Source organism: Oceaniferula flava, assembly GCF_016811075.1.
GTDB classification, from domain to species: domain Bacteria; phylum Verrucomicrobiota; class Verrucomicrobiia; order Verrucomicrobiales; family Akkermansiaceae; genus Oceaniferula; species Oceaniferula flava.
Map to the genome: position 1 here is coordinate 168852 of NZ_JAFBGL010000006.1, position 56885 is coordinate 225736.

The window sequence follows — 56885 nt, forward strand, 5'->3', positions numbered from 1 at the left end:
CTCGGTCGGGTCACTGCCTGATCGAGCGTTTTGTTATTTTAGAAACTGCACGGTGCCGATCAAGTTGTCGCGCAGGCGATAGCGGACCAGCACAGTGCCGCGGCTTTCCTCGCCTTTGACGAAACGGTGCCAGTGCTCGAGATCGACGCAGTGCTCGCCATGGACAAGTCGCTGCTCCACCGTGGCGCCGAAGTTGCCACGGGCAAACATGGCTTCGTAGTTTTTTCGGAAGGCGTCCCGGCCACGGGTGGTGACTTTGCCGTCGGCATTGAGCACCTCGATTTCCTCGTGGTAGCATTTTACAAAGGCATCGAGGTTGTGATCGTTGTAGGCGCTGAGTTGTTGTTGCGCGAGTTCGGCGATTTTACTGTCCATGGTGGTAATGTTAGGGTTGCCTTATTTGAAATCCGGTTGAACGAGCTCGATCACCGCCTGGCGTGTTGCTCCTTCAGTGAGGCCTTGCAGCATGTAAATAAGGTAACTGTGGGTGGTCTCAAGTTCCTTTTTCAGGGCTGCTGCTTCCTGCTGCTGGTATTCACCGGCATCCCACTCTTTCAGGCCGGCGTCGATGAGCTGGATGAGTGGCTTGAGGTAGTTGATTTTAGGCACCCCGCGTTTTCCTGTGGGTGGCGCGCTGAGTGCGGCTTGATACTTGGCGAGAAAGGACTCGATGGGTGCGTCGTTTCGCGCACTGAGGTGCGACCACATCGTGCCACCGCCACTGTGCACGGCGCGGACGCGGAGTTTGAGGTCGGACCAGTCGTTGAGAACTTGCCGCCACTGATTCAGTTCACGCACTGCTTGCACCGAGGTTTTTCCCAGCTCGGCGTCGGTCTGGATCCGTTGAGCGGTCGCCCATATTTGCGCCGCTTCGTTATGCCCCACCTCGCTCTGATCGCCCAGTTTTTCAGCCAACTGCTCGAGTGTTAGCTGAAGAACCTCGCTGGTGTTCAGAGGACCGGGCTGGGCGTGAAGGGACGGTGTGCAGAGTGCTATAGCGGTGAGAAGTCCTGCGATAGAGGTGTGGTTCATTCTCTAACATATGATCGAGCCACCTCCGGCTGACAAGGAGAAAGCCCTAGTTGTCGGTGGTCGCATGGATGCGTAGGATAGGTCGAAAGCGCCAGTGGGCTTAAATTTTCCCCATTGCCAAGATGGTGGCGGTAGCTAGGGTTTCGCTATGAAAAATCGCGGTCTCGCTCGTCACTCGCTGGTCACCCTGTTGCTTCTTTTTGTATTCACCGCGGGAAATATCTCTGCCAAAGCGCGGGTGTTTTTGCTCGGTGGCCAATCGAATATGGCGGGTGCCGGACTTTTTGCGGAATTGAAGAAATCCGAGCAGGTTCCACCCGAGGGCGTGCTGATCTGGCACAAGAACCAGTGGCAGAAGCTGGGCCCGGGGATCTCGGCGAACACGGGGCGCTTTGGGCCGGAGCTGGCCTTTGGTCGGGCGATGCGTAAGGCTTTTCCTGACGACGACATCTACCTGATCAAGCGGGCCTCTGGCGGCACCTCGATGCACAAGCACTGGACCTTCGGCAATGGTGGCGGCCCCTTGCTGAAGCGCTTTCTGGCCGATGCCCGGGCAGCCCTGAAAGACTTGGATCGCAAGAAGGTCGATTACCAAGTCGATGCCATGCTCTGGATGCAAGGCGAGAGCGATGCCGACCAAGGGAAGGGGGCCGAGTATGAAGCGAGCCTGAAGGAGTTCATCAAAGAGATCCGCCGTGAGTTCAAGCGCAGAGACCTGCCGTTCATCATGGGAAGAATCATCACGACCTTTGACAAACCAAAAGGCAATGGTCCGCTGGTGCGGGCGGCTCAGGAGAGCTTGGCGAAGAAGTTAAAAAACGTCGCCTGTTTTGACACCGATGATTTTCCTCGCATCAACAAGGGGCACTACAATCACGAGGGCCAGCTGATACTCGGCAAGACCTTTGCCAAGCATTTCCTGAAAATGGTGGCAGATGAGAAAAAGTAGCGTGTCGAGCCTGGGCGAGCAGGTAACGAGCGCTCCCGGACATTAATACTTCGTCTCTCCGTCGCTGCCGTCGAGGATGAGGAACATGCCAATGGTCTCCCTGGCGTGGGCCTTGGCTTTGGCGAGATCGATGGGATCGTCCGCCTTCTCTAACTGCGCGGCGTATTCGAAGTGAACCTGGTAGAGTTTTTTGCCATCCACCTTTGCCTTCAGTGAGAACTTCGGGTGTTTGGCGTAGACATCAGCCCAAGCATTCCGAACTTCCTGCCAATACGCACCGGTCTTCGCCCAGCTGCTTTCCGCGGGCGTGAGAGACGGGCTGCTGATGCGCTCGTAGCGGTTCACCCCGAGCTCTTGGGCGATGACTTTGGGGGCCTTGTCTTTTTCCAAGACGACTTTCTGATTGTGCTGGAGGTGGACCCATCCGGTCGGGGTGATGGTGATCTCATGGCTGCCTTGCAGGACCTGGTAATCGTCGCGCACCGAGAACTCACGCCGTGGCAGCGGTCGCCAGCAGGAGGCGCTGTGCCAGCTCGACATGCCACCCTGGTGCGTCCATTTCCCCTGCACCTCATAGCGTGGGGAGTCGTCCACCTGATAGACTGCTTGAGTCCACTGGCCACGGGCGGTCTTCTCCGTCAGCATCTGCTGGCTCCAGGTCGATCGACCACGATAGACGTGCAGGTTCCTGTCCTCATAAGTCCAGTCCTGACGCCAATGCTTCATCACCATCGGTCCGTGCTCCTTGCCGTCTTTGTCCTTAAAATACATCACCAAAGTGTGCTGCAGGCTGATGAAGCGATCTTCAGCCTTGAGAACCTGCACGTGCTCGGTGCCCCAGGAGAAGTAGGGTTTGGCCGGTTGGTAATCCGCGGTTAATCCCATGGTCTCGATGAAGTCGAAGCTCACTCGGTAGCTTCCCGCCATGGCGAGAATGGCACGACGATCTTTTTCCAGGTCGGCGAGCGAGTCTTTCTGCAAAGCTTGCCATTGAGGGGACGGTTGAGGATCGAGCTCGACCTCGGCCCCCTTGGTGGTGCCGCCGCGTGGCTGCATGGTTCCAGTTTCCAAAAACGGCCAGGCAAAAACGTGGCCACGGACGACTTCAGCAGCGCCTTCAGCCTTTGCTTCGGCAGAGGCAATTGGGCTCACAAACGTCAAGAGACACAAGGCGGCTAGGCAGAGTTTCATGGCTTCACTCTTGCTCATACAGGGTATTTTTCAAATGCAATTTCTCCAGTCCCAGACGCTGACGAAGTGGACTTTTCTCGTCATTGGGGGTGAAAACTCATCTGCAGGTTAGATTGTTAGCTGACCCTCGTATTTGTCTAACTCAGATTATGACTACTATCAGCTACCTCCTCGCCAGCGTCTTTTTGCTCAGCACAGCGTTGTCTGCTAATCCGCAGCGTGAGCAACGACACCGCAAAATCCATGAAAGCATGGAGAAACACAAGGGCCTCAAGTTTCCTTACTTCGCCCCGTCGGTGCACATCGGCTACCAACATCCGGACAAGAACCAGAAGTGTCTGGCCTACTACAATGAGATCAAGGTGGCCAAGACGACCAAGCACACCTACTTCGCGACCATTGGCTTTGATGTTGGCTACCTCGGTATCCAGGACCACGGATCCGGCCCCTTGGCGATCTTTTCCGTCTGGGACAAAGGCGGCGGCGACAACAATCAAGCGAGCGTGCCGGAGGAGGATAAGACTCGAGTTCTTTATACGAACAGTAAGGCGAAAAGCAGTCGTTTCGGCGGCGAAGGATCGGGTGCGAAAACCATGATGCCCTACGCCTGGGAAGTGGGGAAAACCTACGCCTTTTTACTGCGGCTCACCCCCTTGGAAAAGGGCACCATTTACACCGCATGGATCGCGGAAAAAGGGCAGCCGTGGCAGAAGATTGCCTCGTATCGCACCGTGGTCACCAAGGATCGGCTCAGCGGTTTTTATTCCTTCGTCGAGGACTACCGACGGGACGGTCATACCGGGCAGAAGGCGCGCCTGGCCTACTACCCCTATCAGGCGGTGATGACCGCCGACGGTCAATGGACCGCAGTCACCGAGGGCCGTGGCACCATCGCGGATGATGTGCTGCAGAACGGCCACTCTGGAGTGAAAAATGGCGTCTTTTTCAGTCAGAGCGGTGCCGGAACCGCCGACTACAACACCATGCCCAAACGCTTTTCGGTGGAACATGATGATAAGATGTTAGGCTCCTCGACCCTGCCGAAAAACTAAGTAGATGATATAAAAAAAGCCCGGCCGCATCGAGGCAGCCGGGCTTGATCGTGTGACAGTGAGGCTGAGGGCGCCGCTTAGTCGGCGAGCACCTCTTCAAAGACTTTGTTGAAGCGGGCGTAGTCCTCATACTGGGGCATGTGGCCGAGGCCTTCGAGCTCATAGAGCTTGGATCCCTTGATCAGCTTTTGGGTGTGTTTGCCGAGCTTTTGGTAGTCGCCCAAGGTGCGGGTTACCCCTTCTTTTTTCCAGCCACGGCCCGGGCCGGTGGTGTCGCGGGTGCCGTTGATGATGTAGGTCTTGCTGGTGACTTGCGGGAACTTCTCGACGATGTTTTCAGAGAAAATCGGGCCGTAAGTCAGAGCGTTGTTCCAAGCGACGATTTCCCAGTCGTCGCCGGCGATCTGGCCTTTGGTTGGAATGAGCAGTTTTTCATACTCTTCGGACCATTTGCCATCGTAGTAGTTCTTCTGCTGATAGGCGCGGGCTTTTTCCAGCGTTTTGCCGAGTTCATTCTGATAGAAAAAGTCGATGTCCTTGAACTGCACGTATTTGGCATAGGACTCCAAGCCGATGGGGTTGATCAGGATGAATTTGTTTACCGCCTGGGGGTAATCGACCACGAAGGTGGTGGCGACCATGCCGCCCATCGAGTGGCCGACGACGTCGTATTTCTCAAGTTTTAGGCTATCGAGCAGCTTTTTCGTATTCAGTGCGAGCTGGCGCAGGCTGAACTGATAAGTCCGGGGTTTGGACGATTTACCGAAGCCAATTTGGTCGGGGATAATCACGCGGTAGTCTTTTTTCACCAAGTCCTTGGCGATGCGTTCCCAGTAGTAGCCGGAGAAGTTCTTGCCGTGCAGCAGGACGATGACTTTGTCCGCCGACTTGTCACCGACATCCATGTAGCGCATGTCGAGGTCTTGGTTCTGTGATTTCAGTTTGAAGGTGCTGACCTCGAAGGGGTATTGGAAACTTGTGAGTTCTTTGTCGAATTTCACCTCTGTTTCGGCGAGGGCCGGCTGGGCCAATGTCACGGCCATGGTCATTGCGATAAGCGATTTCATCATCATGAGCCGACCATCCAACAGAACGGCAAGATTGCCAGAGGTTTTTTAGGCTAAATGAGGTTAGAAATGAGAGGGGATGTTGTTGCCTGTAACACGCCTCCATCAAGCAGATAGGCTGAGCTGTTGTTCACGCATGAGCCACTGCGATGGCGTGTCTGTCTGGTGAAAATGGTTCGCGTCCTTTCCAAGCTGTGTTAAAGGAAAGTTATGAACCTTCATGCTAACATGAAACGATGTGCGCTGGCCCAGTTGCTACTGGCGGCAGTGGCCTGTGCGCTTGTTCAGGCGGATCCAGTGAAATCAGGTAAGGCGAGCGCAGAGATCCTAGTCCAGCACAAGGCGGTGCCGGTGGACGGGGAGACATTGGTCGCGTTGAAAATCACTCCTGATGCAGGCTGGCACACCTATTGGAAAAACCCAGGCGAGTCCGGCATGCCCACCTCGATCCAGTGGAAGCTGCCCGAAGGGGTGAGTCTGTCTTCATTGAACTTTCCAACTCCCGTGGTCTTCGAGGCCAGTGGAATGAAGAGCCTGGGCTATGAAGGGGAAGTGATTTTGACGGCTTACCTGAAGCTGGCCATTCAGGTGCAACCCGGACCATTGGTGCTCGAGGGAAAAGCCAGCTGGCTGGCGTGCACCGACGAGCAATGTATCGCAGGTGACGCCAATCTGAAAGCCACGATCGAGGTGCTAGCTGCCGGGCAGCCGGCGCAGGAAAGTGCTGTGGCCAAGCAGGTGCTAGACGCGCATTCGGCATTACCTGAAGCGGCCACAAATTGGCAGGCCAGCTACCAGCGCCAAGGCGATCAGTTTCAGATCACCATCGTGCCTCCAAAAGGGACCGAGCTATTGAGTGAGAAACTTGCTGCCTACGTGGCCGCCAAAGACACCGTGGCAGACGGCCATCACGGAGCGTGGAAACATCAAGACGGCACGTTGGTGGGCACACTTCCGGTCAGTGAGTATCTGGAAGAGCTCCCGGAGAGCTTTCCTCTGCTGCTGGTGGAAGCCGGTGACAAGGATGGCCGGGCGCTGGAGTTCAAGTGCGTGAAAAGCGACCAGTAAGTGCCATCCACATCATGTCTATCATGGCTCCGGAATGATCCGGGGCCATTTTTTTGCGCACGGACGCGGATACCATTTCCTTTTTCAGAAGCAAGGGGCTAAGAAGAGTGGTGGATGGCATTTGAACACGCATTTGAGGAAGCCTTCCTGTATCTCTCCGCCACCATTGTTGCGGTTCTGATTGGGAAACGGTTGGGGATCGGGGCAGTGCTCGGGTATCTCACCGTGGGGGCACTGGTCGGACCTTGGGGGATCGGCTTGATCGGGCGTGAAGGCGAACAAATCGCGCACTTTGCCGAGTTTGGTGTGGTGGTGATGCTGTTTCTCATTGGCCTGGAATTACGACCGGCGATGCTCTGGAAAATGCGGCATCAGCTGATTGGTCTGGGCTCTCTGCAGGTGACTATCAGTGCGGCTGCCATCACTGGGCTGGCGATATGGTTTGGGCTAACGTGGCAGGTTTCCTTGGCCGTGGGATTGACGCTGGCATTATCCAGCACGGCTATTGTTTTGCAGACCCTGACGGAGAAAAAGCTGCTACGCACGGTGGCGGGGCAGAACTCCTTCGCGGTGCTGCTTTTCCAAGATATCGCGGTGATCCCCATGATTGCGATGATCCCTTTGTTAGGCGTGGGAATGACGACTGAGCTGGAGGGGGCTGAAGCGAGTGATTGGATCGCTCACCTGCCACTTTTTGCACGGGCGCTGATGACTTTTGCTGCCATTGGATTAGTGATTGTGGTGGGGCAACTGGGCATGCGTCATGTGTTCCGCGCCATCTCACGCACCCACCAGCGCGAGGCATTTACCGGTGTGGCTTTGCTGCTGGTGATAGCAGTGGCCTTGCTGATGACGAAAGTGGGACTGTCTCCTGCCTTGGGTGCCTTTGTGGCGGGAGTGGTGCTGGCCACCAGTGAATACCGGCACGAGCTGGAGAGTGATTTGGAACCATTTAAAGGTATTTTGTTAGGTCTGTTTTTCTTGGGTGTCGGTGCAGGGATCGACTTCGGCTACATCGGAGATCATTGGCTGTTAGTGGTCAGTTGTGCGGTGGGCTTGATCCTGGTGAAGGGGCTGATCTTATTTCTATTTTCGATGGTTAAAGATCACCGGACGGATACATCTCTGCTCTTTGCGGCCTCACTCGCTGCTGGTGGCGAGTTTGCTTTTGTGCTGATTGAGCTGTCGTCAGATGTGGGTATATTCGGCACCGAGCTGAGTCGCTCACTGACTGCGATCGTGGCCCTTTCCATGGCCACCACCCCCTTGTTGATCCTTGCGGCACAACGGCGCATGATAAGACGTAGCATTCAGCATGGTGAGCTGCGGGCTGAGGATGTGGAGGACGAGGGGAGCCCGGTGATCATCTGTGGTTTTGGCCGCTTTGGCCATGCGGTCGGCCGTTTGCTTCGCTCCCGTGGGCACGACTGCACGGTGCTCGATCACGACCCGGATCAAGTGGATCTTCTGCGCCAGATGGGCATCCCCATTTTCTACGGCGATGCGAGTCGGCCAGAGATGTTAGGCATCGCCGGTGCCGCTCATGCCAAGGTGCTGGTGATTGCCTTGAAGGATGTGAGCGCCACCTTGAAAATCATCGAGACGGCACGCCGAAATTTTCCGCATCTGCGGATTTACGTGCGTGCTTGGAGTAGGGTGGAGGCCTACGATCTGATCAATGCGGGAGTGGAGCAGATCTATCGTGAGACGCTGGACAGCTCGATCCGTCTCGGCGGAGATGTGCTGCTGGAGCTCGGTGAATCCGAGGGCTCGGCCGAACGAGCCACGCAGCTCTATCGCGAGCGTGACGAGGAGACCGTGCGGGAGATGGCGAAGCATCGGCACGACAAAAAACGCATGATCAGTGCCGCCCTGGAGGCGCACCGGAGTTTGCGTGAAATCATGCGAAAGGACCGTGAGGAAAGTGAAGAGGTCGGGGAGCGATCTGAGTAATGGGCGCTCCGCCCCGTGGCACTATCGGCAGAAATTTTTCACCTCGATAGTGACTGGTTTTCCTCCGGCAAATTGCGCCGTTTGCAGTGTGATTTGGCGGCCATCGTCTGACCAAGTGGTTTTCACCACGTAGCGCCCACCGATCACCCAGCTGGCACGTTTTTCCGGATTCTTGGAGTATTCCTTTTTCCCAAGGTTGAGAAGAAAGTGGCGGCTGTCGTCATCCGCTCCGGTTTCGCGCAGGAGAAGGATATCGCCCTTTGGCTGAAACGACACCGCAGCGGCGTTGTGGATGGTGGCCACGAGTTTGTCGTGCTGGAAGATTTGCGTGTCGGTGGCCCCCTCGCTGGCATCGCTGGGCACGGTTTTAGCGACAATTCCGGTGGCCGATTGGATTTCCTTCGGCTTCGGCGGATCGGCATGAACGGGGAGAGCTGCAGCCAGAAAGAGCGTGATGACGGAGAGAAAAGACGCATTCATAGAGCCCTATGACGGATGACTCAGGGTGCGCATTCATCAAAAATGGGAGCGGTGTCGCGGCCCTGCCGAACGTGTGTTCCGAAATAAGGCTTCCTCTTTGTCTCAAATCCACCGATTCTAGCGGCCGCAACGATGAGTGAAATCAACTTGAAAGAGGTTCTCGATTACGTGCAGGAGCACATTCCGATCACGGTGCATTTGGGGGCTGCCATCCCTCGTTATGACGGGAGCTCGCTGACTGTGACCGCACCGTTGGCGGAGAATCTGAATCACCGGCAGTCGGCCTTTGGTGGCAGTCTCTCGGCCATTGCCATCCTGTCCGGCTGGGCCTTGTTGTTTGTCAAACTGCGCGAGCTCGGCATCCGCAGTCGATTGGTGATTCAGAAGACGGAATTTGATTTCCTCGCGCCGGTGACGGATGATTTTGAATCGCTGAGCCGACTGCCCACGGAGCAGAAATATGATCGTTTCATCAAGATGCTCACCACCAAAGGTCGGGCGCGCTTGGTGGTGGAGTCCGAGGTGACTTGCGACGGCCAGCTCTGTGGCACTCACAAGGGGACCTTTGTCGCGGTGCTACTCACCGACCACTAAAGCCGCCTGTCTAACCCTTCGGTTTGTTAGCTTTTTTCTTCCCAGGTTTACCAAAATCAGGATTCGGTTCGGTGGGGATATCCGCGTCGGTTTCGGTCTGCCAGCTGCTGAGTTTTTTCAACAGAGCTGCGGCTTTTTCCGGCTGGCTCTTGGCGAGGTTGTTGCGCTCGCTGGGGTCCGCCTTCAGGTTGAATAGCTCGACCGAGTTGTCTTCGAAATACTGGATCAATTTCCAATCGCCGTGGCGGATCACGCTGCAGGGGGTGGCTCGCCACTTGGGCAGACGGGCGTCCTCCATGCCCTTCTTGCCGTAGGATTGGAGGTAGCAGGGGAAATGCCAGTAAAGCGAGCGGGACGCGAGGTCTTCGCCGCCCAGCACTCCGCGAAGATCAACGCCGTCGTAGGTCTCCGGGAGCTCGGCTCCGGCGGCCTTGGCGAGGGTGGGAAAGAGGTCGAGCTGATGCACGGGCACATCCGACTGGCTACCGGCGGTGGTTTTCCCCGGCCAGCGGACAAAGAAGGGCACGCGGATGCCGCCCTCGTAGAACATCCCTTTGACTCCGCGGAGTGGTCGGGCATTGGACGCAGGGCCGTAGGGGCCGTTGTCGCTGGAGAAGATCACGATGGTGTCATCGGCGAGTCCTTGCTGCTCGAGGTTCTTGAGAATCTTGCCGATGGCGAGGTCCATGGCTTCTACCATGGCGGCATACTTGACGTGCTGGTGGTTTTTTCCAGGGGTTTTCTTGGCATATTTGGCGGCGAGATCGTCGCGGGCCTGGATCGGTGTGTGGACCGAGTAAAATGACATGTAGGCGAAGAAGGGACGTTTCTCTTCATGCTGCCGGTTGATCCATCGGTTCAGATCGGTGGCGAGTCGGTCCGGCAGGTGCTCGCCCTCCGGGCCGTCCGGAAGTTGCGGGTTATTGTAGGGGGAAAAGTAGCCACCGCGAGGTCCTCCTGTGTGGTTGCCGCCGATGTTGTGATCGAAGCCTTTCTGAGTGGGGTCACTGGATACGTGCCACTTGCCGGCGTGGCAGGTGGCGTAGCCGGCCGCTTTGAGTATCTGTGGCAGGGTGGTGAACTTGTCCGCAAGTGACTCGGTGTTCTTCACGGGGATGAGCTTGCGTTGATGGGATTTGCCGCGATCGGAATTGCCCACCGTGTAGACTTTGTGCCGTGAGGTGTAGAGCCCGGACATCAGCGAGGCGCGTGAAGGTGCGCAGTTGGCACAGGCGGAGTAACCCTGGGTAAAACGCATGGCACTCGCCTGCAGCTGGTCGAGGTTGGGGGTTTCATAGAAATCCGATCCCTGGGCAGCGATGTCGGTGTAGCCGAAATCGTCTGCGTAAATCAGTAGGATGTTGGGCTGCTTGGCAAAAAGGGTGGCGGGGAGAAGCACGAGGCTCAGGGCTGCGACGAGGAGTTTCATGAAGTGGGTGGTTAGCTGGGAGTGGAAAGGATACGTTGTGGGTTCTGGTTTTTTTGTCAACGAAATGAGGTCCGCCCATTTGCCTCCAGCTTGTGGAATATGGCAGGCGTGTTAGCTTGGCTGTGCATGAAAACTTCCACCCTGATCATCGGCGCCAGTGCGAAGCCCGACCGTTATGCTAACAAAGCCCAGCGCGCCCTCAGCGAAGGAGGTCGCAGCGTGATCCCCTACAACCCACGCGGCGGGGAAATCGACGGCCTGCAGGTGGTCACCGACCTGGCTGACATCGAGCAGGTAATCGACACCATCACGCTCTACGTCCGCCCCTCCATCCTAGAGCCCCTGGTGCCCGATCTGATTGCGCTGAAGCCACGCCGAGTGATCTTCAACCCAGGCACCGAAGATGCCGCCAGCGAGCTAGCCTTTTCTGCGGTTGGCGTGGAGGTCGTCAGGGGCTGCACCTTGGTGATGTTGGGCACAGGGCAGTATGGGTAAAGCCTCCTTTTAAGCCCCTAACACCGAGAGGGGTTAGGGGGCGAAAGTAAGACAAAAAAATCGTTGGACAGGGGCAGAACTGCGTCTAGCTTCCGTACTATGTTCAAATCAATCAAACATGCCATGATGGGGCTGGGCCTTGCTGTAGGCCTTTCAGCCGTCGCCACCGCCGGAGAAGCACCTGATTTCGCCCTCACGGATGTTCAGGGCAAGGAAGTGAAGCTTGCGGACTACAAAGACAAGGTCGTGGTCCTCGAGTGGATCAACTTCAATTGCCCGTTTGTGAAGAAGCACTACAGTAAGAACAGCATGCCCGCGCTGCAGGAAAAATACACGGCCAAGGATGTGGTCTGGCTGTGCATCAACTCCGGCCCGGAAAAACCCAAGGCCGGTAGCTTCGGTCCTGAGGAAATGGCAAAAATGGCTGAGAAGAACGGCAGCAAAGCCGCACACATCCTTCTCGATCGCGACGGCAGCGTTGGCAAAGCCTACGGCGCCAAAACCACACCGCACATGGTGGTGATCAACAAAGGCGACATCGTTTACGAAGGTGCCATCGATAGCATCGCCAGCGCCGACACCGCGGATCTGGAAAAAGCCGACAACTATGTGGTCGCCGCCCTCGATGCCGTTCTGGCTGGTGAGAAAGTCAGCAAAACCAAGACCAAAGGTTACGGCTGCAGCGTTAAATACTAGACGCTAAGAAGCAGTTTTTCTGCTCAAGTCATTTACTTGTTTTGCATGGCTCCGGTTCGCCCCCGGAGCCATGTTTTTTTGTGCCCGGAGTGTGATGATGGCGGGGAATAGGATTGCGGTCGGATGGGAGGCATGTGAATGTTAGAACATGCAATTGGCACAGAATAATTGGCGGACATGGCTCGGCGGAGCTCTGGTGGGATGTTTTATGATGACCGGACTCAGCGCCGCTGATGGACCGTATCTCGCCGGGGGTGTGAAGATTGGCGAAGTGGACCAGACCTCAGCGATCGTTTGGACACGGCTGACCGAGGACCAAGAGGCAGATTTCTCCAAACTCCCGATACTTACCGAGGGTCTGGGTCTCAGGCAGAAAAGCAAAGTCCGCATGCCCACCGATGTGCTTCCGGGGGCTGCCGGTGAGGTGCGGGTGCGTTATTGGATCCAGGGAGCGAAGGATAAAGCGACCGAGACCGAGTGGTCGGCCGTCAGTGCCGATCGCGATTTCACCCATCAGTTTCAGCTCAAGGGACTGCAGCCGAACAGCAGCTACGAATGTCTCGTGCAGGCGCGGCCGAGCGGTAGCGAGTCGCCAAGCGCGGAAATGTCCGGGTCCTTTCAAACCGCCCCCGGCAAGGATCAGACGGTGCCGGTGCAATTCATCGTCACCACCTGTCAGGCGGTGCGCAGCATTGATTCAGGGAAGGATGGCCACGTGGCCTACCGGCGGATGCTCGAGTTCCAGCCGGACTTCTTTGTGCACACGGGGGACATCCTTTACTACGACAAGGTGCCGTTGAGCCAGACTCCCGCCGAGGCGCGGGCCAAGTGGGGCTTGATCTTTGCCTACGGTCACAATCAGAAATTCCACCGTCACGTGAGTTCGTATTTCATGAAAGACGATCACGACACGCTCAAGAACGACAGCTGGCCGGGCCAGACATACGGCGAACTCACCTTCGACCAGGGACTCGAGATTTTCCGTGAGCAGGTGCCGATGGGTGAGAAGACATACCGCACCGTCCGCTGGGGGCGTGATGTGCAAATTTGGATGACCGAGCACCGCGACTTCCGCTCTGCAAACAACGCCAAAGACGGTCCGAAAAAAACCATCCTCGGCAAGGAGCAGAAAGCCTGGCTGATGAAAACGATGCAGGAGTCAGATGCCACCCACAAGTTCCTCATCGTGCCGGGGCCAATTGTTGGGCCCGATAAAAAGGGCAAGTCCGATAACCACGCGAACCGCGCGTTCGCGCACGAGGGGCAGGAGCTGCGTGACTTCCTGGCGAAACAGAAAAACACCTACGTCATCTGCGGCGATCGCCACTGGCAGTATTGTTCCGAGGACCCCGAGACCGGTGTGCTGGAAATGGGCTGCGGACCGATCAACGACCAGCACATGTTCGGTGGCGCTCCCGCCAAGGACAAAACCTACCACCGCTACTTCGGCAAAAAAGGAGGCTTCCTCTGGATCACCGTGGAAAACGGCAAGGCCAAGGCCGAGTGGATGTCCGCAGCGGCTGTGGATGCCAAAGGTAAGGCGCTGGTGCACCACACCGAGCAGCTGGGCGAGTAGCACGGCGAGCCGTTGTTGGATGGGGCAGTCAGCTGTGACACGCTCAGGAGAACTCTTGAGTTGTTACCCGGCCGGATCGTATTTATGAATGGATTAACATGAAACATTACTTTGCTGGGTTAGACATCGGAGGGACGACGATCAAATGCATGCTGGTGGATGCCCAAGGGGAACTGGCGGGTGATCTGATCGAAGTCAGAAGTTATGTGAAAGAAGGCTACCTGCGCACCTTCGACCAGCTGCGCGAGGCGATGTCCGCCCTCGCCAAGCAGGCGGAGATTACCTTCGATGAGATTGCTGCGGTCGGCCTGGATGTGCCGGCCCCCTGCTCGGATGGGGTCGTCTGGGGGAAAGCCAACCTCGGCGACGACTGGGTAGGCACCAAGATCCGCGATGAATTTTCCAAACTGATCGGCAAGCCGGTGTTCATGACCAACGACTGCAATGCCGCTGCCTTTGGCGAGTGGATGTATCGTCCCGAACACCACGGCGGCCTGCTCTACGTGGCGCCCGGCACCGGTCTCGGCGGTGGCCTGGTGATGCCTGGAGGATTGCTTTACGAGGGAAATACCGGCCTCGCTCTGGAAGTGGGAGATCTCTCGGTGCCTCGATTTGAAAAGGGAGAACTCCCGGTGGACGGTCGAGGTCGCCGCGGCTGCATGGAAGGTTGGGTCTCTCTGGTCGCTCTACGCCGCCAGCTGGCCAATGCCTTGGAGCAAGCTCAATACAGTGACCATCCGCTGGCCAAGTCGGACGCACCGATCGAGGAAAAAGCCTTTCAAGTGCGCGACTACGCCGAAGAGGGCGATCCCTTGGCCAAAGAAATTTTCGCCCTGCAGGCCAATGTGTTAGGTCAGGGGCTGGGAGACCTTGCCAGCATTCTGGACCCCGGCCTGATCACCATCGGTGGCGGCCTGGCGGAAACCGGTTTCCGCGATTGGTTCCTGGAGGAGGTGCGGAAGGGATTTGCCGAGCGCGCCATGCTGCCCTATCAGCGCAGCCCCTTGGCGCCACATGATCCCACCACGGTGATCGAGTGGGCGATTGGTGGCGATGCCGCGGCCGCTTACGGCAGTGCTCGCAAAGCCGTGGAGCTGGTGCCGTATCAGAGTGAGTGAGGTATCTCCGTTAGAGGAATTTTTTAAATCCCTCGGGCACCCAGACAGGCAGTGCTTTTACCTGCGCGACTGCTTCCGGGCTGAAGTGAATTCCCCAGATTTCCTGCATGAAGGGAGTGAGGTTCTTCCCTGTGGCCTTGGACATTTTGACGAGGAAGAGATCGCGCTTGGCTTGGTTTTCCTTGGGTAAGCTGCCGGGGCGCTGGTCCTGGTCGGCGCTGTAGCTGGTGAGGACTTTTTGGATGGCTGACCAGCCGAATTGATCACGCAGCTGGAGATACATGGCCAGCTTCTCTGCGGCGCCCATTTCCGGGTAGGACTTCTTGCTGGAAAGCGCTTGCTGCGCCCGGGCGGTGACTTTTTCCGGCGAGGCCGTCCAGCTCCAACCGCCGCGATCCATCATCTTCATCCGGTCCATCGCGTGGGCGGAGAAAAGGTTCACGGTGACTTCAATGGAGCTATCGAATGTGTAAGGGTTATTCCACGACCACGCTTTGTCGGGCCGGCGTTGGGATTCGTGCCCCATCTCGTGGAACCATCCCCAATTTCCTTGGGTCTTGAGTTTTTTTAGATCGACCACACCACGGCATTGTTTCTGCGGTCCCTGGGCAGGGTAGCCGGCGTGGAAAAGTCCGACGGAGATTTGCACATCCACATTGACGCGCTCGGGACCGAAGCGGGTGTGTGCCATGCCACCGAGTTCATCGTGCAGGGCGACCACGTGGTCCCAGTATTCTAACAAGGCTGTGGGGTCTTCGATATCGCGAATCCACTCGGATGGAAATGACAGCGCGATGCGATCGCTGACCAGCTCGGCGTAGGGAGCGGGGGCGTGGCGCAGGGAGCTTTTCCAGTCGGAGACCTTGCTTTTTCCTAACACAAAATACGGTGCCACCAGAGCGTTGGAAACCTTGACGTGAAAGGCATCGCCCTTGCGTTGTTGATTGCCGAGATCGATGTAAATGGCGCCGCCGAATGCCGCAGCGACCTGCAGCGTTTTTTGATTCACCGGAAAGCTGCGCGCTGGTGAGCTGGGGAGGCGCAGCAGGGCTTTCTTGAGCGGTATCCGATCGCGGTGGCCGGAGATTTGCACTTTCAGCCCCTGATTCACCCAAGCCTGTGGGAACTCGAGCTGCACTACTTCACCGGGTGCGGCGTAGAGGCCGGTAGCCTGCCAGCGAACCACTGATGGAGAGACCGGAACACTGCGCGTAACGCGGGGGGCGTCATTGGGGATCGGGCCGTAAAGATCGGCCGCGCGGGGGTGGGCGGGCGTTTTGTCGGCAGGGAGGGTGCTGAGATAGTCGCCAGCGATTTTGAGGATGTTTTTAGCTCCGGTTGATTTGACGGATTTCAGCTGCCCCTTGGCATTTTTCCCAATGAGCTGCTGCGATTGCTGATAGCAGGCTTCACTGATGGCCGTCCGCTGATCTTGGCTGAGCTTTCGCCATTCGCGGCGCGAGAACTCGGTGAGCAGCGTTTCTTGGCGGTCCTTGTCGAGCTGGGAAAATTGTTGGATGTCCACGATGATGGCATCGACATCAGGCTTGGCGACCAAGGGGAGGATGCCCAAGGCCGAAATGCAGGCGATTTTTCCGAGTGATAGAGACAGCATATCTCCGATACCTATGAGCTATCGCAGGTATTTCAATCTAACTAAAAAAGACACCCTTGCGCGAATAGAACACAGAGGGGATGCTATATGTCTTTATTGTTGGGCAGAGGCTTCTATGCTGCGGCTTGGCAAATCGAGCCGCATCCATTTTCTCCCACTCACAACGCTTCATGAACCAACCTGCATCCAAATGGCACCACGTCATCCTCATTGCGGGCATCTTGTTGATTGGTATGAACCTTCGGCCGTCGATCACGGCGGTCTCGGCGCTCGCGGAACGCATGTATCAGGACGGACTGAGCCGGGAAACCATCGGCAGTCTGACGGCGATTCCGCTGGTGCTCTTTGGCGTCGTCGGTCTCTGGGCCGGGTGGATGGGCAAGCTGATGGGCTTCGCACGCGCACTGGGCTTAGGCTTATTGCTGATTGCTCTGGGCTGCTGGCTGCGATCGGCACCGGGGCCGATGGAGCTGGTCTGGCGGATGGCGGGGACGATTTTACTAGGCGGCGGCATCGCCCTGGGCAATGTGCTGCTGCCCGGCCTGGTGAAGAGCCGCTACCCGAAGCACGTCGGCGTGCTCACCAGCCTCTATGCCACGGCGATGAACCTTGGCGCGGCCAGTGGTATCGCATTTTCCGTGCCCTTGGCGAATGTCTTGCCGGGCGACTGGCGCGCGGCGATGGCGGCTTGGGGTGTCTTTGCCGCCATGGTGCTGCTGCTGTGGTCGCCGCAAATGCTGGCCCCACCGGCGGCGAGAAAACGTGAGCATCCTCTGGCGGGGGTGTATCGTCTGGCGCGGCAGAAACGTGCCTGGCAGGTGGCAATTTACATGGGGCTGCAATCGTGGGTGTTCTTCTCCGCCGTGGCCTGGCTGCCGACCCTGCTGCAATCGCGCGGGATGGAGGAAATCACCGCGGCGAACTGGGTGGTGACGATGCAGCTGCTAGGCTGTGCCGCCAGCCTGGTGGTGCCCACCTTGGCGGGTCGGTCCGCCTCCCAAACGGTTTGGACTTCCGTCTGCGCGATCACCGCGATCCTCGGCTTGATCGGTGTCGTGTTTCTCCCGGGGATAGGCCAGATTTTGTCGTTACTGCTGCTGGGGCTGGGTTTGAATGCCGGTTTTGGCATGGTGCTTCTGGTCATCGCCCTGCGCAGTGAAAGCCCGGAAGTGGCGGCGAGTTTGTCGTCGATGGCTCAGGCGACAGGTTACCTGCTGTCATCGCCTGGGCCGTGGTTGGTGGGTTTGCTGAGCACCACCTCCGGCGGCTGGACGCTGGCATTTGGCGTGGTGATTTTGATGGCCTGCATCGGAGGCGTCGCCGGGTATTTGTCGGGTCGTCCCGGTGAGCTGTCGTTTAACGAATAAATTTTGCTGCGAGCGGGCTAGATCCCCGCTAACCTTGCCACTCACACAGCCTCAATCCATTTTTCCATGCCAGCCGCCAGCCATTCCATTTACGAAGTTTTCGATCACCAAAAACTGGACCTATTCCTCCACTTGTTAGGAGGTCTCGATGCGTCCGAGTCCGTGCTGGTGCTGGTCCATACCCGCGATGTCCTGCACGAGCTGACCTCCGAGTTAGCGCGCGCCGAGGTTTCGGTGGAGTCGGTGCATGGCAATAAGAAGGCGGAGCTGCGCGATCGGGCGCTGAAGGCCTTTGCCGATGGCTCACTGCGCGTGCTGATCACCACGGATGCCGTCGGGCGGAACCTGGATCTGACGGGCGTGCAGCACGTGATTCGCTACGATTTTCCTGAAAATTCCGAGAGCTACGGCTACTACGCCGAGCTCGCCGCCGGCCAGGTGATCAGCCTGATGCTACCGAAACAGGCGACCCAGCTGGCGAAATTGGAAAGTGCCCACGGCGCGGCAATTCCGCTGCTCATGGCCGAGGGATTCCCCTACGCCAGCCAGCCGGACCACAGCAAGTCGCCACGGAAAAAGGGAGGCAAGGCGAAGGGCATCCGATCGAAGCCGCTGCAGAATAAAAAACCCAAGCTCAAGAACAAGCGGGGCCGCTAGTGGCGCGGTCGTTTAAGCCGGTTTAGATCTCCACTTTTTCAAGGATCTTACCCTCTGGATCGATCAGGCGGAAGGTGACCTTGTGCTGTCCATTTTCGACCCTAAACTCCAGTTCACCGAGGGCCCAGAAGCCAACGCCGCGGTAGGCAAAGAGCTGCGTCGAGCGATCTTTGGCTACGCCGCCGCCGGGAACGCCACCTAGAGCGCCAACGCCGAACTCGATGAGGTCCTTGCCATTGGGACGTTTGATTCGGAAGGCATGGGCACCGTGGCGATCGCCGGAGAAGAGCAGCACTTTTTTGTCCTCCAAGCCGTCGATCAGCTGGTAGATTTCCTCCCGACCTTCACGATCCCAGGTGCCCCAGCTGTCTTTGCCCTGAGAGATGTAATCGCTCCACATAGTGCCACTGCTGATGAGAATGACGGGGGATTGGGACTCCTTGAGAGTTTTTTTGAGCCAGTCGGTTTGGTCTTTTCCGAGGAAGGAATACAGCTGCCCTTGTTTCTCGTGACTGCGGCACGAGCGGGTATCGAGCATGATCAGTTGGGTATCGCCGATGACGGTTTGAAAATAGATGCCCTCGCGTGGGATGTCGCTTTCAGGGTTGTTCCACATGCGTTTCCAGTTCTTCCGCATGGCCTTCACGGGGATGGGGGTGGAGCTTTTCGCGTGATAGTCGCCCGAGGTGTCGTTGCCGAAGTAATCGTGATCGTCCCAGGAGGTATAGGTCGGCACGTTGGCGGCGAGTCGCTGCCAGACCGGGGAGACATCGCGCAGTAGGTAGTCGATGTTGCGCGTGGGGATCGTCTTCCGACCATCCACCGCCAAGTCGCCTAGCAGAACCATGGCGCGGTTGCCGCGTTGCCGCACCATGTCCAGCAGCTCAGGGCGGTGCAGGCCGATCTTGTGGAAGTCGGCGCCGATGGCAATCTTGTAGGAAGCCGCGCTTCCGGCAGCCGGGGCGGTGGTGAACTTGCCGCTGCCGAGTGAGACTCCCTGGTCGTTAAAAATTTCGTAGCTGTAGGCGGTATCGGCTTTCAGTCCGCTGCAAGCCACAGTGTTGATGCGTTTTTTGTCGTCCTGGACGAACTCCTGTTGGCTGCCGGAGGCGCTGAGCACCACCTTGAGGCCAGTGGGCACTGGGCTGTGAACTTTGATGCTGACACCCGAATCGCTGATGGTGCCGAGCATGGGACTGCCGATGATGGCGTGGCCGTATTTCTGACAGACCTTTGCAAGCTGGTCGGCGTCCTCGGCCAAGATGGCCGCGCGTGCCTCGGTGTAGAATGCCTGCACCTCCTTCGGCTGATCTTCGAACTGGTTGAGGATTTTCAAATCGATGACCGTGCGGCCGTCATGGGCTTCTCTCAAGCTCACAAACTTGGGGTCCTTGGGGCCGGGAACTTTGGCAAGGCAGGGTGCGACTGCGGTGCAAGCTGCGAGGAAAACAAACAAAGATTTCATAATGCGCAAGATACTGTGGATCGCTGGCCATTCTTGCACCGGATGCCTGCGCGTTCTCTCACTTGCCAAGTCCGCAGGCTTTCACTAGCGTGCCGACCGTCATGAGAACATTAGCCATCGGAGACATACATGGATGCATCGCCCCCCTGAAACAGCTCTGGGAAGTGATCGATCCCCAACCTGAGGACCGCATTATTTTTATGGGAGATTACGTCGACCGTGGTCCGGATTCCAAAGGGGTGATTGATTTTCTGATCGAGCTGCAGCAACAGGATTTCAACATCACTCTGCTCTCTGGCAACCATGAGGAGAAGTTCGCGCTCTCACGGATCGACAAAACTGATCTGGCGCATTGGTTGGAGGCTTGGGGTGGCGTGGAGACCTTGGAATCCTATGGCCCGGGTGGCATGGACGATGTGCCGGCGTCGCACTGGGAGTTTGTCCGCACACTGAAACCCTACGTGGAAACCGACAGCCATATCTTCGTGCACGCCAACCTGGAGGCGGATGTGCCGCTCAGCGAGCAGCTGCCATTCACCATGATTCATAAGAAGTTCGGCACGCCAAAACCCCACATGTCCGGCAAGGTCATGATCTGCGGCCACACCGCCCAGAAGAACCATGTGCCACTGAATCTGGGGCACGCCGTGTGCATCGATACCGACCCTGGTCGTGGCGGCTGGCTCACCTGTCTTGAGGTGGAAACCAGTCACTACTGGCAAGTGAACGCCGAGGGCGAGGTGCGCGAAGCCGAGCTCGGAGAGCCTGAATCGATCTGAGCTGGCTGACGGTTAGGAATCGGACGGCTTGCCGAGGTGGATCAGCTTTTTGTTGATGAATTCCAGGATGCCGAGCTGCGAGAGTTCGCGGCCGTAGCCTGAATTCTTTGTGCCGCCGAAGGGGAGTTCGGCTTGGGACTTTGTCGGGCGGTTGATGAACACCATGCCGGTGTCGATTTGCTCCGCCACTTTGCGTGCTCGCTCGATGTCCGCACTGAACACGGAGCCGCCGAGGCCGTAGGACGAGTGGTTGGCGAGCTCGATGGCTTCGGCTTCATCCTTCACCACGTAGACGGTGGCCACGGGACCGAACAGCTCTTCATCAAAGGTGGGCATGTCCGGTGTCACATCGGTGAGAATAGTGGGCTGGTAGAACGCTCCTTTTTCCAAAGCACCCTCGGTAGCTCGACCGCCGCCGGTGACCACGGTGGCACCGGCATCGATGGATCTCTGAACCTGCTCGGCGAGTCGCACCGCGGCGCCTTCGGTGGAGAGCGGGCCGAGGTCGGTGCTGTCGTCGAGCGGATCGCCCAGCGTCATGGACTCGACCTGTTTTTTAAATCCCTCGAGGAAGGATTCGGCGAGTGGCTCGACCACGATAAAGCGTTTCGATGCCACGCAGGACTGGCCGTTGTTCACCATACGGCCTTTCACCGCCATCTTCACAACCTGATCCAAGTCCGCGTCATCGAGGACGATGAAGGCATCATTGCCGCCGAGCTCGAGCACCGAGCGCTTGATGTTCTTTCCTGCCTCTGCAGCCACCGAGGCACCGGCAGCTTCGCTTCCTGTTAGGGAGACGCCGGCGATTTTATCATCCCCGATGATGGTGGCGACAAACTCCGAGGGGATGAACAAATTGGTGAACACGCCTTGCGGAAATCCACACTGCGTGAACAGCTTCTCAATGGCTTTGGCACACTGGGGAACGCAGCTGGCGTGTTTGATTAAGCAGGTATTGCCGGCCATGATGTTAGGGGTGGCAAATCGGATGACCTGGTAGAAGGGGAAGTTCCACGGCATAACTCCCAGAAGTGCCCCAATCGGCGCATGCTGAATATAGGCATCGGCGTCCTCCACATCCATCGGTTGATCGGCGAGAAATTCCTCGGCCCCATTGGCGTAGAACTCCGCGATGTGGGCGCAGTATTCAATTTCTCCCATCGCCTCTTCCAGACGTTTGCCCATTTCCAGGGAAATCATCTTGGCGTATTCTGTCTGGTATTCGCGCAGTCGGGCCGACAGCTTGAGCATCATCTTTTTACGATAGTCAAAGCTGGTTTGGCGCCAGGAACCGAAGGCATCGTGGGCGGTCGAGACGGCTTGCATCGCCTCCTCCCTGGTCATGGGTTCAAAGGTTTTCAGGACTTCGCCGTTGGTGGGATTGATGGACCTAATTGACATATCTTACCCATAAGCCCTCGATCATGGTCGGTCAAAAAATTTGATCGTCTTACGCGCTATATAACTCCGGACTTGTTAGTTGGGGGATTTTTGTATAGCTCGGGCCATGGCTACGATTTCTTGTCCGATTTGCACTGTTGATGATGTCCTTGAACATAAAGATAAATACGAATGCATGACCTGTGGTCACGAGTGGGATAAAGAGGTGACCGAGGAAGAGGATGCCGATGAGGAGCGCGTGGTCAAGGACGCCTACGGCAATGTGCTCGAAACCGGCGACGTGGTTCAGATGATCAAAGACCTGAAGCTCAAAGGAACTTCTAAAGTCCTGAAAAGTGGGATGAAATCCAAGCCGATCCGCATCGTCGACGGCGACCACGAAATCGACTGCCGCATGGACGGTGTCTCGATTGCGCTGAAGGCTCAGTTTGTCAAGAAGGTGCAGAAATAGCGCCTAGCTCGTCTCGCGTGATTCCACCGTCAGCACGCCTCGCCAATCGCGGCGCAGGCGGATCCGTTCGCGCACCCGGTCTTTCGATTTCAGTCCTCCGTATTCGATGCTGAGGTCTGCGCTCATGCGGCGGATTTGCATCTTGGTGAAGCGCAGCACCGGGTCACGTTTCTCCCGGAGGAAGCAGAACAACGGCACATCGTGCTGGTCGGCATTCCACAGATAAGTGGCAGGAGGAAAATCATCGATCTCCGCGAGCGCCATGAAGACCTCGCGCAGTTCCGTCTCCGTGTGCTCCTTGGTGAGCCGACGCACTGCCGATTTGCATCGCCAGCTTTCCATCAGTGCGAGCTTGGGATCGGCGCGGTCTTCTTCGATCTCGCGCAGTGCTAACAGAAATTGCTGACGCATGCCCTCGATCCATTGCTCGCGGGTGATTTCACCGGATTGATACCAGGCAAACAGACGGTTGGGCGACGGCAGGTTACGCGGATTCATGTGAGGACTAGCTTATCATTGATCGCCGATTATGCGAGTTCGGGAAAACATTGCGCGAAGGAGGGATCGACCGGTGCATGGATGCTGATGGTGTCGTTACTGATCGGATGGCAAAAGCGGATCCCTTGCGACTGGAGTAGCATTCGACTGCCGGTGCCGAGCTGTTCGCCCAAGCGATTGCAGCGGTCGATGCCGCCGTAGCGGTAGTCGCCAACGATGGGTAAGCCGATATGTTCCAGGTGCCGACGAATCTGGTGGTAGCGGCCGGTGTGAGGGGTGGCCTCGATCAATGAGAGGGTGTCGGCCTGTTCTCCGGCGAGGGCATTTGGCTGGCGAGAGCTCATCAGCCTGAAGCTGGTGTGGGCCTCGCGGATCGGTTGGGTCTCTGATTTCTGAATCGGCTCGCGGCACTCCCATGCGTTCTGCTTAGGGATGCCATTGACTACCGCCCAGTAGGTCTTCTGCACCTCGTGACGTTCCAGCGCGCGGTGCAGGTGCTTGGCGACCACGGAGTCGATGCCAAAGAGCAGCACCCCGGTGGTGGGGCGATCGATGCGGTGCACGTTATACACTTTCCGCCCAATCTGATCGCGGAGAATCTTCATCGTTACCAGGTCGCCATCCTGAGGGGCGTCCGCGGGGTGCACCAGGTGCCCGGCAGGTTTATCGACGGCGATCAGCCAATCGTCCTGATAGAGAATCGGCAGTGGTGGGATCTCGGTTTCCATGGGCGCCGTGAACATGGCGGCAGACGCTGAAGATTTCAACCCCGACGACTACCGAGCTCGCTTTTTGATTGCCCGTGGGGGTGGAGTCGGCAGGATATCGGTCCACGCCCATGGACGCCTACACCCAGAAACGCCTGCTGATCCTTACGCTTCTGTTAGGAGGAGTGATCGGTGGTATGATGTCGCTCAGCGATAAGGTGAAGCGTGAAAATGCGGCGGCTGAGGACGAGTCGACAGCCATCTCCTTCACCCCCACCCCCTATGATTACCAACTGCGTGAACCGTCAACGGATGGCACGGGGAAAATCTACATGGGCCGCGAAATCTCCCAGGTGATGGGGCATGAGGGGATCGATTGGCTTGAGCGCTCGACCCGCGAGCAGGAAGAAAACCCAAAGCGGGCAGTGCAGGGGCTGACGCTGAAACCGGATGCGGTGGTGGCCGACATCGGTGCCGGCTCTGGCTACTACACCTTTCGCATTGCACCCTTGGTGCCGGAGGGCAAGGTGATCGGGGTGGATGTTCAGCCTGAGATGGTGGCCTATCTTTATCAAAAAAGTCAGCAGCTGGCAGTGACCAACGTGGAAGCGCATTTGGGAAACGTGGATAACATCCGTCTGCCCGAGGCCTCACTGGATGCGGCGATCTTGGTGGATGCCTACCACGAATTTTCTCATCCCAACGAGGTGATGCAGTCGGTTTACCACGCGATGAAACCGGGTGGTCGGCTTTACTTGTTAGAATACCGGGCGGAAGACGACAGCGTGCCGATCAAGCCGCTGCACAAGATGTCGCAAGCGCAGGCGATCAAAGAAATGGAAGCGGTCGGTTTCCGTCACCTGCGCACCGAGGATTTTCTTCCGTGGCAGCATTTCATCGTCTTTGAGAAGTAGCGGGCGCTAATTTCCTGTGCTTTCCAGTCGATGCGGAATACAAGGCCTGCATGCGACCGCTCTTTGAAGAAATCGATTACCAGTCCACGCCCTTGGGCGATGTTATTTTACGTCGCCGCACCATGATGACGCTGGATAACTTGGAAGTCTACGAGATCATGCTCGGTGAGGATTTCCTGATGTCGAGTTTGTTCACGGTGGTGGAAGAAGAGCTGTCGCGGCTCGGTCTCGCTGCCACCCAGAAGGTCTTTCCTGACACCAAGCTGGATGTGGTGGTCGGTGGTCTGGGGCTTGGCTACACCGCCAAAGTGGCCCTCGATCATGCCTCGGTAGGCTCGCTCAATGTGGTCGATTATTTACAACCGGTGATCGACTGGCATCAGCGCGGACTGGTGCCGCTCGGCCCGGAACTCACCGCCGATCCACGCTGTCGTTTTGTTCATGGCGACTTTTTCAAATGCGCCCTCAGCGATGGTCCGGGTTTCGATCCGGATGACGCCGGGATGAAGTTTCACGCGGTGCTTCTCGACATCGATCACTCGCCAGACCATTTGCTCAATGAGGCGCATGGCAACTTCTATCAGGCGGAAGGGCTCAAGCAGCTGGCTGGCCGACTGCACGATGGCGGCGTGTTCGGGCTGTGGTCCGATGACCCGCCTGAGGAAAAGTTCATGGCAGCGCTGAACGAGGTGTTTGCCTCGGTGGAGACCTACGTGGTGCCCTTCAAGAACCCGATCTTGGGTCGCGACTCGGAGAGCACGGTCTACGTCGCCCGACGCGCCTAGGCGACTCGCTGATTATTTGGCAAAGCGGATCGAGTGCATCACCTGCTGGGCGAAGCCATTGCGCAGGCGGTCTTTCAAGCTGTTAGGCTCGCCGGCTGAGCCATTGAGCATCAGCACCGCTGCTGCACCCTCGGCTTTACCTTCCTGGAGGATGCCGGCGAATTTGACAAAAAACTTCCTGCCATCCTGATGCGCCATCTGGGTGACGATGATGCCGGCATGATAAGGCCCGACCTTGGTTTGATAACGCCCGATGATTTTGGCGTCCTGGTATCCTTGGAAAAACTTGGGGACCATCTGCTTTTCCAAGAGCGTCACGGCCCGGTGCACGCGGGCGTTCATCGGCGCAGTGGGATCCACGGCGAGGCTGGTGAAACGCACGCTTTGAAGATATTCCTTATCGGCATTGGTCAGGGTGAAGCGCACGGTTTCGGGCACTTGCGGGTGACCCATGATCATGACGTGCTCGGTGGTCGGTAAGGTGACGGAAAATGGAGCGGCAATAATTTTGTCCGACCCCTTGGACTTGGCAAAACTGGCATCCACATTGACCAGCTTTCCTTTGCCAGTGATGTTATCGACTTTTTCCTCAATGGTGCGCAATGGGGGCAATTTTTTCGGTTCAGCCTTTGGGCTGGCCGGTCCACCCTGCTGTGGTGGGAATTTAAACCCAGGATAGTTCGCAGCCATCAATTCTTGGTTCCAGTGCTTCTTGCTCAGCGTGACGAGTTTACGAAACGGTTCCTCCTTTTCAGGTTTGGCCCGTAGAGTGAAGTGCCGAGCGAGCAGGGCTTTGCCGTTTTTAGCTGGGTAATAAACGAAGGTGTTGAACTTGATCATGCGCTCATTTTTCTCGTAGTAGCTGATGCCTGAGAGCTTGGGGTCTTTGATAGGAATGATCTCAGCACTCACGCCTTCCTTGGCCAAATTAGCCTTCATGTTGTTCACATATTGAGCTGCATCATGGATGCCGGGGTAGACATACATACTGACCTTATGCGTCCAGGTGGTGGGCGTTTGTTTAGGCAGGTAGTAGCTATTGATGAGCACTGTTTTCCCCTGAGTCACCATCCCTCGGGTGTAGGTTTGTTTGGAAAAAGTGAGAGTGACCTCCTGATCTTCCTTAACAGGCGCAGCGGCTGGAGCTTGGGCTAGGATTACGTGTGGCGATGCCAGCATCAAGGCTGAGGAAACTAACAGATGGGGGTATTTCAAGAGTTTCATAATCGACACTCTCTCATAAGATATCAAATGCAGGAAGCCTATTCAGATGTGAATAGATGGTTGTTATCAGTAGATTGTGATGATTTCTGCCAAGCCGATTGCCGTTTATTCTGCCAAGATTCTTAGAAATCGTTTGTCGGTGGGCGTCGTGCTGTCGTCTGCTTCGATCATGACACGTTGGAAATCGCTTCCTAACAGAGGGTGGCTTTCCGCTGAGATTTCTGTGGATGGTAGCGTCCAGCTACTGAGGTCATTCGATACCTGCACAGTATAAGTGAGCGCATGGCTGCCAGACACACGGCGGTTGTAGGTGACCTCTAATTTTCCTGAGCTTGAGTTAAAACTAACTTCGGGAGTTGGTAGACTTGGGTCTGCGATATGAGGGTTACCTCCGAAGGCATACTCTGAGAGGGCGCTGACACCATCCAGATCGCCGTCGCTTGTCCACGCAGGCAAGTGGTTGCCATGATGTCGATACCACCATGCGCCGGCTGCTTGTTCATTGGCGTTAACAAGTGTGACGATTTCGCTGGAAGTGAGCGCTGCGTGGAAAATTTTCAGCTCGTCAATCTCGCCGCCGAAGTTGTAGCCGGAAGCATGGGGCGATGCCCCGATCATGATCGCAGAGCCGGCCGCGGTGTTGATGCTGGCGCTGCTGGAGTTGCTGACATTCTCCAACATTCCATCGACGTAAAGCCTGGCTTCATTGACATCGGTGCTGCCATTCTGATCGAAGTCATCGACCACGACCGCCACGTGGTGCCAGCTGCCATCGTTCAAGGTGGTGCTGCCTTTGATGAAGCCGTTTTGCACTTCCAGTCGGAGCACTTGGTTGGTGCCGTTGTCCAAGCGGAAGCTAAAGCGTTCGCCAGTGTTGTTTTCGCCGTAGCTGAAGATGACTTGGTTTTCGGCCGCTGCTCCCGGGGGCGATTTGATCCAGGCCCCGACTGTGCGCGCGCTGCTGCCGGTGGGCACGCTGATGTCGGTGAGCGAGACGGCATCGCTGGTGCCATTGAAGCTCAGTGCGAAGCCATGTTTTCCCGCAACGTGCGCCGCCTCGGGAGCAGTGAAGGCGGCCATGCTGCCGGCTAACAATCCGCCAGCTTCATAGACTGAGGCGCCCGAGGTTTCATTGAGTGGGAACCAGAGGTCAGTGGTGGCCACGTTGACATCCACCGTCACGCTGGCTGTGGCGGTGAACTGGCCATCGGTCAGCTGGTAGCTAAACTGGTCACTGCCAAACTTTCCAGCGGTGGCCGTGTATTCAACCTGGTTGCCGATGATTTGGACGCTGCCAAAATGTGGCTGGGTGACCGACTGAATGCTCAGTGCCGACGGGGCACCGTCATCGGAGTCGTTGGCAAGCACAGGAATGCTGACCGGTGTTGTGCCCGTGGTGCTGGTCCGGTCTGGGTTGGCGATCGGTTCCGGCGGGGGTGTTCCAAAGCGATAGAACGCACTGTTAGAAATTGTTTGCTGGCTGATCCCCGGGCCGGAATACTGCAGGTTGATGTCGTGGTTGCCGCTGCTGTGTTTGTATAGCACCCGAACAGGATGCAGCCCTGCCTGCAATCGCATGCTGCCGGTTTGCGGGCTGCCATCGTGGTGGAAGTCGTCATCAATGACATGGCTGTCGTGGATCCAGAGCATGCCGCCGGACGCATTGGTGCCGACGCTGCTGTCGGTGGTCATCTGAAAAGTATAAGTGCCCTCGCTAGGGATGGAAATATAGCCGGTAAATTCTAACAATAAATCCTGATCCTGAGGGCGCTGGGTGAGATCAAGATGGGTGCAATCGCCACTGGCCACCGGGGTGAGGTAGGCAGTTTCAGGCACCCAGTCCCACTGACCGGTGTAGGCGCGGTAATTCAGTCCATTGACCGCACTGGTCGGCGGATTGGGTGCAGCAAACTCGCTGCTGAGGTAGCTGCGGGTGTAATCCCCGTCGGTGCGGATCTGCAGGACCTTGTCCTTCATGTTCTGCTGCAGATCGACTTTCGAGGCTGCGAGGTTAGTGGTTTCGCCAGGATCGGCATCGACATCGTAGATGAGGAAATCCTGACTGTGAGAGGTGATGTTGTAGCGGATCCCTTTGTAGCGCGTGCCATCGCTATCATCGAGAAAGACGACCTGCATTTCTGCCCGCTGGCTATTTTTATGCACAGGGAAATCCGCGTAGTTAGGGGTCGAGCCGTTGTTCTGGTATTCGAAGTAAAGATAGCCCTTGTCCAGCTGGGTGCCGCTGCCGGTGAGTTCCGGGAGCAGTGAGACACCACTAGACCACGCAGGTGGTGTCAGGCCCGCGGCGTCACTCAATGTCGGCATCCAGTCCCAGAAGGCGGAAGGTCGCGTCGAGTTCAGACCTTCGGTGTTCGGGTTGTTGTCGCCGATCTGAGTGGGCCACCAGGCAAAGGTGGGCATGCGGATGCCGCCCTCCCAGGTGTCACGTTTGATCCCTTCAAAGTTGCCGTAGGAATCGAAATTTTGCGGATCATGTTTCACCGACCCACCGCTTCCCGACTCGTTGTGGGTGCCGTTGTCCGAAGTGAAGATGACCAAGGTATTGTCCGCGATATTCAAGTCGCGCAGGGTTTGCAGGATGTCGCCCATGGCTTGGTCGATGCGTCTGACCATGGTGGCGTGGCGGGCGGCGGCATTCCCCAGGGAGGCGTAGTCTGGGTGGATGTAGCTGTCGTTGGTGCCTGAGTTGGTATTGAGCGGCCAGCTCAGCCCACCGGTGATGCCGGAGCCGGCTGGATAGGCCTGGGTGGGGACTTGCAGCTGAGCGTGCGGGGCATCGTATGCGAGGTAGATGAAGAAGGGCGTTTCCGGATCGCTGTCGGCCCGATCTTGAATGATCTGCTTGGTTTTCGCGGTCCACAGATCGGTGGTGTAGGCGTGGTCGAGCCCCGTGGTGACGGCGCTGGTCTGCTCGATCACCGTTCCGCCATTGCCCGGGTAATGCTGGTGACCGTGGCCGTGGCGGATGTATCCGTAGAAATAGTCGAAGCCTCTCGAGTTGGGCCTTCCGTCCACCGTGGGGCTGGTTCCCCCGACGCCCCATTTGCCCACGCAGGCGGTGTAGTATCCTGCGGTTTGCAGCACCGTGCCGAGGGTGTGGTTGTCAGAGATGACTTTGTCGAAGGAGTTGTTCCGGATGTTGGCATGGCCCTGGTCTCTCCCTTGGAGCAGCGACCCCCGGGCCGGCGCGCAGACGGGCGCGCTGGTGTAATGCCGCGTGAGCTTGGCGCCTTCGGCGGCCATGCGGTCGATGTTCGGGGTGAAGATAAATGCCTCTTCGCTGCCATTGATGAGCCCGTCTCCGGCAGTGCCTCCGCCGGCTCCGTTGTCCCGGGTCGATTGGTGCAGGTTATACAGATCACCAAAGCCCAGGTCATCGGTCATGACGAGGATGATATTGGGAGCGGCGTGCAGGGACTGGGTCAGGAGAGCCAGGCCAAGGAGGAGTTTTTTAAGGGGGAGCATGAGGTGCGACTACCATATAAAAACGCCCCCAGGACTTTGTCCAGCGAGCGTTTCGGAGAGGGTGCTTGATTACTTCCGGCGGCGCATCATCAAGGCCAGGCCGGCGACGCCAAGCAGGGCTCTGGAGCTGGGTTCAAGATCTAACGAAAATTACTAACAGTATTGCCGCGTGCAACTATTTCACCTGCCGGATGCCATCCTTGCCGATGGTGATGCGGCGCTTTCGGAAGAGAGCACCGGTAGCGCGTTTGAAGGCTTTTTTGCTGACACCTAATTCCGCATAGATCACTTCCGCCGGACTGGCATCGCAGAGCTCCCAGTAGCCGCCACGGGCGTCCAGCTCTTCTTCGATTCTGGCTTCGAGGTCGTCGATTTTAGCTTGGCCTGGTTTGTAAAGTGAGAGGTCCACCTTGCCGTCAGCACGCAGGCCGGTGATGTATCCCACGGTTTGCTCTCCGGATTGGAGGTCTTGGAAAACTTCGTTGGCAAAAAGGACTCCTGCGTATTCGCCATTGATGATGGCCTTGTAGCCGAGGTCGGTTTTTCCGAAAATACGCAAGTCCACCTCCTGGCCCACCTCATAGTCGGGGCGCTCTTTTTTGAGGAAGCGTGTGATCCGCCGACTGGCGACGATGCGTCCGCTCTTTTCATCGACATAGACGTAGACGGCATAGCTTTTCCCCACATCCAGACGATTCAGCTGCTCGCGGAAGGGGACCAACAAATCCTTGGCCAAACCCCAATCGAGGAAGGAACCGATGGGGGTGACGTTGACACAGCGCAGGGTGGCAAACTCACCGGGCATGGCGAGCGGCTTGCGCATGGTGGCGATCGGTCGGTCTTCGGAATCGCAGTAAAGAAAGACCTCCACCGCTTCGCCCAGCTTCACATCGCCGGTGGTTTCGTGGCGTGGCAGCAGGATCTCGCCATTGACGCCCTCGGAATCGAGGAATAGTCCGGGGCCACTTTCTCGTAATACTTTCAACCGTGCGCGTTCGCCAATGTCTGCCATGCGCGCAACATAGGTGAGATCGGCGCCTCTAGCGATCAAATAAGCGTTCGCCGCCCGTGAATCCACCGTCATGAGAAAAGCCTGTATTGGGGCGGTAGTCTGCCTGTAGAGTGGTGCGCATGAAACGTTTTCCCCTTCACCCCACGGTCGCCGCTCTGGCACTGCTGGCCAGCTCTGCCGTGGATGCCCGGCAGCCGAACATTATTTATATCAACACCGACGACTGGGGCATCGGTAAGGTGCCGGCCTACCAAATGGACTCCGCCAGTGAGAAAATCATCAAGACGCCGAACATTGACCGACTCAAGGAGGACGGCATGCAGTTCACCAATGCCTATGCCGGCAATGCCGTCTGTGGTCCTTCGCGCTGCTCCCTGATCACTGGCAAGCACCCGGGCCATGCTGTGTGGCGGGCGAACCGGAGGACGATGCCGAAAGAGCTGTGGCCACCGTCGTATCCTCTGTTAGGTGAGGTCGCGCGTCGGGCCGGCTACACCACCGCCGGATTTGGAAAGCTCAGCCCCGGGGGGCACTCGACGCCCGAGGAGATCACCGGCTGCGGCTGGGACTACTGGCTCGGCTTCCTCGGTCACGTCGACTGCCGCGATTACTACGCCAATTTTATCTGGGAAAATGGCCAACGCATTCGCTTGCCGAAAAATACCCGCGCGGTGCTGAAGGGCACCTCGTTCAAGGAGAAACCGATCGGTTCAGGTGTCGTAGGCGAAGGCAAAGGAACCTTCATCGAGGATCTCTACACCGATAAAATCATCGAGTTCATGACGTCCAACAAGGATAAGCCATTCTTCGTTTACTTCGCCAGCACGGTGCCGCACGGAGGCCCTCCCGGTGGTATGCGGGTGCCGAGCCTCGAAGGTTACGACAAGGTGGAAAACTTGACCGTTTACGAGCAGGTCTACTGTGCTCTGATGACCCGTCACGATCGCAATGTCGGCCGCATCCGCGAGGCGGTGAAGCAGCTGGGGCTGGAAAAGGACACCCTCATCATCTGGACCTCCGACAATGGCGATGAAGACAGCTACTACAAGCGCACCAAGACCTTTGATGGCAATGGTCCCTTTCGCATGATGAAGCGCTCGCTCTACGAGGGCGGCATCCGGGTGCCACTGATCGCCTACTGGCCGGGCACCATCAAACCGGGCACCACTACGGACGTGCAGACCACTCAACGCGATGTCATGCCGACCCTGGCCGATGCCGGAGGCAAGCCGAAGACTGAGGAAATGGACGGCATTTCCATCCTCCCCACCTTGCAAGGCCAGCCGGAGCAGCAGGCCAAGCGGGACTACATTTACTTCGAGTTCTACGAACGTGGAAAACAGCAATCGGTCCGCATGGGCGACTGGAAAGCCTATCGCAAAGGTGGTTGGGAAGGAAAGATCGAGCTCTACGACCTCGCCAAAGATCGTGAAGAACAACACGACCTCGCCGCCCAGCACCCTGAGTTGGTCAAGCGCATGGCCGAGATCATGAGAAAAGAGCACAGCCCCAGTCCCATCTGGAATCTCGACCCCGAAGACGAGAAGGACTGATGGCTCGTCGATCCGAAGACTGGGTCACAAAGAAAAAGCCCCGCACCCTGCAATCATCGGGCACGGGGCTTTATCATCAGCCAACATAAAAAACTTGAGCGGCGTTGGAGAGATCGAGGAGATCCTTCCATCCGCTACCTAAGTTAAAGCAATCGTTGTGCCGATATATTACCAATCTACTAAACTTTTAGATGGATTGGCGGCTTTTAATTAAAGAATCTGTATAAGTTGCCTAATGCACTCTATTTTAACGGATTGTAACGACCGTTTAAGTGTCGAGAAGCACCCAAGTCCAGAAGATGTGAGACGCGGGCGGCGTTGATTATCCCAGCTTGGGTAGCTCCTGGGTGGCATCGCCGATACGTTTGACGGGGGCTCCGACGCGTTTCAGCATCCCGTGGTAGAGGCCGCAGAGCGGGGTGCCCTTGTCGTATTCTAGATGCCGGCCGGTCTTCAGCGTGCCGCCGGCTTTGCCTGCCACCACGGTGGGAATGTTGTGGGGGCTGTGCGCATTGCCATCGCGGATGCCGGAGCCGAACATGACCATGGAATTGTCCAGCAGGTTGCCGTTGCCCTCTTTGATCTTTTTCATCTGCTCCAGCATGTAGCCGTATTGTTCCACGTGCCAGGTGTTGATCCGCTGGTATTGGTCCAGCTGCTTGGGATTCTTTTTGTGGTGGGAAAGTTGGTGGTGGCCGCCGCTGACCCCATCAAGGAAGGAGAAGTTCCGGCCACTGACGGCATTGCCAAACATGAAGGTGGAGACCCGGGTGGCATCTGCCCAGAAGGCGAGCACCATGATGTCCATCATCAGACGCACGTGATCGGTGTGATTGAAGCGCGGCATCGAGTGCAGTTCTTCTTCGCGGGTTGCCTTGCCCATGGTTTTGGAAATGTGGCGGTCGATCTCTTCCATCCGCTTGAGCACGTCCTTCGGAAGGTTGTTTCCAGCCCTTAGTTCATTGGCTTCGTGTTCGATCCGGCGTTCCACTTCGCGCACGCTCTGCAGGTATTCTTCGATCTTTTGTTGGTCGTGCTGGCCGAGCTGTTTTTGCAGGCGTTTGGCATCGTCGTGCACTAGATCGAGCACCGATTGTTCATCGCTGGAGCGTGGCTTGCCTTGGCTGGAGCGACTGCGGAACAGGCGGTCAAAGGCGACCCGCGGGTTGATCTCGCAGGGCAGCGGGGCGACGGGTGTTTTCCAGGCAATGTGGGAGGCGTAGAGGCGGGTGTAGTTGACATTGGTGTCCACTCCGTTGGCCGTGCGCTCGCAGCCGAGCTCCAGAGAGGGCAGCTTGGTATCCTGGCCAATGGCCCGCGCGGCGATCTGATCGATGGAAACGCCATTGGCATTGATGTCAGAGCCGGTGGTTTTGGTGATGGTGGTTCCGGTCAGCCAGCCGGCGGTTTTCACGTAGTGACCATCGCCGGTGAAGGAGGCCTTGTTCGAGAGGCCGCTGAGCACAAGGATGTCCTCCTTGAGCGATTCCAGAGGGCTTAGGATGGGAGAAAGTTGGGGATTGTTGCCGGAGCCTGTGGGCGTCCATTTGTCGGGTCGCACGCCATTGGGCATGAACAGGCAGGCCATCCGCACTGGTGTGGCACCGTCACGCCCGGCGGCGCAAAGAGGCGTCATGGCTTCGAGAAAGGGCAGCGCCATGGTGGCACCGATGCCTTTGAGCATGGTGCGGCGCGGGAGTTGCCAGTTGTTGCGTTGGATATTGGCCATGGGGGGATGTTTTTATCGGGTTGAACTTCGGTTTTGGAAGGGATGGGACTCGGCGATGGCAATAATCAATGCCTGCATGTGGTAGTCCTTGGTCTTGATCGTTTTCAGCAAATCGCTCACCACCGGCTCATCGTAGTATTCCAGCGGGCGACCCAAGGCGTAAGCTAACATCTTGCGACAGAGGTTGCGAGCGATCTTGTCCTTATCCTGCATCAGGATGCTTTTCAGCTCGGAGGGAGAGGAAAAGCGGGTGCCGTCCGGGAGCTCGGCCGCGGAGTCGACCGCTTGTCCATTGACGCCCACGCTTCGCCAGCGGCCGATCGGATCGTAGTTCTCCAGACCGAACCCCAGAGGATCGATCTTGGCGTGGCAGCTGGCGCACTTCGCCTTGCTGCGGTGGATTTCCAGCTGCTTGCGGAAGCTGAGTCCCTCGGATGATTTGTCGTCCGCAGGGAGCTCACCGGCATCGGGCGGCGGCGGCGGTGGTGCGCTGCCGAGGATGGTGGAGAGGATCCAGGTGCCTCGTTTCACCGGACTGGTGCGCAGCGGTAACGAGGTGGTAACCAGCACGCTGCCCATACCGATGATGCCGCCACGGTTGCGATCGCTGAGGGCCACTTTCCTCAGCTGATTGCCGGTCACTCCGGGGATGCCGTAGTGCGCTGCCAGCTCGGCATTGAGGAAGGCGTAGTCGGCATCGATGAGCTCGGTGACGGGGCGGTTCTCGCGGATGAGGTGGTTGAAAAATGCCACCGATTCATGATACATCGAGGCCCGCAGCGAGCGGGTGAACTGGGGGAAGCGCTTTTTATCCGGCTCGGCGCGATCGATCAGTTCCTCGAAGCCAATCCACTGGCCGGCGAAGTGACGCGCCATGGCAGTGGATTTCTTCGAGGCCAGCATGCGGCGGATCTGGCCGCTGAGCACACCTGGGTCGCGCAATTTGCCTTCGTTGGCGAGTTTGAATAGCTCGGGGTCAGGCATCGACGACCAGAGGAAATACGACAGTCGGGTGGCGAGCTCGAAGTCGTTCAGTGGCCATTGTTTTTTCCCGGGTTCATCGTGCTGGATGCGGAACAGGAACTTCGGGTTCACCAGCAATGAGGTGAGTGGCGTGCGGAGCGCTTTTTCAAAATCGGGCTCTTGTTTCATGCGGGCGTCGAAGGTCGCCAGCAGGGGATCGATTTCGGCATCCTCCACCTTGCGGCGGAAGGCGAGGGCGGCGTGGTAGCTGAGCACCTTCCGGGCTGCCTGACGGGGTGAGTTTTTCCGCTCGGCGGCACTGACAAAGATGACTTTCTTGCGCAAGGAGTCGCTCTGGTAAACGGCATCCATGACCCGGATAGCCGCCTTGAGGTAGCTCTCCATCAGCACCGGCGGCAGGAAGAGGGTGTCGGCTGTGTTATCGAATCCCTCACCGCCGGAGGCATCGGCAGGGAAGGTTTTGCCCGGCTGGAAGTTTACCCCGAAGAGGTCGCGCACGGTGTAGTTGTATTCGTTTCGATTGAGCCGGCGGATGGTCACGCGGCCGGCGGTTTTGGGGAGCTTGCCGGAGCGGATGACGTTGAGCAGGTGATCGATGCTTTGGGTTAGCAGCAGCTTTTCGCTGTCGTCCGGAAAATCATCGGCCTCGAAGGGTGGCATGTCGTCGTTTTCCATCTGCTCCGCAATCTTTGCCAGCAGCTTGTGCGAGCGCAGTGCCTGATCGGTGTTCAGCAAATTGTGGAAGGCGATGCCGGCCTCCTGTTTTTCCTCGCCGTGGCATTCGTAGCAGTATTTGCGCAGCACCGGCACGGCGTCGCGCGGGAAATACGGATCCGCCGCTGCCTGGGAAACGAGGCAGGGCCATGCAGCAGCGAGCCAAGAAAGCGTGGCGAGACGGAGGGACATTCCAAACATCAACGTAACGAAGTGGGAAATCTTACACTTCATGACGCGCAATCGTGCAATCATGGCCGATCGCTGGCGGCGAGTGGCCTACATCAGAGAATCACGACTCCCGCTCCAGGTAGAGCGTGGCTTTCGGGGGCAGGTTCCCCAGTGGCAAGCCGAGCGTGGGAAGCTCGGCGGCAGTCGACTTGGTGGCGGTGGCGGAGCCCAAGCGATCCGTGAAGCTGAGGTGCTCGGCGCTGTTATTCATCCACTGGAGCGCGTTTTCGGGGATCTGGACGTGGACGTTGACCAAGGTTTCCGACGGATGAAGGTTCACCACCACGAGGAAGGTTTGGCCGCTGGCGGCATCGTAGCGCAGGTAGCTGTAGAGCCAGTGGCCGGAAACAAACTCGCCGCCGTGCCGACCGTAGTTTGGGTTGTTATGGTTGGCAAAGTTCAGCCCGTAGAACTCGCCGGCGGTGAATGCCGGTTCAGCGCAGAGCCGGAGGAGGCGGGAGTAGAAATTACGCAGCTCCTTGCGCGGCTGGTTCAGCTTGGCGCCATCGTAGCGGTGGTTGTTGACCCAAGGGGTGAAGCTGGGCATCGACCAGTAGTCAAAAATACTCGTCCGTGCATTGTCCCCGCAGAACCCCTCGGCATCCAGAGCCGCTTCCCCTGTTTCCTGACCATTGTAGATCATGATGGGACCGCGACCGAGGCCAAAGAGAATGGCGCAGACGGGCCGACCAATATCCATCCCGGCAGCCGCCCACTCGCGGGGCGAGGCGATCCGCACTTCATCGTGGTTTTCCGCGTAGCGCAGGGCGCTGTGGAATCGTGGACAGAATGGGCTGGTGGCTTCATCGAGATCATTGGCCCACTTGCCATGTTCGATCACCGCCTTGAGCACATCGTAGCTGGGGGCATCATAGACGGCATTGAAGCCGGCTGTGAGGAGCTCATCGAGCACATTGCCGTCGGTCAGTTTCGCCGGGTCGTTATCGTAGGCTTCCGCCATGAAGAACACAGAAGCATTGCGCTGGCGGCAGCGGCGGATCTGCCAGTGCCAGTACGGCATCGGCACCATGTGCGCCATGTCCACGCGGAAACCTTCCACTCCCATGTCCTGCCAGTAAGCGAGGATGGAATCCATTTTCTGCCAGGTGTCCGGGGTCATCGAGAGGATGGCATCGGGGGCTGGCAGCGGGTGGATCAGCTGGCACGGCGGACCGACGCTGAAGTCGTGACCGTAGTTCAGCTTGATGGTTTCATACCAGTCGTTGCGTGAGGGCGACCAGGTGATGGCATTGTTACCGGTGACCTTGCCGTGCTCGCTTTCCGGTGGGTAGGGGAGCGGGCCGTCATCGGATGGTAACTTCAGCGGCTTGCCGCCCCCCGGGTGGAGATCGCCAAGGTAGTAGAAGTTGTTGTTAGGATCGAAAAAATGCGAGGTGTCATCGTCTTTTCCGAAGGATAACTCCGGATGAACATCGCTGGCGTAGGAGCGGGCGACGTGGTTCGGGATGAAGTCGATGATGGCTTTCAGCCCGTGGCTGCCGATGCGCTTGAGCAGGGCCTGAAACTCGGCGAGACGGTTCTCCGGCTCTACCGCGTAGTCCGGGCAGACGTCAAAGTAGTCCCGCACCGCATAAGGTGAGCCGGCCTTGCCCTTGAGTAAGCCGGGGAAATCGCCGGGTCGGTCCGGGTAGGAGGTGGAACTCGCTTGTTCTAACACCCCGGTCAGCCAGACGTGGGTGATGCCGAGCTGCTTGAGTGAGAGCAATGCGGCGTCGTTGATGTCATTGAACTTGCCGCAGCCGTTTTCCTCAATCGTGCCGTGGGGTTTTCGCGTCTCGTTGGTGTTGCCGAAGTGGCGCACCATGAGCTGATAGATATGTGGGCGGGTCGGTTTTTCCACGTTGTTGAGTGTGATGGCTGTGCCGGTGATTGCAAGGAGGAGCTGGTGATTTCTCAAAAGCCCGCCAGACCGCCCCGTCAGTAATTTTGCCCCAGCCAGTTATTGAGGATCTCCACAGCGGCCGCCTGATCGATGATGCTTTTCTGCTTTTTGGCATTCCGACCTGCCTGATGCAGCTTCTCGGCGGCGGACATGGTGGTCATGGTCTCATCGCAGTAGTGCAGTGGGATTTCTGGTAGGCGCTTTTTCAGTAAATTGCCAAACTTTCGCACCTTGATCGCGGCCGGTCCTTCAGTGCCGTTCATGTTCAGCGGCAGGCCTAACACAATCTGCCGGACTTGCCGCTGCGCCACTAACTCGACCACCCGCTCGATGGCATCCGTGGTCTTCACCTGGATGGTTTCCACCGGGTGTGCCATGATGCCCACCGGATCCGTGGCGGCAACACCGATGCGCGCTTCTCCGTGGTCGAGGCAGAGGACTGGGTGATCGGGGTCCATGGGATGGGTCTAGAGAAGCTCGTCCGGCAGCTGGGCGCCGAGGTTCTTGATAGCGTCCGCCTGGTGACGGTTGGCGATCAGTAGGGCATCGTCTGTCTGCACCACAATCAGGTCATCGACACCCAGCAGGGCAATCTTGGAGTCCTTGCGGGCGTTGAAGATGATGTTGTTCTCGCTGTCGATCTCGGCGAGCTCAGTATTGGTCTGATTGTTGTCGCCCTGGGTTTCGAGATACTTCGCGACGGAAATCCAGGAGCCGACATCGTCCCAATCGAAGGTGGCCTCGATGTTGAGCACGCGGCTGGCTTTTTCCATCAGCGCGTAGTCGATGGAGATCGGTGTCAGGCTGGGGAATGTTTCATCGACCGTCTGGCGCACATCGTTGCTGGAGCGCAGCTCGTGAATGAATCCGGCCAGCTCTGGGGTGTGTTTTTCCAGCTCCTGGGTGACGGTGTGGACCGACCAGATAAACATGCCCGCATTCCAGGCGAAGTTCCCTTGGGAAAGGAATTTCTCGGCGAGGTCGGAGTTGGGTTTTTCGCGAAAGCGGGTCACTTCATGCGGTAGATTGCTGAGTTCCGGGCCGTCGATTTTGGCAGGCTCGCCGCGTTCGATGTATCCGAAGGACGGGCAGGGCCAGGTGGGCTTGATGCCCACGGTCACCAGCGCCTCGTTGTTCTCCGCGGCTGCGAGGGCGTCGCGCATGATCGATTGATACGCGTCGGTGTCCTCAATCAGCTGGTCTGAGGGCAGCACCATCATGGTGGCGTGAGGGTCGCGGGCGGCAATCAGGCCGATGCCCAGAGCCACTGCCGGAGCGGTGTCGCGTTTCGCCGGTTCGGCAAAAATATTCTCGGCAGGCAGCTCGGCAGCCACTTCGCGCACGGCAGCCTCTTGCAGGGAGTTGGTGAGGATCAGGATGTTTTCCTTCGGCACCAGCCCCTCGAGACGGGAGATGGTTTTATTCAGTAAAGTGGTGTCGCCGAAGAGGTTGAGAAGCTGCTTCGGGCGCGCATTTCTCGACAAGGGCCAGAAGCGTGTGCCGCTGCCTCCGGCGAGAATCAGTGCGTAGTGGTTGCTCATGCAAAAATAATGCTAGAGAGCCGCGCGATGAAAAGACATAAAGAATGAAAATACGGGCATTTACGCTTTCATCCTTTGTTTCACGGAGTAGAATGCAGCCATGTCACAGGATCAGACAGAAAATAAGAACTGGATGGAAACCAGCGCATCATTCGCTCCCGTCGTTTTGGCCGGTGCTGCCGGTGTGCTTGCAGGCGATTTATTGAACCGCGAGGCTCGCCGCCCCGTCGCTTTCACCTTGGCCGCCATCGGCGCTTGCGCGCTTGCTCCGATCGTGGTGGGCACAGTGGTGGATCTGGTCAACGGCCCGAACAGCCGCTACGGCTCGCGCCGGACGCTACGCCGCATCCGTGATGCCGGCGTGCGCCCCGACGAATTCGAAGATCTGGACGCCGATATGGGCGAAGAGATGTTCGTTGGCTAATTCCTGGCATACGAATTTTAATCACAGGCTCCACCGGCAGGCTCGGTGGAGCCTTTTTGTCGTTATCGAGCAGGTATGGGCTCGGCGACGCAGATTGGTTCCGTGACCCCGTTCGCAGCACACCGCATGCTGCCGCAGCGTCTTGAAAACGAGTCCATCGCGTAGCCTGGACACTGGCTGGAAGCGGCCGAGGTTTAGCTGAAAATCCGTTGACCACGTCGCTCACGCGGTACAACATACCGTCCGTATGAAATATTTAGGTCTCATCACACTTCCATCCATCGCGCTTGCTCTGATCAGCTGCGAATCCATGAACAAGCCACTCGATGGCGGAGATCTCAGCAACCCTCTGGACCCTCCTGGCAGCGGTATTGGAATTGCTACCACATCTGACCCTTACGGCCCAACATTCACCGCTGGCACCTTCCTGCAGACGGTGTCACCGCAGACCGCTTTCTTCACTTCCTTCCCGAAACAAGAGACCCAACCAGCCAAGACCCTGCCTGACTTTACCGACGTCAAAGTGATCTCCACCAAGGGCTCTTACGTTAAGGTTGAAGTCGTCGATACCGGCGAAGTTGGCTACGTGCCATCCGTCATGCTCGGCGAAAAACGCTCACCGAACGAAGTGCCAGTGACTCCAGGTGCCGGCGAGGTTGAGGTCACCCCCGGCATCGCTCCCGACCCTGTTGGCAGCGATCCTTCACCGAGCCTCGACATCCCCGGCGGTGTGGCTCCCGATCCTGAAGTGCCCGGTATCAAACCACCGGAAATCGTGAACCCGAACCTCCCGGCCGAGTAATCCATCGAGGTCACTAACAGGTTTAACACACTTTTTCAGGCGGCATCGATAGACGATGCCGCCTGTTTTCCTTCCCTTTTAAACAGCATTTGAAATGGAGGCTTCCCGAACTCCGTAATCAAGCGAACAAAGACAACAATGAGTGAGAACTTTTCTAATTTCGGCCAACGCCTGTGCATGGGCAGCGGCATCGAAGAACTGATGGACGATCTGGGCAATGCCCTGGTCAATGGCGGCCCGGATACCAAAATGTTAGGTGGCGGTCAGCCAGCCCACATCCCCGAGGTCAACGCGCTCTGGCGCAGACGTATGGAGGAAATCCTGAGTTCCCCCGGCGGCATGGAGAAAATGCTGGCGAACTACGATCCGCCGCGCGGCAACCCGATCTTCCTCGAATCCATCGCCCAGCTTTTCCGCGAGAACTTCGGCTGGGACATCAGCGCGAAAAACATCGCCATCACCGCCGGTGGCCAGACCGCCTTCTTCTTCCTCTTCAACGCCCTCGCCGGTGAGTTCAAAGACGGCTCGAAGAAAAAAATCCTGCTGCCGCTGGTGCCGGAATACATCGGTTACTCGAATCAATCGGTCGGCTCCGACATCTTCCGTGCGGTGAAGCCGATGATTGAGAAAATTGGCGAGCACGATTTCAAATACCGCGTCGATTTTGACAACCTCAACGTCGATGACGACATCGCCGCGATCTGTGTGTCGCGCCCGACCAACCCCACCGGCAACGTCCTCACCGATAACGAGATCGCCAAGCTTCGTGCCCTGGCCGATGAAAAAGGCATCCCATTGATCATCGATAATGCTTACGGTGCACCCTTCCCCAACATCATTTTCACCGAGGCCACACCGGTCTGGAACGATAACATCGTGCTGACCCTCAGCCTGTCCAAAATCGGGCTGCCTGGCACCCGCACCGGCATCGTGATTGCCCGTGAGGAAATTGCGGCCGCGGTGTCATCGATGAGTGCCATCGTGGGGCTCGCCAACGGCAATGTCGGCCAGCAGATCATGCAGCCTCTGGTTGAGAGCGGTGAGATTCTCAAGCTCAGCAACGAGGTGGTGAAGCCGTTTTACGTCGAAAAATCCCGCCAGGCACGCGCCTGGGTGGAAGAGGCCTTTGATCCGGAACTGCCCTACCGCGTCCACCTCAGCGAGGGTGCCTTGTTCCTCTGGCTGTGGTTTGAGGACCTGCCGATCACCACGGCGGAGCTCTACGAACGCTTGAAAAAACGGGGCGTGCTGGTGGTTTCCGGCCACTACTTCTTCTTCGGCCTCGAGGATGAATCCTGGCAGCATCGCCACGAGTGCATTCGCATGACCTACACCATGGACGAGCGCACTGTCCAAGGTGGCATCCAAATCATCGCCGAAGAGGTGGCCGCCGCCTACGCAGGCAAGACCGTGGAGGTATAAAACAAAAAAGCGTTCTGTAATCGCTCTATGGGCACAACCACGATGTTCATGATTACACACACTTCTTTCTTCACATCAAGAAATGGAAAACTGCTGCTCGGCGCACTGCTTGCGTTTTGCGCCGGGCCATTGACTGCCGGAGAAAAACCCACCACCGAGCCGCCCGTCCGCGCCGGCTGGGTGACCGATTTTGATTCCGCCATGCAATCGGCCCGCGCCGAGGGCAAGGACCTCCTGCTGGAGTTCACCCGCGCCAAGGGCTGCGGCTGGTGCATCCGGCTGGAAAAGGAGGTGCTCACCCAGGAGTCGTTTCAAAAGCAGGTGCCCAAGGACTTCGTGCTGGTGGAGCTGGAGTTCCCCCGCGACCGCGAGCTGCCGGAGGAGCTGAAGAAGCAGAATAAGCGCCTCTTCCGTCACTACGGCGTGCGCACCTTCCCCTACGTCGTGCTCTGCGATGCCTCGGGCCGACCCTACGCCGGCATCAAGTATGAGAACAGCAACGCCGAGGATTTCCTGAAAACCATCACCTCTTTCCAGAAACAGCGGAACTTGCGCGATCAGACACTGGCCGCCGCTGCCGAGCTGGAGGGCGATGCCAAGGCGCGGATGCTGGAAAAGGGACTTTCCTACGTCGATGCCAGCTTTCACCGTCATTACCCGGAAGTGATCGATGCCATCAGCCAGGCCGACCCGGATGACACCAGCGGCGTGGTCGCCAAGGTGCGGAGCCAGCAGGTGAGCGCGGAGCTGGCCAGTCTGCTGGGACCACTTTATAAAAAGGAAAAATTCGATGAGGTGCCGGCCTCGGTGGATCAATACATCGATGGCAAAAAGCTACAGGGCGAGTCGCTACAAGTGGCTCTCGTGTTCAAAACCCAGGCACTTTACTACACCAAGCAGCGCACGGAGGCGATGAAGGTGGCCGAGGAGATCCTCGCGATCAACGACACCAGCCACGCCGGTCGCTACGCAAAAATGTTAGTCAAACGCATCCAGCACCTGCAGGCGAAAGAGGCCGCCGGTGAGTAGTCGGGTGACCGATTAGCGGGTGAAGATGTCTTCCGCTACGAGCTCGCGGACGGGACCTATTTTTTTCAGCGCATCGAGATCGACCCTGCTGCGGTCGCCAAGGATGGAGATGCGTTTCGGGCGGGATTTGACGTGTTGCCGGTAGAATCCTAACAACTCTTTCAGCTGCGTCGATGGCACTTGCTGGTAGGCGCGTTGGCTGAGGTCGAAATCCACTCCCCGGCGTTGCCAGAATTGCACCGTGGAGACACGATTTCGGAAGTCATTGCGCTCGGCGCGCAGGCGGGCGATCAGGGCGTCGCGGGTTTCCTTGAAGCGGACATCCGACTCGGGCAATTGATCGAACAACTGGAGGAACTTGGTCAGAGCCTTCTCCGTTTTATCCGCCTGGCAAGCGATGCTACCGACGGCGAGGTAGTGGTCGCCCACCCAGCGTGGCGAGCTGAGATAGCCGGAGGCGGAATAGGCGAGCCCTCGAGCTTCGCGGAGTTCTTGGAACACCACGCTACTCATACCGCCGCCAAAGTATTCGTTGAACACATTGAGCACCACTAGATCGTCCGGGCTAAGGCCATCGAGCTTTGACTCGATCCACACCTGTGCCTGGGCCATCTCGCGATGGTAAAAGAGGATTTCCACAGGCTCTTGGATCGGCTGGACAGGGCGATTTGGCTCGGCCGGAGCCTTTGCCGTCGGCTTCAGCACGGGCGTTTTTTCCCGCCACTGGTTTTCGGTGAGTTGGCCGACGTAGGAGATGTCGTGGGGGAGTTTGAGCAATTGGGCCAGTGATGACTTCAGCGTCTCCACGCTGAGCTGATCGAGCTGCTCACTGCTGGTGCGCTTGAGGTATTTCGATTGCTCGCCGTAGCGGTGGTAGCGTGCCATCGCGTGGATGATGGTGCCGGGCTCTTCCATCGCTTCGGCGCGGGAGATTTTAAAATCGGCCACGAGTTTCTTCAGCGTCGCTTCTTGAAACTGGCTGTCGTGGAGCCACTGCCAGAGCAGTTTCATGCCTGGCTCGTATGAGCTCGCTAGGCCCGAAAGGGTGATCTCGGTGAAGTTCTCGTTGACGTAGAAATCGGCGCTGACTCCCAGCTGATACCATCGTTTGCCAAGCTCGGTGGACGACATCTGAGCGGTGCCTGATTTTTCTAACAAATCAAAAGCTGTCAGCAGCAAATCATCGTGCAGGCTGCCCTTGGGAAAGGTCCAGGTGATGCTGAAAAGGTCGTTCACCGGGTTCTGCGTGGTGTAGTAAGTGACGCCGTTGATAGGACCGGATTGTTGGTAATCTTTGCCCTTCTGCATGAAGCTCGGGCTGAGAGGGGTGGTGGGGAGCGCTAAGACGGATCGGGCGAAGGCGCTTTCGCTGGAGGAGTTCAGCGGCACGGCATCGATCGGTGGTTTTTCGATGTGTTGGATGTCGGCTTTACCCTTCACGAGGTAGCCAACCACGTAGTTCTCGCCGAAGTATTGATTCGCCACGCGGACGACGTCCTCGCGGGTCACTGCGGCGAGGCGGGCGTGGTCTTGGATCGCCTCTGCCCATGGCTGGCGGGCAATGAAAGAATCCCGGATCATGGCCACCCGGTTTTCATTTGTTTCGTAGGAGGATTCAGTGACGGATTGGAGATTGGTGATGATCGCGGGGATCAGCCAGTCCTCGAATTTCCCTTGCTGAATGAGTCTGATTTGGTTTAGCAGCAGGGCTTCCACGTCCTCCAAGGCCTGTCCGTCACGTGGGCTGCCCCAAAGATACTGGGCGCCCGCCTCGTTCAGCTGGTTCACATAGCTGCCGGCGGAGCGGACCTTCTGCGGACTGACCAGGTTCAGGTTGATCAGGCCGGCCACCGAGTTATCAAGGATCATATCGAAGATCATCAAGGCCTCGGCATCCGGGTGCTGATTGGGCACCGTTTGCCATGCCAGGGTGACAAACTCCTCGCCTTCGTGCTGCACGGTGACGCGCTGGATGCCATCGATTGCACGCAGCGGCTGCGCTTTGACTTGTGGCACTGGCTTGGCTGGCCATGGGCCGAAGTATCGATCGATGACCGCGATGGTCTCGTCCATTTCGATATCGCCACTGATGATGATGGCCATGTTTCCCGGCACGTAGTATTTCTGAAAGTAATCGCGGATTCTCACCAGCGATGGTTTTTTGAGATGTTCGGGCAAACCCAACACCGTCTGGCTGCCGTAGGTGTGGCCGGGGAAAAGCAAGCGCTCAACGGCCTCGGAAATCATGCGTGCCCCGCTATCGAGCGAGGTGTTTTTTTCTTCGTAAACGGCCTCGAGTTCAGTGTGGAAAAGCCGGAAGACCGGGTCGGAGAAACGTTCGGATTCGATCGTGGCCCAGCGTTCTAACTGGTTCGCCGGAAGATCCACCTTGTAAATCGTTTCCTCGTAATAGGTGTGCGCATTAACATTGGTGCCACCGATGAATTTGTAAATCCGGTCGATGTCATTGGCCACCGCATACTTCGCCGCCTCGGTGGAGGTGCGATTGATTTTCTGATAGATCTCTTTGCGTTTGGCGGCATCTGTTTCCACGAAATGCTGCTCGTAGAGACGAGTGATTTTTTCCAGATAAGGACGTTCCTTGGAGTAGTCGAGCGTGCCCATTTTGGAGCTGCCCTTGAACATTAAATGCTCGAGGTAGTGGGCGAGGCCGGTGCAGTCGGCCGGATCCGTGCTGCTGCCCGCGCGCACGGCAATCTCCGCATACAAACGAGGTGTTTCCGCATTGCGCGTGAGGTAGACGGTGAGGCCATTGTCCAGCTGGTAAACCCGCACCTGCATCGCATCGATGTCGTGGATCAGCTTGGGGGCCGCATGCAGCTGCGGAAGCACAACAAGCAGCAAGATCAACATGGCGGCAAATTTTCTCATGCCGTCCACTTTAGCAGGTATGAGAATAGCCCGCGAGCACCGAGTTGATGGTCGCGGTGACAAAAAAATCCGCAGCAACCCGTGACGGCTGCTGCGGATGGGTGAATGAGAGAAGCTGGCACTGCGCGGCTCAGCGCGGCAACTACAGGGCGAACTCAAAGCCGGCGATCAGCTTCAGGTCATTGGCGTCCCGACCTTCGGCTGGCTCGTTATCGTAGATGTTTTCTAGCAGTAGCTTGAGCTTGGTGCTGTCGCTGATGGAGTGGTCAAAGCCCAGTTGCGAGGTCAGCACGAAGTTGGCAGTGTCCTGCACCTCGCCACGCCAAGTGACCGAGCTGTAAATCCGGGTGCGATCGTTGAACTGCTTGTCTGCCTTGAGCGTGGCGTAGGCGGCGAGGTAGGTGTCGTTTTCCCCGGCCTTCTTTTCGGTGACCACCGAAGGGCCGACTTCGAGCGAGACGAAGGTGGCACCTTCCTCGTAGAGGAATCGTCCCAGGTAAGGAGAGAGAGCCAAACGGTAGTCGAGATCTGCTACGGGATCGTATTCGGCATCAAAACGCAGACCTGCGAAGTAGGGCTTCTTGAAGGAATACTGGTGGTGTGCATTGAAAGTGGCTGATTCCGCTGTGCGGACGCCATCGGACTCACCGTAGTAGCCGTTCAGGCCGATCTCGCTGGAGCTGAGAGCCGACTTACGCTTGGCCAGTATACCGAGGGCCACGGATGACGCATCGGTATTTCCTGAGGCATACGAACCACCGAGGAGCGCGGTGGTCACCCAGTCGCCTTCAGTGATCTTGCGCTTTTTGTGCACGTCTTCAAGCGATGGAGCATCGCTGCCGCCGGGGCTGAAGGAATACCCAAGGCCGACGGTGATGAGTTGGTCGTCGGCTTCGTTGCCGTCGCTGACCTGGCTGTAATGGATGGCCTTGGCGGCGATACGGAAGGACCACGGTCCGCTAAGCTTGGACTCGATCCCTACCTCGGCGGTGTAAATCGCATTGCTGAGATCGCCAAGCTCGGCACTGGCTTTCAACGATTGGAAAAAGCGGGTGTCCTTGGAGATTTTCCAATCGAAATATTGGGCGGCTTTGTAGGCGGCATATTGCTCGCTGCTATCATTGCGCTTTTCGAAAATGAAACCCGGTCCGATCTCAGCACGCAGCTTGTAGCGGTCGGTATCAATGAAATGGTAGCCCAAGAGGCCGTAGACACCGGCGCGGTAATCGACTCCAGCCATGGGATCATAGAGAAAGTCGGTGGAGGCTCCGTAATACCAGCGTGAATCAGGGAATTCCCGAGCGAACTTCAGCTCGTTGGCGATCTGGTTATTACTGCGGATGCCGTCGTCTTCACCGTAAATGGCGTCGAATTCGTTCGAGTAGGTTGTGAGACCGTCTTTTTTGATGCTATCGAAACCAAAGGCGGTGTTCAAGGTGTCGGAATTGCCCGAGGTGAGACTGAGCGAGAAGTTGCCGTTGTGTTTCCAGTCGCTGCTTTCAGCGAAAGTCAGACTGGTAAGGGAGAGGGAAAGTAGTGTCAGGTAGTTGAACTGCATGGGATGTAAATGGTGCTGTCGTGTCGGCGGGGGCAAACAAAAAACGGCCTTCGACAATTTTGCAACACTACAAAGAAAAAGAGCGGCGGGTTTAACCCCACCGCTCTTCACACCTACGATCCCAATCTTCGATATCTCGACTTTAAAAAGCTCCGATATCTTGGATTGTGTATTTATTTATGAAACCTCCGCGCGAGCCTCCATGAGAGGTTCAGGCATTGGTTCCTCCTTCCTATGCAATGCTTTACGCATTTTATCAAGCGCAATGTTTTGCAATTGGCGGATTCTTTCACGAGTGACGCCGAATTCGACGCCTACCTCTTCGAGAGTCATGGGTTTCTTACCATCGAGGCCGAATCGGGCGTCGATGATGCGGTGCTCGCGGTCGTCCAGAACCTCCAGGAGCTCATCGAGCTCACCGTGCATGTTCTTGTTATCGAGGGCGGCAAAGGGGTCGACGGCGCGTTCATCGCCGATGATGTCGCTGAACTCCGAGCTGTCGTCTTCGTGCACCGGTGCGTTCAACGAAGTTGGACGTTTGGCAGCACGTTTCAGCAGGGCGAGCTTCTTGCGTGGGATACCCAGTTCTTCAGCCAGCTCTTCTTCCGTAGGCTCACGACCGATGGCCTCGGCGAGCATGGTGGAGATCCGGCGCATGCGGGCAATTTTATCGACCATATGAACCGGGAGGCGAATGGTTTTACTCTGGTTAGCCAGAGCTCGCTTGATGGATTGTTTGATCCACCACGATCCGTAAGTGGAGAGTTTACCCCCTTTGTTCGGATCGAAGCGTTCCACGGCCTTCATCAGGCCAATGTTGCCTTCGGAAATAAGGTCGGCCAATGGCAGGCCATAGCCGCTGTAATCCTGGGCGATTTTCACCACCAGGCGAAGGTTGGCGCGGATCATGTGGGCGCGGGCCTTTTTGTCTCCTTTTTTGATCCGAGCCGCTAACTTCACTTCCTCTTCCGGAGTGAGTAGCTCGGTTTTGGAGATCTCCCGCAAGTAGAGGCGCAGGCTGTTATCTGTTTCAAATTTAGACATGGTATCGTTGGATTGATTGTTTCTGGGAGACGCGGCGGTTGATTGGCGTTCTTCCCGGGGTGTGGTGGTGTTTTCGGCTGCTTGATAAGGATGGTTGAGGGTGACTGCTGTATTCATCGTCTTATGGTCATTTTGAGTAACGCGACGGCTGATTGGATGATTTAGTCAACTTTTCACTATGAGTGCATCTTCATTAAGTTAAACGACGCTGGAAGCGAAATTGTTGCATAAAAATGTCTTCACTTTGTAAAGTATTTGTCACGTAAGGTATGACTTATCTGTGCAGTATTTATTCCATCTAATTTAGAATTGTTCTAATCGGCTTACTGTAAGGAGGTTGGCGATTTTGGGGCAGGTTGACGTGTTGGGCGAGAGGGGGTAAAGTGCATCCTTGGGTGGTTTTGAGTGTGCATTATGCACCCGTTTAGAAGTCGGACGATTACAATGGCGGCTGCAGTTTGGAATCTGACGTTTGAAACGAGTGACCATGACAGAAAGAGTCCACTTATTCGCCTGAACAGAGCTTTCGCTCTTTACCCTGCCAGAGTCGCTCAGGTAGAATGAGGCATGATTGTGCGCCTGTATTCGTCAGCCTTGCTCGGTGTGGAAGGGATGGAAGTGGAGGTTGAGGTCAGTGCCTTCAATGCCGAGAAACCCGCGATTAACGTGGTCGGCCTGCCGGATGCGGCGGTGCGTGAGAGCTCCCAACGAGTTACCTCCGCCCTCAGCAATTCCGCTCTGGGATGGGCCAAGGGGGTGAAAACAGTGAACCTAGCACCTGCCGATTTGAAAAAGGAAGGGCCGCGCTTCGACCTGCCGATTGCATTAGCTCTGGCCGAAACGGCGGGCGAAGACCGTGTTCACGAGCCGCAGCGTTACTGCATCGCGGGAGAACTGGCCCTGGATGGCATGGTGCGCCCGATCCGTGGCGTGCTGCCAATGGCCTTGGAAGCGAAAAAACGAGGCCGCACCCGCGTCATCGTGCCGGCAGCCAATGCCGCCGAAGCTGCGGTGGTGGAGGGGCTAGAGGTTTACGGCGTGGAAAACCTGCGCGAAGCCTGGGACTTCATCACCGGTCAACGCATCCTGCAGCCGTATGATCTCGATCGGCAAGCCTTGTTCGATACCCACCGGCGATACGAGATAGGACTGGAAGATGTCAAAGGGCAGCACCAGGTGAAACGGGCGCTCGAGGTGGCCGCGGCGGGTGGACATAATTTACTGATGGTCGGCCCGCCGGGCACTGGCAAATCGATGATCGCCAAGCGGCTGCCGACGATTCTCCCGGATCTCACCGAGGCGGAGGCGATCGATGCCACGAAGATTCACTCGATTGCCGGATTGTTGGGGAAAGAGGATGCCTTGTTAGTCACTCGGCCCTTCAGGGCGCCGCACCACACGATCTCGGATGTGGGTTTGTTAGGCGGTGGTGCGAACCCCGGCCCTGGTGAAGTCTCGCTGGCTCACAACGGGGTGCTTTTTCTGGATGAACTTCCGGAGTTTCGCCGCCAGACGCTGGAGGTGCTGCGCCAGCCCTTGGAGGATGGTTATGTGACGATTTCCCGCGCTGCCGGCACCCTGACTTTTCCCAGCGACTTTATGCTGGTTGCCGCGATGAATCCCTGCCCCTGTGGTTATTATGGCGATGCCAAACGCGAATGCCGCTGCTCGCCACCGCAGATCGAAAAATACCGGCAGCGCATTTCCGGCCCCTTGTTAGACAGGATCGATCTCCACGTCGAGGTGCCGCTGGTGGAATACCGTGATTTGGCATCCGATGAAATCGGCGAGAGCTCAGGCGATGTCAGGCAGAGAGTTGAGGCTGCCCGCGTTCGGCAGCAAGAGCGGTTTGGTAGCGGAGCAAACATTAGCTGCAATGCCGCCATGCCCAGCAAGGTGATGCGTGAGCACTGCCGCGTTGATGCCACTGCATCCGGCTATCTCGAACACGCGATGAACGAGCTCAACTTTTCAGCGAGGGCGCATGACCGGATTCTCAAAGTCGCGCGCACCTTGGCGGACTTGGCGGGAATGGAGCAAATTGCCGCGGAACATATTCTCGAAGCGATTCAGTATCGTTCCTTGGACCGGAAGTTGATGATGTGATCAACCTGTTCGCAGGCCCCTCGTCTCAGAGCTTTGGCGACGCATAAGAATCTGAAAAAGGGTCTCAAAAAAATTTCAGCCGTCCCGGTAATCCGAAACGGCTGAAATTTTGTGAGTTAAAGAAAAGGATTAGGCCTCTTTCTTTTTGCAACCGCCTTTGCAGCCGTCACCATCGGTGGTCACGGTGAGTGCTGTGGCTTCTTTCTTTTTGCAGCCACCCTTGCAGCCGTCATCAGTGGTCACAGTGAGGGTTGTTGCTTCCTTCTTTTTGCAGCCGCCTTTGCAACCTCCGTCGCATTCGGCTGAAAGTGTGGAGAAAGTCGCGGCGAGGGCGAATGTGGATGTAATGAGTAGTTTCATAATAAGTGTAGTTTAGTTTTTTGCTCAATTGAGCCGTTATAAACCAAGAAAGATTATCTTAGGTTCTTAGGGTAAGCGATGTGGAGTCGGTATTTGTTTGCTGATTTGAGTTTATTTCTAATCACAATGGCCAACCCAAATGACCTCTAGCCTGATTTTTTCTGAAAATGAAGCTGATATTGTGACTGCATCGAACCTTACAGAATCGGGCGAATGGGGATGAGTAAGGGCGAAAGCATCGCCATTAGAGCTCTAGCTCGACCGCAGGTTGATGATGTGATAGACCATCCAGCATGACCACTAACGTAGAACTTCACCATGGCGACTGCCTGCAAGGGATGGGGCAGCTCCCTGCCGGGCAGGTGGACTTGGTGGTCACTTCTCCACCTTATAATCTGGGCATCGATTACAACACCTACCGCGATACCAGCGAGCGTCAGGCGTTCATCGCCTGGTGTCTCGAGTGGGCGGCGGAGGTGAAGCGGGTCATGGCGGATGATGCATCGTTTTTCCTCAACGTCGGCGCTGTGCCGAAGAATCCGCTGCTGCCCCACCAGCTGTTACTGGCGCTGACCGACGGTGACGACCCGCTGTTCATCCTGCAAAATACCTTCCACTGGGTGAAATCCATCAGCGTGGAAACCCGCGGGGGGGACACCATCAGCACCGGGCATTTCAAACCGATCAATAGCAAGCGCTACGTCAACGACTGCCACGAATACGTCTTCCACTTGACCAAATCCGGGGAGGTAACGCTCGACCGCAAAGGCGCGGGGGTCCCCTACGTGCACAAGTCCAACATCAGCCGCTGGGGGCACACCGAGGGCGAAGACAAACGCTGCCGGGGCAACACCTGGTTCATCCCCTACGATACGATTAAAAACCGCTCGAGAGACCGGCCTCACCCCGCCACTTTCCCCGTGGGGCTGGTGCAGCAGTGCATCCGAATTCACGGCAAGGGTGAAAATACCCACCTGCTCGATCCCTTCAACGGCATCGGCACCTCGGCGCTGGCTGCGGTGCGATCTGGGATCATTTCCTACACCGGATTTGACATTGACGCCGATTACCTCGATGTCACCCGCGAACGACTCCGCGCGGAACATGAAGAACCGGCCGAAACTACCTGATATGCTGACCCCCGTCCCCACGTTGGCGCTTGCCCCCATGCAGGACGTGACCGACCTGCCGTTCATGCGCGTGATGCAGCGTTTCGGTGGACCGGATGTGTATGTCACCGAGTATTTTCGCGTCCATGCGGCCTACCATTTGGAAAAACACATTCTGCGCAGCATCACCGAGAGCCACACGGGTCGCCCCGTTTACGCCCAGATGATTGGGCAGGATATTTCCGCCCTGGTGCGCTGTGCTAAGGAGCTGCTGCGGTATCCCGTGGCCGGTGTGGACCTAAACCTCGGCTGCCCGGCTCCCGTGGTCTGCCGTAAAGATGCCGGTGGGGGACTGCTGCGGAAAAAAGAACACCTGCACGCGATGCTGGGCGCACTGCGTGAGGTCATCCCTGGAAAATTCACCGTTAAAACTCGAGTCGGCTACCACAGCCATGAAGAGTTCAGCGAATTGTTGGAGCTTTTTCAAAGCCACGAGATCGACACCCTGACCATCCACGGGCGCACCGTGCTGGAGCGCTATCGCACGCCGATCCATACCGACTGCATTCAGCAGGCTGTCCAGCAGATGGACTGCCCGGTGATCGCCAATGGCAATGTGGTGGATGTGGAGACCGGCACCGGTCTGATCGAGCGCACCGGCGCGGCCGGGCTGATGATCGGTCGGGGCGCGATCCGGCACCCGTGGATCTTCGATCAGCTTCGCGCCGTTTGGGCTGGCGAGCCAGTGCGGGAGATTCTTCGCAGTGACCTGTTAGAATACATCATGGACCTCTACCAGGAACTGGCTGGCTACCAACAGCACTCGGGGCAGGGGGCCTTTGACGAGCGCAAGCACGTCAACCGGATGAAAAAATACATGGTTTACATCGCGCAAGGTCTGGATCCGGAGTTCGAATACCAAATCCGCCGCGCCTTCACCGAGCACGACTTCCACTCGATCTGCCATAGCTTTTTGGAAAACGACACTCCTCTCCCTGTCCGCCCGCCGCTCGATTCCAAGCTGTTCTGCGGATTCGATGCATTGCGCTCCGGGAACTAACGTGGTATCTATCAGCTGTGCCCGACCCCCAGAAAGCCAGCCCCTCCGTGGAGCCGATCATCAGCGTCCGCGGCCTGCACCGCTACTTTGGCGAGAAACACGTGCTGCGTGGTGCCGACCTCGATATTTACCCCGGCGAGACGATCTGCATGTTAGGCACCTCTGGTGGCGGCAAGAGCGTGATGGTGAAGCACATGCTCGGGCTGATGCAGCCGGACGAAGGCAGTGTCATCATCGATGGCACCGAAATCTCACAGATGAGTGAACGGAAGCTCGGGCCGGTGCGCAAAAAGGTGGGGATGATGTTTCAAAATGGAGCCCTGTTCGATTCCATGAACGTCGCCCAGAACATCGCCTTTCCCCTGCGTGAAGGAGGTATCAAGGATCTCGATACCTTGAACCGACGCATCGCGGAAGTGTTGGAAATTGTCCGCCTTCCTGGCCAGGAGGAAACTATGCCCTCGGACCTCTCCGGTGGGATGCGCAAGCGCGTGGCTCTCGCGCGGGCCATTGTCGATCACCCGGCCTGCGTCTGTTATGATGAACCACACGCCGGCCTGGACCCAGTCACCGCGGATTCCATCGATCATCTGATCAAGCGCCTGCAGAACGAGCACGGCATCACTAACATCGTGATCACCCACGAGCTCCGCAGTGTGTTCCGGATTGCCGACCGCATTGCCTTCATGAAAGACGGCCAAGTTTACTGGCAGGGGACGCCGAAAGAGATGAAATCCAGCGATGACCCTGTGCTGATGCAGTTCCTCTCCGGTGTGGATAGCAGTGGGGAAAAATGGGCCAGTGGCGATAGCGACTGACGATTGCCACTTGCCAGTTAGCCCAAATCAAGGGAAGCTACCACCATGCCAGCTCGGGAAAAACGACGCGAAACCAAGGCCGGACTCTTTGTCCTGATCGGCCTTGTGCTGTTGGGCGTGCTGGTGGTGCAGTTTGGCCGCTTTGGAGATCGTTTCACCGGCCACTACCCACTCTACATTGAATTTCCTGACACCGCGGGCATTATCAAGGGCAGCGATGTCCGTTTCCGCGGTGCGAAAATTGGCCGCGTGGCCACCGTGCCGGAGCTTGTTCTCGGTGTCGGATCCAGCACGGTAAAAATGGAGATGAGCATCCGCGACGATGTGCAAATCCCTATTGAATCAACTTTCCAGATCGGTTCCAGCGGCTTGTTGGGAGATAAATTTATCGAGATCTCGCCTCCGGAGCAGGAAAGTGGCGAGTTTTTTCAGCCGGGAGACAGCATCATGGGTGCCGGTGCTGGTGGCTTTGATGCGATCAAATCAGACGCCGAAAATATCGCCAAGGACGCGAGTCAGATGATCAAGGACGCCAAGGAGACGTTCAAAAAAATCGACGAAGCTCTGGATGAGATCACCGTTGTCGGCAAGAACCTGAACGTCACCATGGAAAAGGTGAACAGCAAGTTTCTCTCAGACGATAACCTCGATCACCTGAGCAATGCGATGGCCAACTTCGATGCCGCGTCCAAGAATCTGAGCGAGGCCTCCAAGGAGCTGAAGCCCACCATCACCGATGCGAAAAAAGCGATCGCCAGTCTCAACCAAGCCGCCGATTCCGCCGACACTCTGTTCGTGGATGCGCGCAAGGAGGTGAAGAATATCGAACCGGCACTGCGTGAGCTGCCGAAGGCGGTGCAGAGCATCAGCCGCGCCGCCGGCAAGGCGGAGGAAACCATGGAAGCTCTGCAGAATGAAAACGGCCTCGTCGGAGCGATGGCCTACGACGAGGAAACCGGCGCCAATGCCAAAGATTTCGTCCGCAACCTCAAACGCTACGGCATCCTCCGCTACCGTGATGATGCCACGAAAGACGAACGCGACCCGCGCAACAAATTTCGCGGCAGCCGGCGATAGACGCTGGACATTGTGTCGCAGCCACTTGTAAGCAGTAGCCGCACACGCACCACCCTAGAACAACATGGAAAAAGACCCACAAGAACCCCGCATTTACCTGCTGCCGAACCTGATGACCGCCGGCAACCTTTGCTGTGGATTTTTCGCGGTGTTGACGATTTTCAAAGGCATGGAGCTGGACGATTTTTCCGCGGCCTATCCCTTTTATGAAAAAGCCATTTTGCTGATTTTTGGTTCCTGTCTTTTTGATCTGTTGGACGGCCGGCTCGCTCGAATGGGCGGTCAGGAATCGCCCTTCGGTCAGGAGTTTGATTCCATTGCGGACGTGGTTTCCTTTGGCATGGCGCCCGCCCTGCTCGTGTCCAAGGCGGTGTTGTTTAACCTCGAGGGGCGTGTCGGTTGGGCGATTGCTTTCATCTATTTGCTCTGCGGTGCAATGCGTCTGGCCCGCTTCAACTGCCTGGCGAACATGCCCAAGAAAGAGGGCGACACCAATGACTTCCGCGGCATCCCCATTCCCATGGCCGCCGGGTTTATCGCCTCGATTACTTTCCTACTGATCTATTTCAGTAAAAACGATCGCGGACACGACCTCGGCTACTGGAACTACGTGCTGGGAGCAGTCATGCTCGGGCTTTCCGCCCTGATGCTGAGCAACGTGCGCTACCCGAGCTTCAAGAAAATCGATTTCCAGACTAAGGGGACTTTCCTGAGCATCATCGGTGGGGCTATTCTGATTGTGCTCTTACTCAACGAGCAGACCCGCTGGTATACTCCCACCGCGATCTTCTCGATCTACCTGATCTACGGCCTGGCACGCCCCTTGATTTCCAAGAATTGGCGACGCAGCATCGAGCACGGACTGGACAGTGAGGACGATCACTGAGCCTAGCTTTAGCATCGCGTGATAGGGATCAGTTTTCGATACTGGCTTTCAGTCGCCGCCGCGCAGTGGATCCAATCCGGTGCTGGTGCTCATTTTTAAAATTGATGGTCGCCGTGCGATCCGGGCCGAGCCGCGTGTAGTGATCAATCTGGTCGAGATTGACGATGGTGGACCGATCGAGAGTGACAAAGAGAGGCGACGGTAAAAGCTTCCCCCACTCGTGCATCCTCCGTGTGCTGATGAACTCCGAATCGCTGATATCTCTGACGATGGTGTAGTCGCGATCTGCCGTGACCAGGGTGATGTGATCGATTGGCACCATCTGAGTTTTGGTGCCATTGTGCAGCGGCAGCGCCATTTTTCTAGCGCGGTGTTGAGGCTCACCCTGCCCCTGCGGCAAGCGCTCCAAGGCGCGGCAGAGTTTTTCGTGGGTGATCGGCTTGGTGAGGTAGTCGCTCGCACCCACTTCAAAGGCCTGTAGCGCATGCTCGGTGCACAGCGTGGAGCAGATAATGTAGGGGCTGTAGTCCAGCAGATGCACATGCTCGAGGCTATTCTGACAGTCCAGCTGCAGATCCA

At 57.2% G+C, this 56885-nt stretch carries 50 protein-coding genes and 1 pseudogene (1 of these 51 only partly in view); 26 read left to right on the forward strand and 25 right to left on the reverse strand.

Translation table 11 applies throughout. From position 1 onward, the window contains the following. Positions 1 to 33: 33 nt before the first annotated feature. Positions 34 to 375, reverse strand: a complete 342-nt coding sequence (locus JO972_RS10560; protein WP_309490012.1) for a nuclear transport factor 2 family protein — start codon at positions 373 to 375, stop codon at positions 34 to 36. A 21-nt stretch (positions 376 to 396) separates the two neighbouring features. Further along, positions 397 to 1032 (reverse strand): hypothetical protein, encoded by a 636-nt coding sequence (locus JO972_RS10565; RefSeq protein WP_309490013.1) that lies wholly within the window; start codon positions 1030 to 1032, stop codon positions 397 to 399. Positions 1033 to 1180: 148 nt separating this feature from the next. Between JO972_RS10565 and JO972_RS10570 the strand changes: the two genes are divergently transcribed. Beyond that, complete coding sequence (locus tag JO972_RS10570; protein WP_309490014.1) at positions 1181 to 1981, forward strand: sialate O-acetylesterase; 801 nt, start codon at positions 1181 to 1183, stop codon at positions 1979 to 1981. A gap of 42 nt (positions 1982 to 2023) precedes the next feature. Here JO972_RS10570 and JO972_RS10575 read toward each other — a convergent pair whose 3' ends face one another. Continuing rightward, positions 2024 to 3172, reverse strand: coding sequence for a DUF6607 family protein (locus JO972_RS10575; RefSeq protein WP_309490015.1), 1149 nt, complete (start codon positions 3170 to 3172; stop codon positions 2024 to 2026). 149 nt (positions 3173 to 3321) lie between these two features. Here JO972_RS10575 and JO972_RS10580 point away from each other — a divergent pair, with 149 nt between their 5' ends. After that, complete coding sequence (locus JO972_RS10580; RefSeq protein ID WP_309490016.1) at positions 3322 to 4224, forward strand: DUF3472 domain-containing protein; 903 nt, start codon at positions 3322 to 3324, stop codon at positions 4222 to 4224. Positions 4225 to 4301: 77 nt separating this feature from the next. On the opposite strand, the gene JO972_RS10585 is transcribed toward JO972_RS10580, so the two are convergent. Next, the gene (locus tag JO972_RS10585; protein ID WP_309490017.1) at positions 4302 to 5267 is read right to left on the reverse strand and encodes an alpha/beta fold hydrolase; all 966 of its coding nucleotides are present in this window, start codon (positions 5265 to 5267) and stop codon (positions 4302 to 4304) included. Between the two features lie 252 nt (positions 5268 to 5519). On the opposite strand from JO972_RS10585, the gene JO972_RS10590 reads away from it, so the two are divergent. Both JO972_RS10590 and JO972_RS10595 read left to right on the forward strand, forming a co-directional pair. After that, positions 5520 to 6359 (forward strand): protein-disulfide reductase DsbD domain-containing protein, encoded by an 840-nt coding sequence (locus JO972_RS10590; RefSeq protein ID WP_309490018.1) that lies wholly within the window; start codon positions 5520 to 5522, stop codon positions 6357 to 6359. A gap of 114 nt (positions 6360 to 6473) precedes the next feature. Then, on the forward strand, positions 6474 to 8312 hold the full coding sequence (locus JO972_RS10595) for a monovalent cation:proton antiporter-2 (CPA2) family protein (protein WP_309490019.1): 1839 nt from the start codon (positions 6474 to 6476) through the stop codon (positions 8310 to 8312). Positions 8313 to 8333: 21 nt separating this feature from the next. On the opposite strand, the gene JO972_RS10600 is transcribed toward JO972_RS10595, so the two are convergent. Then, the gene (locus JO972_RS10600; protein WP_309490020.1) at positions 8334 to 8792 is read right to left on the reverse strand and encodes a hypothetical protein; all 459 of its coding nucleotides are present in this window, start codon (positions 8790 to 8792) and stop codon (positions 8334 to 8336) included. 132 nt (positions 8793 to 8924) lie between these two features. On the opposite strand from JO972_RS10600, the gene JO972_RS10605 reads away from it, so the two are divergent. After that, the gene (locus JO972_RS10605) at positions 8925 to 9386 is read left to right on the forward strand and encodes a YiiD C-terminal domain-containing protein (RefSeq protein ID WP_309490021.1); all 462 of its coding nucleotides are present in this window, start codon (positions 8925 to 8927) and stop codon (positions 9384 to 9386) included. A gap of 10 nt (positions 9387 to 9396) precedes the next feature. On the opposite strand, the gene JO972_RS10610 is transcribed toward JO972_RS10605, so the two are convergent. Continuing rightward, positions 9397 to 10815 (reverse strand): sulfatase, encoded by a 1419-nt coding sequence (locus JO972_RS10610; RefSeq protein WP_309490022.1) that lies wholly within the window; start codon positions 10813 to 10815, stop codon positions 9397 to 9399. Between the two features lie 126 nt (positions 10816 to 10941). On the opposite strand from JO972_RS10610, the gene JO972_RS10615 reads away from it, so the two are divergent. From JO972_RS10615 to JO972_RS10630, 4 genes are all read left to right on the forward strand, one after another. Beyond that, entirely contained in the window at positions 10942 to 11310 is a 369-nt protein-coding gene (locus JO972_RS10615) for a CoA-binding protein (RefSeq protein ID WP_309490023.1), read from the forward strand. A 99-nt stretch (positions 11311 to 11409) separates the two neighbouring features. Beyond that, the gene (locus JO972_RS10620; RefSeq protein WP_309490024.1) at positions 11410 to 12006 is read left to right on the forward strand and encodes a redoxin domain-containing protein; all 597 of its coding nucleotides are present in this window, start codon (positions 11410 to 11412) and stop codon (positions 12004 to 12006) included. A gap of 148 nt (positions 12007 to 12154) precedes the next feature. Continuing rightward, positions 12155 to 13582, forward strand: coding sequence for an alkaline phosphatase D family protein (locus JO972_RS10625; protein ID WP_309490025.1), 1428 nt, complete (start codon positions 12155 to 12157; stop codon positions 13580 to 13582). 98 nt (positions 13583 to 13680) lie between these two features. After that, the gene (locus tag JO972_RS10630) at positions 13681 to 14700 is read left to right on the forward strand and encodes an ROK family protein (protein ID WP_309490026.1); all 1020 of its coding nucleotides are present in this window, start codon (positions 13681 to 13683) and stop codon (positions 14698 to 14700) included. Between the two features lie 10 nt (positions 14701 to 14710). On the opposite strand, the gene JO972_RS10635 is transcribed toward JO972_RS10630, so the two are convergent. Next, complete coding sequence (locus JO972_RS10635; protein ID WP_309490027.1) at positions 14711 to 16315, reverse strand: M60 family metallopeptidase; 1605 nt, start codon at positions 16313 to 16315, stop codon at positions 14711 to 14713. A 170-nt stretch (positions 16316 to 16485) separates the two neighbouring features. On the opposite strand from JO972_RS10635, the gene JO972_RS10640 reads away from it, so the two are divergent. Then, the gene (locus JO972_RS10640; RefSeq protein ID WP_309490028.1) at positions 16486 to 17682 is read left to right on the forward strand and encodes an MFS transporter; all 1197 of its coding nucleotides are present in this window, start codon (positions 16486 to 16488) and stop codon (positions 17680 to 17682) included. A 66-nt stretch (positions 17683 to 17748) separates the two neighbouring features. Beyond that, entirely contained in the window at positions 17749 to 18339 is a 591-nt protein-coding gene (locus JO972_RS10645; protein WP_309490029.1) for a helicase-related protein, read from the forward strand. Positions 18340 to 18361: 22 nt separating this feature from the next. Here the strand turns inward: JO972_RS10645 and JO972_RS10650 are convergent, their stop codons facing one another. Next, positions 18362 to 19804 (reverse strand): alkaline phosphatase D family protein, encoded by a 1443-nt coding sequence (locus JO972_RS10650; protein ID WP_309490030.1) that lies wholly within the window; start codon positions 19802 to 19804, stop codon positions 18362 to 18364. Positions 19805 to 19905: 101 nt separating this feature from the next. Here JO972_RS10650 and JO972_RS10655 point away from each other — a divergent pair, with 101 nt between their 5' ends. Then, positions 19906 to 20583: a metallophosphoesterase family protein gene (locus JO972_RS10655; protein WP_309490031.1), complete on the forward strand. Its 678-nt coding sequence runs from the start codon at positions 19906 to 19908 to the stop codon at positions 20581 to 20583. 12 nt (positions 20584 to 20595) lie between these two features. On the opposite strand, the gene JO972_RS10660 is transcribed toward JO972_RS10655, so the two are convergent. Next, positions 20596 to 21987, reverse strand: a complete 1392-nt coding sequence (locus JO972_RS10660) for an NAD-dependent succinate-semialdehyde dehydrogenase (RefSeq protein ID WP_309490032.1) — start codon at positions 21985 to 21987, stop codon at positions 20596 to 20598. A gap of 106 nt (positions 21988 to 22093) precedes the next feature. On the opposite strand from JO972_RS10660, the gene JO972_RS10665 reads away from it, so the two are divergent. Further along, the gene (locus tag JO972_RS10665) at positions 22094 to 22438 is read left to right on the forward strand and encodes a zinc ribbon domain-containing protein YjdM (RefSeq protein WP_309490033.1); all 345 of its coding nucleotides are present in this window, start codon (positions 22094 to 22096) and stop codon (positions 22436 to 22438) included. Positions 22439 to 22441: 3 nt separating this feature from the next. Here JO972_RS10665 and JO972_RS10670 read toward each other — a convergent pair whose 3' ends face one another. Then, the gene (locus tag JO972_RS10670) at positions 22442 to 22936 is read right to left on the reverse strand and encodes a hypothetical protein (protein WP_309490034.1); all 495 of its coding nucleotides are present in this window, start codon (positions 22934 to 22936) and stop codon (positions 22442 to 22444) included. Positions 22937 to 22965: 29 nt separating this feature from the next. Next, the gene (locus JO972_RS10675; RefSeq protein WP_309490035.1) at positions 22966 to 23664 is read right to left on the reverse strand and encodes a pseudouridine synthase; all 699 of its coding nucleotides are present in this window, start codon (positions 23662 to 23664) and stop codon (positions 22966 to 22968) included. Between the two features lie 110 nt (positions 23665 to 23774). On the opposite strand from JO972_RS10675, the gene JO972_RS10680 reads away from it, so the two are divergent. Next, a complete protein-coding gene (locus JO972_RS10680) occupies positions 23775 to 24557 on the forward strand; it encodes a class I SAM-dependent methyltransferase (RefSeq protein ID WP_309490036.1) in 783 nt (260 codons plus the stop codon). A 50-nt stretch (positions 24558 to 24607) separates the two neighbouring features. Next, positions 24608 to 25342, forward strand: coding sequence for a polyamine aminopropyltransferase (locus JO972_RS10685; RefSeq protein WP_309490037.1), 735 nt, complete (start codon positions 24608 to 24610; stop codon positions 25340 to 25342). Positions 25343 to 25354: 12 nt separating this feature from the next. On the opposite strand, the gene JO972_RS10690 is transcribed toward JO972_RS10685, so the two are convergent. The 4 genes and pseudogenes from JO972_RS10690 to JO972_RS10700 form a co-directional block, all read right to left on the reverse strand. After that, the gene (locus JO972_RS10690) at positions 25355 to 26566 is read right to left on the reverse strand and encodes a hypothetical protein (protein ID WP_309490038.1); all 1212 of its coding nucleotides are present in this window, start codon (positions 26564 to 26566) and stop codon (positions 25355 to 25357) included. A 105-nt stretch (positions 26567 to 26671) separates the two neighbouring features. After that, the gene (locus tag JO972_RS10695) at positions 26672 to 30052 is read right to left on the reverse strand and encodes a sulfatase-like hydrolase/transferase (RefSeq protein ID WP_309490039.1); all 3381 of its coding nucleotides are present in this window, start codon (positions 30050 to 30052) and stop codon (positions 26672 to 26674) included. Between the two features lie 69 nt (positions 30053 to 30121). Continuing rightward, a pseudogene (locus tag JO972_RS16840) lies at positions 30122 to 30184 on the reverse strand (hypothetical protein); the annotation flags it as partial. A 43-nt stretch (positions 30185 to 30227) separates the two neighbouring features. Next, positions 30228 to 31136: a CvfB family protein gene (locus tag JO972_RS10700; protein WP_309490040.1), complete on the reverse strand. Its 909-nt coding sequence runs from the start codon at positions 31134 to 31136 to the stop codon at positions 30228 to 30230. Positions 31137 to 31183: 47 nt separating this feature from the next. Between JO972_RS10700 and JO972_RS10705 the strand changes: the two genes are divergently transcribed. After that, positions 31184 to 32617 carry an arylsulfatase gene (locus tag JO972_RS10705; RefSeq protein ID WP_309490041.1) on the forward strand — a complete coding sequence of 478 codons (1434 nt, stop codon included), beginning with the start codon at positions 31184 to 31186 and terminating at the stop codon, positions 32615 to 32617. Between the two features lie 322 nt (positions 32618 to 32939). On the opposite strand, the gene JO972_RS10710 is transcribed toward JO972_RS10705, so the two are convergent. The 5 genes from JO972_RS10710 to JO972_RS10730 all read right to left on the reverse strand — a co-directional run bounded on the left by JO972_RS10710 (position 32940) and on the right by JO972_RS10730 (position 39719). Next, complete coding sequence (locus tag JO972_RS10710) at positions 32940 to 34346, reverse strand: DUF1552 domain-containing protein (RefSeq protein ID WP_309490042.1); 1407 nt, start codon at positions 34344 to 34346, stop codon at positions 32940 to 32942. 12 nt (positions 34347 to 34358) lie between these two features. Further along, positions 34359 to 36278, reverse strand: coding sequence for a DUF1592 domain-containing protein (locus JO972_RS10715; RefSeq protein ID WP_309490043.1), 1920 nt, complete (start codon positions 36276 to 36278; stop codon positions 34359 to 34361). A gap of 58 nt (positions 36279 to 36336) precedes the next feature. After that, on the reverse strand, positions 36337 to 38136 hold the full coding sequence (locus JO972_RS10720) for an alpha-amylase family glycosyl hydrolase (RefSeq protein WP_309490044.1): 1800 nt from the start codon (positions 38134 to 38136) through the stop codon (positions 36337 to 36339). Between the two features lie 77 nt (positions 38137 to 38213). Further along, on the reverse strand, positions 38214 to 38636 hold the full coding sequence (ruvX, locus tag JO972_RS10725; RefSeq protein WP_309490045.1) for a Holliday junction resolvase RuvX: 423 nt from the start codon (positions 38634 to 38636) through the stop codon (positions 38214 to 38216). Between the two features lie 9 nt (positions 38637 to 38645). Further along, positions 38646 to 39719, reverse strand: coding sequence for a mannose-1-phosphate guanylyltransferase (locus tag JO972_RS10730; RefSeq protein WP_309490046.1), 1074 nt, complete (start codon positions 39717 to 39719; stop codon positions 38646 to 38648). A gap of 100 nt (positions 39720 to 39819) precedes the next feature. Between JO972_RS10730 and JO972_RS10735 the strand changes: the two genes are divergently transcribed. The 4 genes from JO972_RS10735 to JO972_RS10750 all read left to right on the forward strand — a co-directional run bounded on the left by JO972_RS10735 (position 39820) and on the right by JO972_RS10750 (position 43396). After that, entirely contained in the window at positions 39820 to 40143 is a 324-nt protein-coding gene (locus tag JO972_RS10735; RefSeq protein WP_309490047.1) for a hypothetical protein, read from the forward strand. Positions 40144 to 40390: 247 nt separating this feature from the next. After that, positions 40391 to 40945 carry a hypothetical protein gene (locus tag JO972_RS10740; protein ID WP_309490048.1) on the forward strand — a complete coding sequence of 185 codons (555 nt, stop codon included), beginning with the start codon at positions 40391 to 40393 and terminating at the stop codon, positions 40943 to 40945. A 138-nt stretch (positions 40946 to 41083) separates the two neighbouring features. Next, positions 41084 to 42367 (forward strand): valine--pyruvate transaminase, encoded by a 1284-nt coding sequence (locus tag JO972_RS10745; RefSeq protein WP_309490049.1) that lies wholly within the window; start codon positions 41084 to 41086, stop codon positions 42365 to 42367. A gap of 48 nt (positions 42368 to 42415) precedes the next feature. Continuing rightward, entirely contained in the window at positions 42416 to 43396 is a 981-nt protein-coding gene (locus tag JO972_RS10750; protein WP_309490050.1) for a thioredoxin family protein, read from the forward strand. Between the two features lie 12 nt (positions 43397 to 43408). On the opposite strand, the gene JO972_RS10755 is transcribed toward JO972_RS10750, so the two are convergent. From JO972_RS10755 to JO972_RS10765, 3 genes are all read right to left on the reverse strand, one after another. Then, positions 43409 to 46288: a M16 family metallopeptidase gene (locus JO972_RS10755; protein ID WP_309490051.1), complete on the reverse strand. Its 2880-nt coding sequence runs from the start codon at positions 46286 to 46288 to the stop codon at positions 43409 to 43411. 142 nt (positions 46289 to 46430) lie between these two features. Beyond that, the gene (locus JO972_RS10760) at positions 46431 to 47846 is read right to left on the reverse strand and encodes a DUF481 domain-containing protein (protein WP_309490052.1); all 1416 of its coding nucleotides are present in this window, start codon (positions 47844 to 47846) and stop codon (positions 46431 to 46433) included. 177 nt (positions 47847 to 48023) lie between these two features. Continuing rightward, entirely contained in the window at positions 48024 to 48890 is an 867-nt protein-coding gene (locus JO972_RS10765; RefSeq protein ID WP_309490053.1) for a sigma-70 family RNA polymerase sigma factor, read from the reverse strand. A 567-nt stretch (positions 48891 to 49457) separates the two neighbouring features. Here JO972_RS10765 and JO972_RS10770 point away from each other — a divergent pair. Continuing rightward, complete coding sequence (locus JO972_RS10770; RefSeq protein WP_309490054.1) at positions 49458 to 50996, forward strand: YifB family Mg chelatase-like AAA ATPase; 1539 nt, start codon at positions 49458 to 49460, stop codon at positions 50994 to 50996. A gap of 129 nt (positions 50997 to 51125) precedes the next feature. Here the strand turns inward: JO972_RS10770 and JO972_RS10775 are convergent, their stop codons facing one another. After that, on the reverse strand, positions 51126 to 51356 hold the full coding sequence (locus JO972_RS10775) for a hypothetical protein (RefSeq protein WP_309490055.1): 231 nt from the start codon (positions 51354 to 51356) through the stop codon (positions 51126 to 51128). A gap of 293 nt (positions 51357 to 51649) precedes the next feature. On the opposite strand from JO972_RS10775, the gene JO972_RS10780 reads away from it, so the two are divergent. The 5 genes from JO972_RS10780 to pssA all read left to right on the forward strand — a co-directional run bounded on the left by JO972_RS10780 (position 51650) and on the right by pssA (position 56306). Further along, the gene (locus JO972_RS10780) at positions 51650 to 52486 is read left to right on the forward strand and encodes a DNA-methyltransferase (protein ID WP_309490056.1); all 837 of its coding nucleotides are present in this window, start codon (positions 51650 to 51652) and stop codon (positions 52484 to 52486) included. Beyond that, positions 52461 to 53525 (forward strand): tRNA dihydrouridine synthase, encoded by a 1065-nt coding sequence (locus JO972_RS10785; RefSeq protein ID WP_309490057.1) that lies wholly within the window; start codon positions 52461 to 52463, stop codon positions 53523 to 53525. Before JO972_RS10780 ends, JO972_RS10785 begins: the two co-directional genes overlap by 26 nt. 17 nt (positions 53526 to 53542) lie before the next feature. Further along, positions 53543 to 54343: an ABC transporter ATP-binding protein gene (locus tag JO972_RS10790; protein WP_309490058.1), complete on the forward strand. Its 801-nt coding sequence runs from the start codon at positions 53543 to 53545 to the stop codon at positions 54341 to 54343. A 45-nt stretch (positions 54344 to 54388) separates the two neighbouring features. Beyond that, positions 54389 to 55420 carry an MlaD family protein gene (locus JO972_RS10795; protein ID WP_309490059.1) on the forward strand — a complete coding sequence of 344 codons (1032 nt, stop codon included), beginning with the start codon at positions 54389 to 54391 and terminating at the stop codon, positions 55418 to 55420. A gap of 64 nt (positions 55421 to 55484) precedes the next feature. After that, a complete protein-coding gene (pssA, locus tag JO972_RS10800; protein WP_309490060.1) occupies positions 55485 to 56306 on the forward strand; it encodes a CDP-diacylglycerol--serine O-phosphatidyltransferase in 822 nt (273 codons plus the stop codon). 28 nt (positions 56307 to 56334) lie between these two features. Here pssA and JO972_RS10805 read toward each other — a convergent pair whose 3' ends face one another. Continuing rightward, positions 56335 to 56885: the 3' portion of a LytR/AlgR family response regulator transcription factor gene (locus JO972_RS10805; RefSeq protein ID WP_309490061.1), read on the reverse strand. 154 nt of this gene lie beyond the right edge of the window; only the last 551 of its 705 coding nucleotides appear in the window; its start codon lies off the right edge, out of view — the gene reads right to left on this strand; it ends in the stop codon at positions 56335 to 56337.

What these genes read in the sequence shown, in the direction of transcription:
- JO972_RS10560 (WP_309490012.1), bottom strand. Translation starts at nt 375, where the DNA reads ATGGACAGTAAAATCGCCGAACTCGCGCAACAACAACTCAGCGCCTAC.
- JO972_RS10565 (WP_309490013.1), bottom strand. Translation starts at nt 1,032, where the DNA reads ATGAACCACACCTCTATCGCAGGACTTCTCACCGCTATAGCACTCTGC.
- JO972_RS10570 (WP_309490014.1), top strand. Translation starts at nt 1,181, where the DNA reads ATGAAAAATCGCGGTCTCGCTCGTCACTCGCTGGTCACCCTGTTGCTT.
- JO972_RS10575 (WP_309490015.1), bottom strand. Translation starts at nt 3,172, where the DNA reads ATGAAACTCTGCCTAGCCGCCTTGTGTCTCTTGACGTTTGTGAGCCCA.
- JO972_RS10580 (WP_309490016.1), top strand. Translation starts at nt 3,322, where the DNA reads ATGACTACTATCAGCTACCTCCTCGCCAGCGTCTTTTTGCTCAGCACA.
- JO972_RS10585 (WP_309490017.1), bottom strand. Translation starts at nt 5,267, where the DNA reads ATGGCCGTGACATTGGCCCAGCCGGCCCTCGCCGAAACAGAGGTGAAA.
- JO972_RS10590 (WP_309490018.1), top strand. Translation starts at nt 5,520, where the DNA reads ATGAAACGATGTGCGCTGGCCCAGTTGCTACTGGCGGCAGTGGCCTGT.
- JO972_RS10595 (WP_309490019.1), top strand. Translation starts at nt 6,474, where the DNA reads ATGGCATTTGAACACGCATTTGAGGAAGCCTTCCTGTATCTCTCCGCC.
- JO972_RS10600 (WP_309490020.1), bottom strand. Translation starts at nt 8,792, where the DNA reads ATGAATGCGTCTTTTCTCTCCGTCATCACGCTCTTTCTGGCTGCAGCT.
- JO972_RS10605 (WP_309490021.1), top strand. Translation starts at nt 8,925, where the DNA reads ATGAGTGAAATCAACTTGAAAGAGGTTCTCGATTACGTGCAGGAGCAC.
- JO972_RS10610 (WP_309490022.1), bottom strand. Translation starts at nt 10,815, where the DNA reads ATGAAACTCCTCGTCGCAGCCCTGAGCCTCGTGCTTCTCCCCGCCACC.
- JO972_RS10615 (WP_309490023.1), top strand. Translation starts at nt 10,942, where the DNA reads ATGAAAACTTCCACCCTGATCATCGGCGCCAGTGCGAAGCCCGACCGT.
- JO972_RS10620 (WP_309490024.1), top strand. Translation starts at nt 11,410, where the DNA reads ATGTTCAAATCAATCAAACATGCCATGATGGGGCTGGGCCTTGCTGTA.
- JO972_RS10625 (WP_309490025.1), top strand. Translation starts at nt 12,155, where the DNA reads ATGCAATTGGCACAGAATAATTGGCGGACATGGCTCGGCGGAGCTCTG.
- JO972_RS10630 (WP_309490026.1), top strand. Translation starts at nt 13,681, where the DNA reads ATGAAACATTACTTTGCTGGGTTAGACATCGGAGGGACGACGATCAAA.
- JO972_RS10635 (WP_309490027.1), bottom strand. Translation starts at nt 16,315, where the DNA reads ATGCTGTCTCTATCACTCGGAAAAATCGCCTGCATTTCGGCCTTGGGC.
- JO972_RS10640 (WP_309490028.1), top strand. Translation starts at nt 16,486, where the DNA reads ATGAACCAACCTGCATCCAAATGGCACCACGTCATCCTCATTGCGGGC.
- JO972_RS10645 (WP_309490029.1), top strand. Translation starts at nt 17,749, where the DNA reads ATGCCAGCCGCCAGCCATTCCATTTACGAAGTTTTCGATCACCAAAAA.
- JO972_RS10650 (WP_309490030.1), bottom strand. Translation starts at nt 19,804, where the DNA reads ATGAAATCTTTGTTTGTTTTCCTCGCAGCTTGCACCGCAGTCGCACCC.
- JO972_RS10655 (WP_309490031.1), top strand. Translation starts at nt 19,906, where the DNA reads ATGAGAACATTAGCCATCGGAGACATACATGGATGCATCGCCCCCCTG.
- JO972_RS10660 (WP_309490032.1), bottom strand. Translation starts at nt 21,987, where the DNA reads ATGTCAATTAGGTCCATCAATCCCACCAACGGCGAAGTCCTGAAAACC.
- JO972_RS10665 (WP_309490033.1), top strand. Translation starts at nt 22,094, where the DNA reads ATGGCTACGATTTCTTGTCCGATTTGCACTGTTGATGATGTCCTTGAA.
- JO972_RS10670 (WP_309490034.1), bottom strand. Translation starts at nt 22,936, where the DNA reads ATGAATCCGCGTAACCTGCCGTCGCCCAACCGTCTGTTTGCCTGGTAT.
- JO972_RS10675 (WP_309490035.1), bottom strand. Translation starts at nt 23,664, where the DNA reads ATGGAAACCGAGATCCCACCACTGCCGATTCTCTATCAGGACGATTGG.
- JO972_RS10680 (WP_309490036.1), top strand. Translation starts at nt 23,775, where the DNA reads ATGGACGCCTACACCCAGAAACGCCTGCTGATCCTTACGCTTCTGTTA.
- JO972_RS10685 (WP_309490037.1), top strand. Translation starts at nt 24,608, where the DNA reads ATGCGACCGCTCTTTGAAGAAATCGATTACCAGTCCACGCCCTTGGGC.
- JO972_RS10690 (WP_309490038.1), bottom strand. Translation starts at nt 26,566, where the DNA reads ATGAAACTCTTGAAATACCCCCATCTGTTAGTTTCCTCAGCCTTGATG.
- JO972_RS10695 (WP_309490039.1), bottom strand. Translation starts at nt 30,052, where the DNA reads ATGCTCCCCCTTAAAAAACTCCTCCTTGGCCTGGCTCTCCTGACCCAG.
- JO972_RS10700 (WP_309490040.1), bottom strand. Translation starts at nt 31,136, where the DNA reads ATGACGGTGGATTCACGGGCGGCGAACGCTTATTTGATCGCTAGAGGC.
- JO972_RS10705 (WP_309490041.1), top strand. Translation starts at nt 31,184, where the DNA reads ATGAAACGTTTTCCCCTTCACCCCACGGTCGCCGCTCTGGCACTGCTG.
- JO972_RS10710 (WP_309490042.1), bottom strand. Translation starts at nt 34,346, where the DNA reads ATGGCCAATATCCAACGCAACAACTGGCAACTCCCGCGCCGCACCATG.
- JO972_RS10715 (WP_309490043.1), bottom strand. Translation starts at nt 36,278, where the DNA reads ATGAAGTGTAAGATTTCCCACTTCGTTACGTTGATGTTTGGAATGTCC.
- ruvX (WP_309490045.1), bottom strand. Translation starts at nt 38,636, where the DNA reads ATGGACCCCGATCACCCAGTCCTCTGCCTCGACCACGGAGAAGCGCGC.
- JO972_RS10730 (WP_309490046.1), bottom strand. Translation starts at nt 39,719, where the DNA reads ATGAGCAACCACTACGCACTGATTCTCGCCGGAGGCAGCGGCACACGC.
- JO972_RS10735 (WP_309490047.1), top strand. Translation starts at nt 39,820, where the DNA reads ATGTCACAGGATCAGACAGAAAATAAGAACTGGATGGAAACCAGCGCA.
- JO972_RS10740 (WP_309490048.1), top strand. Translation starts at nt 40,391, where the DNA reads ATGAAATATTTAGGTCTCATCACACTTCCATCCATCGCGCTTGCTCTG.
- JO972_RS10745 (WP_309490049.1), top strand. Translation starts at nt 41,084, where the DNA reads ATGAGTGAGAACTTTTCTAATTTCGGCCAACGCCTGTGCATGGGCAGC.
- JO972_RS10750 (WP_309490050.1), top strand. Translation starts at nt 42,416, where the DNA reads ATGATTACACACACTTCTTTCTTCACATCAAGAAATGGAAAACTGCTG.
- JO972_RS10755 (WP_309490051.1), bottom strand. Translation starts at nt 46,288, where the DNA reads ATGAGAAAATTTGCCGCCATGTTGATCTTGCTGCTTGTTGTGCTTCCG.
- JO972_RS10760 (WP_309490052.1), bottom strand. Translation starts at nt 47,846, where the DNA reads ATGCAGTTCAACTACCTGACACTACTTTCCCTCTCCCTTACCAGTCTG.
- JO972_RS10765 (WP_309490053.1), bottom strand. Translation starts at nt 48,890, where the DNA reads ATGTCTAAATTTGAAACAGATAACAGCCTGCGCCTCTACTTGCGGGAG.
- JO972_RS10770 (WP_309490054.1), top strand. Translation starts at nt 49,458, where the DNA reads ATGATTGTGCGCCTGTATTCGTCAGCCTTGCTCGGTGTGGAAGGGATG.
- JO972_RS10775 (WP_309490055.1), bottom strand. Translation starts at nt 51,356, where the DNA reads ATGAAACTACTCATTACATCCACATTCGCCCTCGCCGCGACTTTCTCC.
- JO972_RS10780 (WP_309490056.1), top strand. Translation starts at nt 51,650, where the DNA reads ATGACCACTAACGTAGAACTTCACCATGGCGACTGCCTGCAAGGGATG.
- JO972_RS10785 (WP_309490057.1), top strand. Translation starts at nt 52,461, where the DNA reads ATGAAGAACCGGCCGAAACTACCTGATATGCTGACCCCCGTCCCCACG.
- JO972_RS10795 (WP_309490059.1), top strand. Translation starts at nt 54,389, where the DNA reads ATGCCAGCTCGGGAAAAACGACGCGAAACCAAGGCCGGACTCTTTGTC.
- pssA (WP_309490060.1), top strand. Translation starts at nt 55,485, where the DNA reads ATGGAAAAAGACCCACAAGAACCCCGCATTTACCTGCTGCCGAACCTG.